The organism is Pseudoalteromonas sp. MMG022 (genome assembly GCF_021654245.1).
GTDB classification, from domain to species: domain Bacteria; phylum Pseudomonadota; class Gammaproteobacteria; order Enterobacterales; family Alteromonadaceae; genus Pseudoalteromonas; species Pseudoalteromonas amylolytica.
This window is the reverse complement of sequence record NZ_JAKFZQ010000022.1, coordinates 1-57,671: the sequence shown is the minus strand read 5'-3', so window position 1 is coordinate 57,671 and position 57,671 is coordinate 1. Positions and strand designations below refer to the sequence as shown.

Annotated in this window: 40 protein-coding genes and 1 pseudogene (1 of these 41 running past the window's edge); 26 read left to right on the top strand and 15 right to left on the bottom strand. The window is 42.0% G+C overall.

Going from position 1 to position 57,671, the window contains the following annotated elements:
• From L1070_RS16995 to L1070_RS16970, 6 genes and pseudogenes are all read left to right on the top strand, one after another.
• Positions 1-293 carry the 3' portion of an efflux RND transporter periplasmic adaptor subunit gene (locus tag L1070_RS16995; protein ID WP_237126456.1) on the top strand. Its footprint begins 1,450 nt before the window's first position, so 293 of the gene's 1,743 nt are visible here — the last part of the coding sequence; the start codon falls outside the window, past its left edge; the stop codon is at positions 291-293.
• An 11-nt stretch (positions 294-304) separates the two neighbouring features.
• The gene (locus L1070_RS16990; protein ID WP_237126455.1) at positions 305-3,463 is read left to right on the top strand and encodes an efflux RND transporter permease subunit; all 3,159 of its coding nucleotides are present in this window, start codon (positions 305-307) and stop codon (positions 3,461-3,463) included.
• On the top strand, positions 3,444-4,151 hold the full coding sequence (locus L1070_RS16985) for a PepSY domain-containing protein (RefSeq protein ID WP_237126454.1): 708 nt from the start codon (positions 3,444-3,446) through the stop codon (positions 4,149-4,151). Before L1070_RS16990 ends, L1070_RS16985 begins: the two co-directional genes overlap by 20 nt.
• Positions 4,151-5,182, top strand: coding sequence for a 2Fe-2S iron-sulfur cluster-binding protein (locus L1070_RS16980; RefSeq protein ID WP_237126453.1), 1,032 nt, complete (start codon positions 4,151-4,153; stop codon positions 5,180-5,182). The genes L1070_RS16985 and L1070_RS16980 overlap by 1 nt, the downstream gene beginning before the upstream one ends.
• Positions 5,172-5,374, top strand: a pseudogene (locus tag L1070_RS16975) (DUF6500 family protein). The gene L1070_RS16980 and the pseudogene L1070_RS16975 overlap by 11 nt, the downstream one beginning before the upstream one ends.
• Positions 5,375-5,808: 434 nt before the next feature.
• Positions 5,809-6,075, top strand: coding sequence for a hypothetical protein (locus L1070_RS16970; RefSeq protein WP_237126452.1), 267 nt, complete (start codon positions 5,809-5,811; stop codon positions 6,073-6,075).
• Between the two features lie 81 nt (positions 6,076-6,156).
• On the opposite strand, the gene L1070_RS16965 is transcribed toward L1070_RS16970, so the two are convergent.
• Positions 6,157-7,689 carry an MBL fold metallo-hydrolase gene (locus L1070_RS16965; protein WP_237126451.1) on the bottom strand — a complete coding sequence of 511 codons (1,533 nt, stop codon included), beginning with the start codon at positions 7,687-7,689 and terminating at the stop codon, positions 6,157-6,159.
• Positions 7,690-7,910: 221 nt separating this feature from the next.
• On the opposite strand from L1070_RS16965, the gene L1070_RS16960 reads away from it, so the two are divergent.
• The gene (locus L1070_RS16960; RefSeq protein WP_237126466.1) at positions 7,911-9,995 is read left to right on the top strand and encodes a winged helix-turn-helix domain-containing protein; all 2,085 of its coding nucleotides are present in this window, start codon (positions 7,911-7,913) and stop codon (positions 9,993-9,995) included.
• Positions 9,996-10,111: 116 nt separating this feature from the next.
• Here the strand turns inward: L1070_RS16960 and L1070_RS16955 are convergent, their stop codons facing one another.
• Together L1070_RS16955 and L1070_RS16950 are read right to left on the bottom strand one after the other, a co-directional pair.
• Positions 10,112-11,890, bottom strand: coding sequence for a S41 family peptidase (locus L1070_RS16955; protein WP_237126450.1), 1,779 nt, complete (start codon positions 11,888-11,890; stop codon positions 10,112-10,114).
• Positions 11,891-11,969: 79 nt separating this feature from the next.
• On the bottom strand, positions 11,970-13,040 hold the full coding sequence (locus L1070_RS16950; protein ID WP_237126449.1) for a helix-turn-helix domain-containing protein: 1,071 nt from the start codon (positions 13,038-13,040) through the stop codon (positions 11,970-11,972).
• Positions 13,041-13,275: 235 nt separating this feature from the next.
• Here L1070_RS16950 and L1070_RS16945 point away from each other — a divergent pair, with 235 nt between their 5' ends.
• The 5 genes from L1070_RS16945 to L1070_RS16925 all read left to right on the top strand — a co-directional run bounded on the left by L1070_RS16945 (position 13,276) and on the right by L1070_RS16925 (position 21,491).
• A complete protein-coding gene (locus L1070_RS16945) occupies positions 13,276-14,208 on the top strand; it encodes a restriction endonuclease (RefSeq protein ID WP_237126448.1) in 933 nt (310 codons plus the stop codon).
• A gap of 23 nt (positions 14,209-14,231) precedes the next feature.
• Positions 14,232-15,821: a class I SAM-dependent DNA methyltransferase gene (locus L1070_RS16940; RefSeq protein WP_237126447.1), complete on the top strand. Its 1,590-nt coding sequence runs from the start codon at positions 14,232-14,234 to the stop codon at positions 15,819-15,821.
• Positions 15,805-17,097, top strand: a complete 1,293-nt coding sequence (locus L1070_RS16935) for a restriction endonuclease subunit S (protein ID WP_237126446.1) — start codon at positions 15,805-15,807, stop codon at positions 17,095-17,097. The genes L1070_RS16940 and L1070_RS16935 overlap by 17 nt, the downstream gene beginning before the upstream one ends.
• A 2-nt stretch (positions 17,098-17,099) precedes the next feature.
• Entirely contained in the window at positions 17,100-20,882 is a 3,783-nt protein-coding gene (locus L1070_RS16930) for a type I restriction endonuclease subunit R (RefSeq protein ID WP_237126445.1), read from the top strand.
• 312 nt (positions 20,883-21,194) lie between these two features.
• Positions 21,195-21,491, top strand: coding sequence for a Fic family protein (locus L1070_RS16925; protein ID WP_343221770.1), 297 nt, complete (start codon positions 21,195-21,197; stop codon positions 21,489-21,491).
• Between the two features lie 197 nt (positions 21,492-21,688).
• On the opposite strand, the gene L1070_RS16920 is transcribed toward L1070_RS16925, so the two are convergent.
• The gene (locus L1070_RS16920; protein WP_237126443.1) at positions 21,689-22,774 is read right to left on the bottom strand and encodes a hypothetical protein; all 1,086 of its coding nucleotides are present in this window, start codon (positions 22,772-22,774) and stop codon (positions 21,689-21,691) included.
• A gap of 313 nt (positions 22,775-23,087) precedes the next feature.
• Between L1070_RS16920 and L1070_RS16915 the strand changes: the two genes are divergently transcribed.
• The 11 genes from L1070_RS16915 to L1070_RS16865 all read left to right on the top strand — a co-directional run bounded on the left by L1070_RS16915 (position 23,088) and on the right by L1070_RS16865 (position 36,316).
• Positions 23,088-23,708, top strand: a complete 621-nt coding sequence (locus L1070_RS16915) for a restriction endonuclease subunit S (protein ID WP_237126442.1) — start codon at positions 23,088-23,090, stop codon at positions 23,706-23,708.
• Positions 23,708-24,982 carry an N-6 DNA methylase gene (locus tag L1070_RS16910; protein WP_237126441.1) on the top strand — a complete coding sequence of 425 codons (1,275 nt, stop codon included), beginning with the start codon at positions 23,708-23,710 and terminating at the stop codon, positions 24,980-24,982. Before L1070_RS16915 ends, L1070_RS16910 begins: the two co-directional genes overlap by 1 nt.
• Before the next feature lie 56 nt (positions 24,983-25,038).
• The gene (locus L1070_RS16905; RefSeq protein ID WP_237126440.1) at positions 25,039-25,497 is read left to right on the top strand and encodes a hypothetical protein; all 459 of its coding nucleotides are present in this window, start codon (positions 25,039-25,041) and stop codon (positions 25,495-25,497) included.
• Between the two features lie 72 nt (positions 25,498-25,569).
• Positions 25,570-27,222, top strand: a complete 1,653-nt coding sequence (locus L1070_RS16900) for a class I SAM-dependent DNA methyltransferase (RefSeq protein ID WP_237126439.1) — start codon at positions 25,570-25,572, stop codon at positions 27,220-27,222.
• Position 27,223: 1 nt separating this feature from the next.
• Entirely contained in the window at positions 27,224-28,561 is a 1,338-nt protein-coding gene (locus L1070_RS16895; RefSeq protein ID WP_237126438.1) for a restriction endonuclease subunit S, read from the top strand.
• Positions 28,562-28,585: 24 nt separating this feature from the next.
• Positions 28,586-31,972, top strand: coding sequence for a type I restriction endonuclease (locus L1070_RS16890; RefSeq protein ID WP_237126437.1), 3,387 nt, complete (start codon positions 28,586-28,588; stop codon positions 31,970-31,972).
• Between the two features lie 8 nt (positions 31,973-31,980).
• A complete protein-coding gene (locus tag L1070_RS16885; protein ID WP_237126436.1) occupies positions 31,981-32,649 on the top strand; it encodes a hypothetical protein in 669 nt (222 codons plus the stop codon).
• Positions 32,636-33,340 (top strand): SprT family zinc-dependent metalloprotease, encoded by a 705-nt coding sequence (locus tag L1070_RS16880; protein ID WP_237126435.1) that lies wholly within the window; start codon positions 32,636-32,638, stop codon positions 33,338-33,340. The genes L1070_RS16885 and L1070_RS16880 overlap by 14 nt, the downstream gene beginning before the upstream one ends.
• Positions 33,341-33,353: 13 nt before the next feature.
• On the top strand, positions 33,354-34,505 hold the full coding sequence (locus tag L1070_RS16875; protein WP_237126434.1) for a DUF3800 domain-containing protein: 1,152 nt from the start codon (positions 33,354-33,356) through the stop codon (positions 34,503-34,505).
• Between the two features lie 54 nt (positions 34,506-34,559).
• Positions 34,560-35,693, top strand: coding sequence for a Rho termination factor N-terminal domain-containing protein (locus L1070_RS16870; protein WP_237126433.1), 1,134 nt, complete (start codon positions 34,560-34,562; stop codon positions 35,691-35,693).
• A 182-nt stretch (positions 35,694-35,875) separates the two neighbouring features.
• On the top strand, positions 35,876-36,316 hold the full coding sequence (locus tag L1070_RS16865; RefSeq protein ID WP_237126432.1) for a hypothetical protein: 441 nt from the start codon (positions 35,876-35,878) through the stop codon (positions 36,314-36,316).
• 19 nt (positions 36,317-36,335) lie between these two features.
• Here the strand turns inward: L1070_RS16865 and L1070_RS16860 are convergent, their stop codons facing one another.
• The 5 genes from L1070_RS16860 to L1070_RS16840 form a co-directional block, all read right to left on the bottom strand.
• Positions 36,336-37,904, bottom strand: a complete 1,569-nt coding sequence (locus tag L1070_RS16860) for a TnsD family transposase (RefSeq protein ID WP_237126431.1) — start codon at positions 37,902-37,904, stop codon at positions 36,336-36,338.
• A gap of 44 nt (positions 37,905-37,948) precedes the next feature.
• Positions 37,949-39,376, bottom strand: a complete 1,428-nt coding sequence (locus L1070_RS16855; RefSeq protein WP_237126430.1) for an ATP-binding protein — start codon at positions 39,374-39,376, stop codon at positions 37,949-37,951.
• Between the two features lie 13 nt (positions 39,377-39,389).
• Positions 39,390-41,504, bottom strand: a complete 2,115-nt coding sequence (locus L1070_RS16850; protein WP_237126429.1) for a transposase — start codon at positions 41,502-41,504, stop codon at positions 39,390-39,392.
• Positions 41,491-42,315 (bottom strand): TnsA endonuclease N-terminal domain-containing protein, encoded by an 825-nt coding sequence (locus L1070_RS16845; RefSeq protein WP_237126428.1) that lies wholly within the window; start codon positions 42,313-42,315, stop codon positions 41,491-41,493. Before L1070_RS16845 ends, L1070_RS16850 begins: the two co-directional genes overlap by 14 nt.
• A 134-nt stretch (positions 42,316-42,449) precedes the next feature.
• Positions 42,450-43,637, bottom strand: a complete 1,188-nt coding sequence (locus L1070_RS16840; protein ID WP_237126427.1) for an NAD(P)/FAD-dependent oxidoreductase — start codon at positions 43,635-43,637, stop codon at positions 42,450-42,452.
• A gap of 423 nt (positions 43,638-44,060) precedes the next feature.
• Between L1070_RS16840 and L1070_RS16835 the strand changes: the two genes are divergently transcribed.
• Both L1070_RS16835 and L1070_RS16830 read left to right on the top strand, forming a co-directional pair.
• Positions 44,061-46,181, top strand: coding sequence for a S8 family peptidase (locus L1070_RS16835; RefSeq protein WP_237126426.1), 2,121 nt, complete (start codon positions 44,061-44,063; stop codon positions 46,179-46,181).
• Positions 46,182-46,411: 230 nt separating this feature from the next.
• Complete coding sequence (locus L1070_RS16830) at positions 46,412-47,158, top strand: hypothetical protein (RefSeq protein ID WP_237126425.1); 747 nt, start codon at positions 46,412-46,414, stop codon at positions 47,156-47,158.
• 123 nt (positions 47,159-47,281) lie between these two features.
• Here L1070_RS16830 and L1070_RS16825 read toward each other — a convergent pair whose 3' ends face one another.
• From L1070_RS16825 to prlC, 6 genes are all read right to left on the bottom strand, one after another.
• The gene (locus L1070_RS16825; RefSeq protein WP_237126424.1) at positions 47,282-48,853 is read right to left on the bottom strand and encodes a DUF4157 domain-containing protein; all 1,572 of its coding nucleotides are present in this window, start codon (positions 48,851-48,853) and stop codon (positions 47,282-47,284) included.
• A 119-nt stretch (positions 48,854-48,972) separates the two neighbouring features.
• A complete protein-coding gene (locus tag L1070_RS16820; protein ID WP_237126423.1) occupies positions 48,973-49,578 on the bottom strand; it encodes an alpha-ketoglutarate-dependent dioxygenase AlkB in 606 nt (201 codons plus the stop codon).
• Positions 49,579-49,689: 111 nt separating this feature from the next.
• The gene (locus L1070_RS16815) at positions 49,690-51,621 is read right to left on the bottom strand and encodes a methyl-accepting chemotaxis protein (RefSeq protein ID WP_237126422.1); all 1,932 of its coding nucleotides are present in this window, start codon (positions 51,619-51,621) and stop codon (positions 49,690-49,692) included.
• Positions 51,622-51,762: 141 nt separating this feature from the next.
• Entirely contained in the window at positions 51,763-52,530 is a 768-nt protein-coding gene (locus L1070_RS16810; protein ID WP_070983358.1) for a class I SAM-dependent methyltransferase, read from the bottom strand.
• Positions 52,531-52,624: 94 nt separating this feature from the next.
• Positions 52,625-53,773: a response regulator gene (locus L1070_RS16805; RefSeq protein ID WP_237126421.1), complete on the bottom strand. Its 1,149-nt coding sequence runs from the start codon at positions 53,771-53,773 to the stop codon at positions 52,625-52,627.
• Between the two features lie 123 nt (positions 53,774-53,896).
• Positions 53,897-55,942: an oligopeptidase A gene (prlC, locus tag L1070_RS16800; RefSeq protein WP_237126420.1), complete on the bottom strand. Its 2,046-nt coding sequence runs from the start codon at positions 55,940-55,942 to the stop codon at positions 53,897-53,899.
• Between the two features lie 146 nt (positions 55,943-56,088).
• Between prlC and gorA the strand changes: the two genes are divergently transcribed.
• Positions 56,089-57,447: a glutathione-disulfide reductase gene (gorA, locus tag L1070_RS16795; RefSeq protein ID WP_237126419.1), complete on the top strand. Its 1,359-nt coding sequence runs from the start codon at positions 56,089-56,091 to the stop codon at positions 57,445-57,447.
• Positions 57,448-57,671: the final 224 nt, after the last annotated feature.

The window sequence follows — 57,671 nt, the reverse complement described above, 5'->3', positions numbered from 1 at the left end:
CGCAAGACACCTTTGAATCTGAAGTGAGTAGCGCAACCGTGAACGGTCTAGTCAACGCCATTGATGTAGATACCCGTATTGTAAATATCAGCCGCGATGCCATTGAAAAATGGAACCGCCCCGCCGCAACCATGGACTTTTTGGTCGCTGAGAATGTGAGTCTTGATGAGGTAAAAGTCGGTGATGAAATCACCTTTACCTTTGAGGTTAGAGATGATTTTGTGGTGATAGAACTCAAGCCAAAAGCCGCTATGAGTGATGATGACCACAGTATGCATATGAATCACAATTAAGGAGCACAAATATGATTGAAGCTATCATTCGATGGTCTGTCGGCAATCGCTTTTTTGTGCTGCTGAGCACGCTAATCATCGCGTTTGCTGGGGTGTTTTCACTAAAAAATACCCCCGTTGATGCCATTCCGGACTTATCCGATGTACAGGTGATCATCAAAACCAGTTACCCAGGTCAAGCTCCGCAAGTTGTGCAAGATCAGGTTACTTTTCCGTTGACCACAGCGATGCTTTCGGTGCCTGGCGCACAAACCGTGCGAGGATATTCATTTTTTGGTGATTCATACGTGTATATCATTTTTGATGATGATACCGACTTATACTGGGCAAGAAGCCGCGTGCTGGAGTATTTGAGTCAGGTTTCAGCCAGCTTGCCAGAAAGCGCCAAGCCACAACTTGGTCCTGATGCCACGGGGGTGGGCTGGGTGTATATCTACGCCTTGGCAGATAAAACCGGTAAACACGACTTAAGCCAGCTCAGAAGTATTCAAGACTGGTTCTTAAAATACGAACTGCAAACCGTGCCGGGTGTGTCAGAAGTAGCGGCCGTTGGTGGGATGGTCAAGCAATACCAAGTGCAGGTCGACCCAGATAAATTGCGTGCTTACAACATTCCGCTCAACCATATTCAAACCGCACTCAAGCGAGGTAATCAGGAAACTGGCGCGTCTGTAGTAGAAATGGCTGAGGCCGAATATATGGTCACTGCTACGGGCTACATTCAGTCGGTTAGCGACATCGAAAAAATCCCCCTTGGGATCAATGAACAAGGCACGCCACTTAGAGTGGGCGATGTGGCCACGGTTAATCTCGGTCCACAAATGCGCCGTGGTATTGCGGAGCTTAATGGCGAGGGAGAAGTAGTCGGTGGCGTTGTGGTGATGCGCTTTGGTGAAAACGCCCAAAAAACCATCAATGGTGTAAAAGAAAAGCTCGCTTCTTTGAAAAACTCGCTGCCTGAAGGGGTTGAAGTCATTACGGTGTACGACCGCTCTAGATTAATTGAAAACGCAGTAGATAACCTATGGAGCAAGCTGCTTGAAGAGCTGGCCGTGGTCGCGCTGGTATGCGTGGTGTTTTTATTCCATTTACGCTCTTCGATTGTTGCGGTGATCACTTTGCCACTGGGCATTTTGGTATCTTTTATCATCATGTACATGCAAGGCATTAACGCCAATATCATGTCGCTTGGTGGGATTGCGATTGCCATCGGAGCCATGACCGATGGTGCCATTGTGATGATTGAAAACATGCATAAGCACATGGAAAAAACGCCACTTACCGATGACAATCGCTGGCAGATTGTTGCCAAGTCGGCCTCAGAGGTAGGCCCTGCACTGTTCTTTAGTTTACTGATCATCACCGTGTCATTCTTGCCGGTGTTTATTTTAGAAGCGCAAGAAGGTCGTATGTTCGCACCGCTGGCTTACACCAAAACTTATGCCATGGCCGCCTCTGCGGGACTTGCTATTACCTTAGTGCCAGTTTTAATGGGTTACTTTATTCGCGGTAAAGTGATCTCTGAGAAAAAGAACCCACTTAATCGTATGCTCATTGCGCTGTACATGCCCGTGCTCACTAAAGTGATGAAATTTCCAAAACTCACCATCGCTTTAGCCTTGGCCATCACCGTGGCTGGCTTTTATCCCATCAACAAGATAGGCAGTGAGTTTATCCCGCCGCTTGATGAGGGAGACCTCATGTATATGCCCACCACGTACCCTGGTATTTCTATTGGTAAAGCACGTGAGCTACTACAGCAAACCGACAAACTCATTCGCACCGTGCCAGAGGTGGAGAATGTATTTGGTAAAGTGGGCCGCGCCGAGACGGCAACCGATCCCGCTCCTTTAACCATGATTGAAACCTTCATTCAGTTAAAACCTAAGTCACAATGGCGTGAAGGCGTAACTACCGATAGTCTCAAGGCCGAGTTTGACAATCTGGTGAAATTTCCGGGGCTAACCAATGCCTGGGTAATGCCGATAAAAACCCGCATAGATATGTTAGCCACAGGCATTAAAACTCCAGTTGGGATCAAAGTTGCAGGCCCCAATTTGGATGAGATCCAAAAAATTGGTCAGCAAATTGAGCGTCTGCTGCCTAAGGTGCAAGGCACAGCGTCGGTCTACTCAGAGCGCGTGGCAGGCGGTCGCTACATCAAAGTGGATATTTCTCGCCAAAAAGCCAGTCGTTTTGGTTTGAATATTGCCGATGTTCAGCAGGTTGTGGCCACCGCAATCGGGGGAATGAACGTCACCCAAACCGTTGAAGGCCAAGAGCGCTACCCTGTTAATTTGCGTTATCCACAAGATTATCGCGACTCACCAGAGCAGCTTGCTCGTTTACCTGTGGTTACCCCGTCGGGAGAACGTATTGCCCTTGGCGACGTGGCGCATGTTTACATCGAAAATGGCCCACCGGGCATTAAAAGTGAGAACGCCCGCATCAATGGCTGGACCTTTATCGACATTGATGGCGTGGATGTTGGCAGCTATGTGACCAACGCCAAACAGTATTTAGCAGACAATCTTGATTTACCCGTAGGCTATTCAATCACATGGGCTGGACAGTATGAGTATATGGAGCGTGCCAAGGCCAAACTCAGTTATGTACTACCACTGACTTTGGCCATCATCGTGATTTTACTTTACCTCAATTTTAGGGCATTCAGCGAAGTGGCGATTATCATCGTCACATTACCAATGGCGATGATTGGTGGTTTATGGCTGATGTATCTTGAAGGGTTTAATTTCTCGGTGGCGGTTGGCGTCGGCTTTATTGCGCTGGCTGGAGTGGCCGTAGAAATTGGCGTGATCATGCTGGTATATTTAAACCAAGCACTTAATGAGCTCAAAGAACGCGCCCAACAAGCAGGCAAGCCAATCAGCGCTGACATGTACCGCGAGGCACTACTTCACGGTGCGGGCTTACGGGTTCGTCCTGTGATGATGACGGTTGCGACCATCATTATCGGTCTGCTCCCTATTTTATATGGCACAGGGACCGGCTCTGAGGTGATGAGCCGTATTGCTGCCCCTATGGTTGGCGGCATGAGCAGCGCCGTATTGTTAACCCTGATAGTACTTCCAGCTATCTATAGTTTGGTTAAAGCCCAAGCGGTGAGCCAATTTAACAAAGGGATTGATCATGATAACAACCAAGCTTAGAAAGGCGCACAAATGGCTGATGGCCTTTATCGGCATACAGTTTTTAGTGTGGTCTATCACTGGGCTGTATATGGTCAGCATGGATATTCATTTTATTCACGGCGAGCCACTTCAAAAGCAGCCCTTAAACACGCTTGAGCTTGATAAGGTCACCTACTCACTGAGCGATTTGCTCCGTGAGTACCCACTGGCGCAAAATATCCAACTTGGCAGATTGTTAGATAAGCAGGTTTATCGCTTTGACGATAACCAATCGGGCAAACTCATATTGGATGCAAGTTCGGGAAGGCCCTTAAGCAACATCGATGAAAATATGGCAAAGCGAATTGCCAAACATCGCTATAGCGGCACGCATACTATTCAATCCATACAATTGTTGAGTAAGCCTGAGCAAGTCCCCAGTGAGCTTTCTGCTCGTCACTTGCCCGTCTGGCAAGTGACCTTTGCAAATTCATTTGCCGATACTTTTTATATCAACCAATACAGTGGGGAGTTGGTGACAACACGCCACCACTTTTGGCGATTATTTGATTGGATGTGGCGCTTTCATATTATGGATTATGACGATGGTGAAAACGTGGCAAATTGGCTACTACTGGTGATTGCATTACTGGGTTCGCTCGCAGCCACCTTGGGGCTGTTTTTAACTTACCAACGCGTGTTTAAAGCAAACCAAGGAGCAAACTAATGCCACAATGGAACAAATCACTACACAAATGGCTATCGCTGCTGGTCGGCATACAGCTCCTTATTTGGCTTGTCACAGGCTTGTACTTTAACTTGATGGACCATAAAAAAGCGTCGGGCAATAGCAACTTACAACGCATCAACCATCAGGGTATTATTGCCCCCGAGCGCCTCATACCAGTCACACAACTGGCGGTCCAAGATGCCAAACATATTGGCTTATTGTGGCTGTTTGGTAAGCCATATTACCAAGTGACGATTGAGCGCGGCGCGCATAACTATCAACCACATAGCATTAAGTTGTTCGATGCCAGCACGGGGGCACCATTTACCCTCAATGAGTCCTTGGCTCGCACCATCGCCTTAAAGTCTTATAACGGGCCAGTTAATATTATTAGCGCTGATTTACTCGCGCCACCCATGGATGAATTACCAAAACAAAAAAATCCACTGTGGCAGGTTAAGCTGCAAGATGAATTGCATACCCATGTATACATAGAGCCTACATCTGGCGCTGTCGTCGCACATATTAATGATGAGCGAAGGCTGCGCGATTTAATGTTTAAACTACATTTTATGGATTATCTTGGCACTGGGGATTTCAATCATTGGTTGATCATCACCTTTGCCCTGCTCACTTTGGCTTTAACTATTACAGGATTAACTTGGCTGATTGAGCGCTACCGAGTGGGTCAATTGAGCTTTGCACAGCAACACAAAACGCAACGCGTGACTGTACATGAAAGTAACACACAACAAACCCATGTACTCACGCTTGATAAACACAGCACACTGTTTGATAGCTTGGCACAACAGGGCATTGCGCTTCCCTCAAACTGTGGCGGCGGTGGCACATGCGGCATGTGTAGAATACAAACAAACCAAACCGTAAAAGTCACACAAGCCGACCAAACTCGGTTATCTCAAAGTAAGCTTGAGCAAGGGTTTCGTCTTGCTTGTCAACACAATGCCTGCGATATACAGCACATCACAGTACGTACACTCAAAGGGACAAACAAGAATGCGAGCTAGCTTGCGCACCAAAATAATTGAAGTATGCGATAAAAAATGGCCGTCAAAGGAGACAATGTCGGCCTATCGTTTTATGCGTTTTTTGCTAATAAAAACGATAATCCTGAACTGCTGATGGAAGCCGCCACTTGGTGGATCCAAACCCACCAGCTGGATCATTTTGAAAAGGCCATTAAAATTAAAAAATGGTGAATGAGGGTCAATAAAACCAGCTTTTTACTGCCTTATTAGCGCCAATACTTCCAGCTATCTAGGTAATAATACAAAACGTGCGGCTTATCTAAGCTGCTCGCTTTGCTGTTGGTATTGTTAATATCCTCAGGCTCTACTTCTGGGTCTAGCTCGTACGCGTGGTCGCCACTCGGTGGTCGCCACGCGGTGGTCGTAACTATTATCCTCTACTTTGAATCGCTTAAATTCAATTTTGCAGTTGTACATAGCTGTCAACGAAGTGCTGAGCATATCTAGCAACTCATCGTCCATAGTGATATTCATCGAGAATATCTAACACCTGAATATCTTTAAAGACTACGGACCTAATTTGTAAACATTTATATTAATTGTTGATTGTAATTTAAACAGCGCGTCCTCATTTCTTTATTTTGGAAACAATCAAGAGAGTACTTATGGACATGCTTTCATCCACCACACTATGGAGCACGCTTGCTCAATGTTTACTGATGCTTATCGCTGCTGGCTTAGTGATAAAGGCGATGTTCGCCATGGTTAAATGGGGCAAAAAAATGCCCAAGGGTGCATTTATTTTGTTAGCTTTTTTACCGTTAATTTCGCTCTTTCCTATTCCTCCCACGGTGTTTAAAAATGTTGAAAAAGCCAAGCAAGAGCAACCTAAGAAAAAAGAAGCTGATGGTGATGGACCAAACAAACAGTAAGCGCTAGTGAGTAGGCTGGATAAGGCGCGCAGCAACGCCATCCAACATTGTTATAATGTTCGCCAAGTGTCGCTCGCTACTTTAAAACACCCGCTCTAGCAGCGTTTGCTTGCTAACTAATGGGACTGACCGTGCATGTTTTATCTCACTTGCAAAGAGCACTCTGGCATGATGCGAAGACACAAACTGCTCAACCTTAATACCAAGCGCATCGACTTTATTCATCAATATTGCAAGACGGTGGTAGGCATCTATATCGGGCCAGCGACTTGGGGAGTCAAAGCCAACTTGCATGCTACTGCCGAACATATCTTCACTAAACAATATTTTCTGCTCAGGAAGGTAAACCACTAAGTTATGGTTGGCATGACTATTTGGTACATCAAACAGCTGTACTTTGCCACCCGCCAATGTGCCTTGCTTGCTGACTTTAATTAACTGCTCTGCGGTGAGTGGCATTTTTAAATGGCTTTGCAGCGCAACGACATCGTTGGCATGAACAACCAATGCAGCCCCGTGTTCAAGCACGTCTTTTACCCCCATTAAATGATCGGTGTGATGATGTGTGACGATATGCTGCTTGATAGGTTTGTCAATTTTGGTTGTTTCTCTAAGCAGTGCCACATTGTTTTGCCAATCTTGGCTGTGCTCATCCATCTGCCAAGCCCCTGCACTGATAAAGTGGTCGCCAACATCAATAAACAAGGTGTATGACCACTCTTTACCTACATAATACACGCCCGAAGCAAGTGTTTTTATGGTCTGCTTTGATACATCCATGGGCGTGTCACTTGGGCGTCGCGTGTAGTTGACCGGTAAATCAAATTGAGTATTGCGTACAGAGTTAAAGGCCACTCGCCTTGCATTGCTATGAAACAGCGGCCCTTGCTCAGTGCCTGCAAAAACTCGCTGCGCCCAAGTTAACCCATCGCTTTGCTTATGGTGTAAAAAATCCACACTCACACGCTGGCCCCGCAACTCTTTTAGTAGCCGCGTTAAATACCCCGTATTTTGGTTGATATAGAGTGTGTACTCTTGCTGTGTACCAGAGTGAACGCTCAGCACATCGTGCGCCTGTCCCTGAATATATGCGATATCCATCCATTTGCTCGCCGCTTTATGATCAAATAAGCTTTTAACTATCAGCGTATCTAACCACTCACTTTGCCCTATATCGGCATTATCAAAATTGACTCGCTCAGCAGGGTTATATTGCCCTAAAGCGTGATCAATCCCGTAGCCTTTGCCATCAACATAAAGCCTGTGCATTACGGTGGGGCTGTCTGAGCCATGTCCTCCCACCAGCCGCATCGTTGCTCGTTTAAACACTTTGCGCTGGTTGGCAAAATCAATTGCCAGTTCTAGTCGTTGCTCGCTCAGGTAACTGACTCTCTCTCCTTGAAGCGCATGCCCGCTTTGCCACTGTGAAAAGTGCAGCTGCTCATCATGTAATGTCATGCTTTTAAGCTGGATAAGTTTTTCGCCACCGTAAGCATTCACGGCATGCTTAATCACTTGCGCGGCTTTATCATCCGCCAAAAGAGCGCAGCTTATGGGGCATAGCAGCATTGCTATGCCCCAACACCATACTCTGATGTTGCTTTTAGCTTTCATAAAGTTACCTTTGTTTATTGGTCTTAGAGCCAGTGAACAAAAAACTTAACTGCACCACCACAAAGGCATGCTTATAAAAAGCTGATTAATAGCTGATGATAGTTAATCAATTGTTTTATAAACTTATTTAATATTTCCTAGCAATTTTAAAAGGCCATTCGTGCCTAGACAGCAAATTCAATAGCTCATACACTGTGGCCAGAGAGTATTGAGTGACTACCATGACACAGCTGCCCGTTTTTTCTATTCGCGATTATAAAATTGACCTATCACGTTCAGTCATTGAGCAAGGTGAGCGACAAACTAAAATGGAACCTAAGGTACTCAAGGTATTATATGTGCTCGCTCAACATCAAAATGAAGTGGTGACACACCAAACGTTAATGGAGCAAGTTTGGCAAGGTGCTGAGGTGGTGCCCAACGCCTTACAGCGCTGTATTGCAATACTTCGCAAAGAATTGGGCGACGATGCAAAATCTCCCAATATTATCGCCACGCATCCAAAAATCGGCTATCGCCTACTCAGTGAAGTAACTTGGCATCATGCGCCCAAAACGCGCGCTAAAATACATTTAGAATTTGGCGCAATGCCTTGGGCTATAGCGATAACTTGCATCGCTTTGTTATTGGTATTCAGCGTACGGTTTTGGCCCAAAACACCCGCCGTAACATATACGCAGCTTACAGAACTTACTAATACGGATGCCCATGAATCGCACGCCATTTATAGCCCCAATGGACAGTACATTGTATTTAACCGCTACGCAGGTAGTTGTAAAAGTCATATCTGGGCTAAAGCGTTGCATAACGGTAAAGAAACTCAGCTTAGCGCTGAGGCTGGTCAATTTGGTGCACCAAGCTTTACCCCTGACGGCAGAGAGTTAGTATTTGTTACCCATAACACCTGTGATAAAGCGCCAAGCAGTCAATCACTACAAACAAGCTGCTGGACTTTATCCACCTTAGACTTTGCTCAGGCACTGAGCGGACCTCAAGCACCTAACACCCGCTACCAATGCCAAACACATGAGCTAAAAACCCCCAAAGCACTGGCCAATCATCAGTATGCGTTTTTACAGCTCGCCACCGACCACACCACCTTGATGCTCTACAACGATTTAGATAAATCCAGTCATCCACTGTTTAACAGCGACGCTCTGTCTGTTTATCATTTTGACTACCACCCCAAGCGTCAACAGTTTGCTGTATTTGCACACGATCAATACGCCAATACACAACTTATGTTGCTAGACAAACACGGTAAAGTGCAGCAACAGGTCACACTGCAACCACCCGAGAAGGCAACGTTTATATCACCGCTTATTGGCAATTTTTCAGCCTCTGGTGAGTACTTACTTGCTGTGAGTGACAGTAAACTTTACAAAGTTGAGTTGGACGGCCAAATAAGTGAGCTCACAACGCCAAGCAAGCGTTTGCTATCTGTCACCGAACACCCAAACCAAACAGGTTTGCTGGCAGTGCAAGGCAATAAAGACATAGATATTGCACAGATTGATTTGCACCGAGAGGCCATGCCACAACAGGTTCTCGATTTACATACGGTCACAACACCTTACCTAAGTACCGCACGCTCAAGTGCACAAGAGCGCTTGGCACGCTTTGCTCCAAATGCTCAAAACATTGCGTTTATCAGCAATCGTACGGGACAAGACGAGATATGGCTTTGGCATCCAAATAACGACTCAGCGCAATTAACCAATAATGTAAATGGTGAAACCATACATGGCTATGCTTGGTCAGCGGATAGTCGCTATGTCGCTTGGGCAAGCAATGGCAAACTAGCAATCACAGACTTAACAGGCAATAGCAAACTTGTAAGTACCCACCAACCACTTTTTTCGGTGTTACATTGGCTAGATAACAACACCCTACTTGTTGTGATTAAAAACGCGCCTACAAATAGCCTGTATCAATTTGATATAAAAGAAAATAAGCTTATTGCGTATCACCTCAATGACGTGCAAAGCGCTTGGGTCAGTCAAAATCGACTGATTTACACCACCAAAAACAATCAGGTATTTAGTCGTGCCGTTGCGCCCAATGAGCAGCCCGCCACACCGTTGCCCCACCTCAATGGCAAAGCCTTGTTAGTTAAAAATGGCGCCATCTACAGCGTGGATAAAGACACCTTTGCACTCAAACAGTACGACCTAAACGGTGAAGTTGTGCAAACCTTAAAAACACTCAAACCCACCGCTTGGAAAATAACAGACTTAAAGGATACGCAATTATTGCTTGAGCAATTTATTGCCATTGATCAGGAAGTGGTTGTTTTGCATCACTAAGTAAAAAGCGCGTATAGATCACGCGCTTTGAAAAACTAAAAAGATCATCAAGCTAGTTAACCTGAACTCAGGGTAATAGATGTGATAAAGCCAATCGCTTACCCCAAGTTCAGGCGCTATTTACTTAAAGAGAATATGGCACTAAGTGCTGGGTCTTCTCCCGCAAAATAGTCCTGAGCGCTAAGCTCTACAGGTAAATCAGGTGCAACCCAAATGCGGTGATCTTCTGGCACACTGGTTTGATGAAATTGCGACGACAACAAGCCATGCTGGCCGCTATACGGCAGGTTAAACCAACCCGACTCACCGATGGTATTGGGGCGAGTGCCCGATGGCTCACCAACAATGATTGGATGGGTAACCGCTTGCACCTTAACTAAAATATCATGCCCAGCTGAAAAGGTATTACGTCCCACCATCACAAACAACTGACCGTGCGGTTTATACATTTCAAAAAATGCCGTCAACGCAATAAGTGGCGGTGTAATTGAGCCATTACCACCACTATTATGACGCAAATCCAAAACTAAATTATTGATATTTTTGCTTATTAAAACATCTCGCAGTTGTGCGCTAAATTCCGCCAATGACACATCCGAGCGATTTCTCACATCATTCACTTGCACATACAAAAGGTTTTGTTCGATAAAATGTTCAAACCAGTAAGGGGTATGATTGTTTTTTAAATAAGTTGGTGAGTCACCCAACTGTAACGGAGGTAACTTTGGAAAACCGCCAAAACGCATTGCACGTGCTTCTAGGTTTACAGTACTTTGTTTATCATGCGCCGTTAGCGTTAAAGTGACAGGCTGTTGCACTGGCACAATATTTAAACCCTGTAAAACTGGCACTAAACTTAAATAGTAAGGAGCCAGCCAGCGTTGCTGCATTTGGTTATCTCTGGCATTAATGCTGGCGACCTTAGAAATAGCCTTGTTGGCCGAAAGCTTTCCAATTCGCTCAACTTTGCTCCCAATCAAATGTTGATATTCATCGCTTGCGGCCACAATGTATAAGCCATCTTTGAACAAGTAAAACTGCACTGGTAGCTGCGTAAAGTTACCATGCTCGCCCCATGCTGGGATCAAAATGTTGTGGCCATTGTTCAGCAAGCCAATTAACTGCATAAAACCAAACACGATTTGCTGGTCGCTTAGTTGTGGAATACGTTTATCTAGTGCATCAACCTGCGCCTTAAAATCCGCCTGACTAATACTATGAAATGGATTGACGTGTAAGCGCTGAACTTCGTCGTAAAGATAGGCTAAATCACTACGCCAACCTGCATTGCGGTCCATACCTTGCGTATCCAGTATCCCGGCTACATGCTTGAACTCACGGGTGTTTTCAATGGGCTTGAAAGCAGCCATTGGCTCACGACTAAACAAACTTCTACCTGCTAGTTTGGGCTTGTCGTCCCAACGCGCTCTAAGAGCCTTGTTTAACCACTCTATGGCCTTACTTTGCTCGCCCGCAAAACCATACGCCTCGGCTATTTTAACCATTAAATCGTTAGGTGTGCTCGCCCCATCGGGTATACCTGTTAAGCGATAGCCAAGCGCCAAGGCGCGTTCAAACGCACTCACAGCCGCTTGCCATTGCTTGTTATTAAAGTATGCCAAGCCAAGCAAATACCACGTTGCGCCATCGTTTTTATATTGTTTGGTCAACGCCTCTAATAAAGGCTTGGCTTGTTGCCACTGTGCTTGTTTAGCCAGCTCAACAGCTTGTTGTTTATCTAAAAAATACGCAGCTGGTTTTTTAACTTGGCTGGCTTGATAGTTTTTATCTGCCACATTGAGCATGTCGGTGGCTTTATTTTGCGCCGTAGCACCAAAACTGACCACCCCCAACAACACACTACTTAACAACACGCGCACATTTACATACCACATTCAACGTCTCCTTTTGCGATTTTTACCACTATCGCGATTAACTTGCCGCCAGCATAACAAAGCCACTACACAATAAGGTTTAAGATCCTGAAGCTGGACTCATTAACTGCTTTTTAAACTGCATTGGCGTAAGTTCAAACTCTTTTTTAAAACTATTGAAAAATGTAGATTTTGAATTAAACCCATGATCTAAAGCGATATTAATTAGTGGCATGGTTGAATGTGGTGCTTTTTCAATTTCTTCCTTTACACCTCGTACCCGCAAGCTGTTGATATAGTCACTAAAGTTTCGATTGCTGATTTTATTCACCGCCCAAGAAATATCTCTGACCTTCAACCCGGTATGCTCCGACAACTCAGCGATGGTGAGTTTAGGTTGTAGATACAATTGCTCGTGCCAAACCGCCTGCTCTACTTCAGTAAAAATGCTCTGTGCCAACGCATCGTCTTGTCGCTCATCTTGAGGCTCACACAGTAAGCTTTGATAGCGGTTGATATCAGCAAACACTTGCGGGCTGCGTACCACTTTAAAAATCAAATAACATGAGAGACTAAAAAACACGCCTTCGCTGAAAAGGTACAGGCTCTTTTTAAGCATCAACGGGGTGATGGTTTGGGTATTCATTCGCACGAGGTCCAGCACCAACAAACTACAAAACACAGCAAGCGCCGCAGACAACCACTTTAGTGAGTAAGTATCAACTTGCGAGCTCACCGATTTAAGTAAGTTATGGTATTGATTCAATTTGATAAAACACAGCGTAATATAGAGCAGTTGACTGAGTGACCCCAGCAACACCACCGTTTGCACATTGGCGGTAAATGGCAACGCCAGCAAGGCAGGTAAAAAGTGCCCCGCCGTTTTAACATCAACCTTAAGCTCATACCCTGTGACCGAGATAACCAACAAATACAACAAAGGCCCAAACAGCAAGGTAAATACAGGGGTGATCAATACCTCCCCCAACAGCCCATTATTCTCAGCAATATTCAGCACACACAACACACTTTGAAACGCCAAAAACAACGCCAACAGCCGAAACTTCACCACATGAAACACCAACAGCGCACCAAAAGCGGCCATAAACGCAAACACCACTTGCAGCAAATTAACCGCGTCAATCGTGATAGGAGATAAAATAAAATTCATTAACTAATCAAAGCCTTGGGGTAGGATAACTTATTAACTTTAAAAGCTAAGATTAACACATATTGTGAAAGAGACAGTCAACTTTAATGCTGATCACCACAGCGTCATCCTGACGAAGGTCAGGATCTCCTAAACGACCCACACGAGTACCTATAGCAGGTTTTATGTATCGCAAGATTGAGCTTTATGGCGATTTCTCATATTCTGAGCGTTCACTAGCAGTTAAGGACAAACCGTGATCCCCAATTACCAGCAATTTATGCGACCGTTATTAGAGGTGGCGTATAAAGCCAACGGGCAAGAAGTAAAACTACGCGACGCCATAGCACAACTTGCCGAGCAGTTTCAGTTAACCGAGCAAGAACGCAGCGAACCTCTACCCAGCGGCAAGCAAAGCATTTTAGACAACCGTATTGGCTGGGCACGAACCTACTTAACTAAAGCTGGCTTGCTAGATGTTACCCGCCGCGCCCATTTTGCCATTACGCCACGCGGTATTGAGGCACTAAAAGAAAACACCGAAATCAATAACGACTACCTTAACCGCTTTGATGAATTTATTGAGTTTAAACAAAAAAGTAATAACAACGCTGATAGCAACAACACAGCCAACAACCTAAATCAAACACCAAATAGCGACAACGACGTTACCCCCGACGAAGCCCTGCGCGCCGCCTATCGTAAAATAAACGACGCATTAGCCACCGAGTTGCTAGAACGCACCCGCAAAGTCACCCCCGCTTTTTTTGAAGACACACTTATAGAGCTACTGGTTGCCATGGGCTACGGCGGCACGGGCGAAGGGGCCGCTCATGCACTGGGCAAAACCGGCGACAACGGGGTAGATGGCGTCATCGACCAAGACCCACTGGGCGTTGACCAAATTTATATTCAAGCCAAACGTTACGGCGAAGGCAACAACATAGGCGCAGGCGATATTCGCGACTTTTTTGGCGCTCTGAATCTTAAAAAAGCCCACAAAGGCATTTTCATCACCACCTCAGATTTTACCCCCGCCGCCATCGACACAGCACAAAACTTAGGCACTCGCATTGTTTTAATCAACGGAAAAGAGCTTGCACGGCTTATGTTGCGTTACAATATCGGCAGCCGAGATGAACAGGTACTACACCTGAAGAAAATAGATGAAGAATTTTTTGACGTTTAAGTCAAAAAGGCAATTGAAAAGATATGAGTGATAATAAAGTGACCAAAAAGGTAAGTGCAAAGAAAGAAAAATCATTTGAAGAAACACTCTGGGATGCAGCAAACAAGCTGCGTGGTAGTGTTGAATCTTCAGAGTACAAACACATCGTATTGAGTCTGATCTTCCTAAAGTTCATCAGTGATACTTTTGAACAACACAAACAAAAGCTAATAGACAAAGGTCAAGAAAAGTATGTTGATTTAGTTCAGGCATACACTAAAGAAAATGTCTTTTACCTCCCTGAAGAGAGCCGTTGGAGCTTCATTCAGAAGAACGCTAAACAAGGAGATATTGCCCTAAAGATCGATACTGCGCTGAGCACCATCGAGAAAACCAACAGGGCACTACAAGGCGCATTGCCTGATAACTACTTCTCTCGTCTTGGTTTGGATGTCAGCAAGCTATCTGCTCTGATCGATGTGATTAACAACATCGACACCCTAGCGAATCCGCACGAAGATGTGGTAGGTCGAGTCTATGAATATTTCTTGTCTAAATTTGCGATTGCAGAGGGTAAGGGGAAAGGTGAGTTCTACACACCAAAGAGCATCGTTAACCTAATTGCAGAACTAATTGAGCCATACAAAGGTAAAATCTATGACCCTTGTTGTGGTTCGGGCGGTATGTTTGTTCAATCAATGAAGTTCATTGAGAACCATAAAGGCAACAAGAAAGACGTAGCTGTGTATGGTCAAGAATACACAGGCGCAACCTACAAACTAGCGAAAATGAACCTTGCTATTCGTGGTATATCTGCCAACCTTGGCGCAGCCGCAAAAGATACCTTTGCCAATGATCAGCACGAAACCCTAAAAGCTGATTTTATTATGGCAAACCCACCATTTAACCAAAAAGATTGGCGAGCTTCCGATGAGCTTGTTGATGATCCTCGCTGGGATGGCTACGAAACACCACAAACAGGCAATGCTAACTATGGCTGGATTCTACATATGGTTTCCAAGCTGTCTGAAAGCGGTGTTGCAGGTTTTATTCTGTCAAATGGTGCGCTATCTGGTGATGGAACAGAAAAGGCCATTCGTAAAAAGCTGATTGAAAATAATTTGGTTGAAGCGGTAATTATTCTGCCTCGCAGTATGTTCTACACCACCGATATCAGTGTCACCTTGTGGATACTTAACAAAAACAAAAAAGCGCATACAGTTCCGCACGAAGATGTCACTCGGAATTATCGTGATCGTGAAGAAGAGATTTTGTTTATGGATCTTCGTCAACGTGGTGAACCGTTTGAGAAAAAGTTTGTTCAGTTCTCTGAGCAAGACATTCAAGACTTTGCAAATACGCTTCACACTTGGCAGCAAGTGGGGGCGGAAGACAATTACAAGGACATTGCTGAATATTGTTACTCTGCAAAGAAAACGGAAGTTTCAGCGAAAGATTACTCGCTTGTTCCTAGTAAATACATTGAGTTCATTAACAGAGATGAGAATGTCAATTTTGATGACAAGATGAACAGCCTAAGAGGTGATTTTGGTTCTCTACTTGTAGAAGAAGAACAATCGAAGAATGACTTGCTAAATGTTTTTAAAGAGCTGGGCTATGAGATCAAACTATAAAAAACTAGGTCAGTTTATTCAGGTCGTTGACACTAGAAATAAAGAAAACCGTAAGGATAACCTACTTGGTGTATCAACCCAGAAGGTGTTTATAGATTCTGTTGCTAACACTGTAGGAACTGACTTTAAAAAGTACAAAATCGTAAGAAAACATCAATTCACCTACGTACCTGATACATCTCGTAGGGGAGATAAAATGGGTATCGCAATGCTTGAGTCGTTAGATCAGGCGTTGGTATCCCAAGCTTACACCGTATTTGAGGTTAAAGATTCAAATCAGATAGACCCAGAGTATTTGATGATGTGGTTTAGGCGACCTGAATTTGATCGCTATGCTCGATTTAAGTCTCACGGTTCAGTTCGTGAAATTTTCGATTGGCAAGAAATGTGTGATGTTGAGCTACCAGTCCCACCTATTGAAAAACAGCGTGAAATCGTGCGTGAATACAATGTGGTGAATAACCGAATTGCACTCAATGAACAACTTACTCAAAAGCTAGAAGATACCGCTCAAGCTCTTTACAAACAGTGGTTTGTTGATTTTGAGTTTCCCATCTCAAAAGAATACGCACAATCCATCGGCAAGCCTGAATTAGAAGGGATGCCTTACAAGTCTTCGGGTGGTGAGATGGAACTCTGTGCTGAACTGGAGAAAGATATTCCTTTATCTTGGCGGTATGTATCGATCCAGACCTTAATTGATAGTGACGTACTGGAAAAAAACCAAGACGGTAATCACGGAGAAATACACCCTAAAAGTAGTGAGTTTGTTGAGTCAGGAATACCATTCGTAATGGCGAATGATGTAAATAATGGGGTAATTGATCTCGATAGTTGCAAATTTATTACAAAGGAGCGAGCTGAAAAGCTACGTATTGGCTTTGCTAAAGCTGGTGATGTGCTAATCACGCACAAAGCGACAATGGGTAGAGTTGGTATTGTTCCTGAAGTCGATGATTACATTATGTTAACCCCACAAGTTACTTATTATAGGATAAAAGATTCAAAACAGCTAACTAAAGAGTTTCTGTATTGCTTGTTTAGTGAGCAGGGCTTTCAACACCGTTTTTGTTCAGACGGTGAACAGTCTACACGTAGCTATTTGGGCATCACAAATCAAAGGAAACTTCAGGTAATTCTACCATCATCAGATGCTGTTTCTAGGTTCTCTTCGACCGTGCAACAACTACTAAATTATAAGATTTGCATTGTTCAGGAAAGCTGCATTTTAAGAAAGATGCTAATGCTATTGAATTCAAGAATGTCTAAGGCTTAATAATGAAATTCACAGAAGAAAGGCTTGAACAAGCCATTATTGAACTGCTAGGGAAAGAAGGCTATCCACATACTTGTGGTGAGGCGATTGAGCGAGCACCTGAAGATGTGCTGATCAAGTCCGATCTTCGTGAATTTCTAGCTAAACGTTACCAAACGGAAGGTATTACAGCCTATGAGATAGAGCAAATTATCCATAAGCTTGAGTATCTTCCAGCTTCAGATCTCTACGATACCAACAAAGCCATAATGAAGTTTGTCGCTGATGGTTTTTTGTTAAAGCGTGAAGATGCAAGTCAGAAAGATTTATACATTCAGCTTCTAGACTACGTTGGCATAGAGAACAACCGCTATCGCATCGTTAACCAAATGGAGATACAAGGTTATGAGCTGCGTATCCCTGACGGGATTCTTTACATCAATGGCTTACCTCTTGTGGTGTTTGAATTTAAGAGTGCCATTCGTGAAGATGCGACCATCTATGATGCGTACAAGCAGCTAACCATTCGTTATGATCGAGATATCCCTGAACTATTTAAATACAACGCTCTATGTGTGATTAGTGATGGTGTGAACAGCAAAATGGGGTCGTATTTTGCCCCATACGAGTTCTTTTACTCTTGGCGTAAAATTACGGGTGAAGAAAAGCTAGACAAAGACGGTATTGATTCACTGTTTACGATGATCAGTGGCTTGTTCAATAAGAAACGACTTACTGATGTGATTCGCCACTTTATTTACCTACCTGATACTTCGAGCAAACAAGAGAAGATTGTTTGTCGTTATCCTCAGTATTACGCAGCAACAAAGCTTTTTGCCAATATCAAACAGCATATGAAGTGCTTTGATGAGCACGGAAAGTTGGTGAGCGGTGATGGTAAAGGTGGTACGTATTTCGGTGCGACTGGTTGTGGTAAAAGCTACACAATGTTGTTCTTATCTCGTCTACTGATGAAAGATGTCGAATTGGGCAGCCCAACTATTATTCTCATCACTGATCGTACCGATCTGGATGATCAGCTTTCAGGTCAATTCACTAATGCAAAAGGTTACGTGGGCGATCAAAACATCATTAGCGTTGAGAGCCGAAGCGAGCTTCGTGAACACCTGAAAGGGCGTAAAAGTGGTGGTGTATTCCTGACTACCATCCATAAATTTACTGAAGATTTGGAGCTGTTGACGGAGCGAACCAACGTCATTTGTATCTCGGATGAAGCGCACCGCAGCCAAACCAATTTAGAACAGAAAATTACCGTTACAGAAGACGGAGTGAAAAAGACTTATGGCTTTGCTAAGTATCTTCACGACTCATTACCAAACGCCACCTATGTCGGTTTTACGGGCACCCCCATTGACTCAACATTAGATGTGTTTGGTGAGATTGTAGATAGCTACACAATGACAGAATCGGTTTATGATGACATTACTGTTCGTATTGTGTATGAAGGCCGAGCAGCAAAAGTGCTACTTGATGGGCGTCAGCTTGATGAAGTCGAAAAATACTATAAAGCGTGTGAAGAAGCAGGCACAAACGAATATCAAATAGATAAAAGCAAAACGGCTATGGCGAGTATGTCTACCATACTAGGCGACCCAGATCGCATCAAAGCCATAGCGAAAGACTTTGTTGAGCATTATGAGAATCGTGTTGAAGAAGGCACGACTCAAAAAGGCAAAGCAATGTTTGTTTGTAGCAGCCGTGAAATCGCCTATCAGTTCTACAAAGAATTACTTGAGCTTCGCCCTGAGTGGGATGAAGTAAAAGTCTGTGAAGACGGTGCAACCTTATCAGAAAGTGATAAGAAGAAAGTTAAGCCGATGGAACGAGTCAAGATGATTATGACTCGTAACAAAGACGATGATAAAGCTCTGTGGAACAAACTCGGTAACAAAGAGTACCGTAAAGAGCTGGATCGTCAGTTTAAAAATGGTAAATCGAACTTCAAAATAGCTATTGTTGTAGATATGTGGTTAACGGGCTTTGATGTACCGTTCCTCGATACCATCTACATTGATAAGCCTTTGCAAAAGCATAATCTGATCCAAACTATTTCGAGAGTAAACCGTAAATTTGAAGGTAAAGAGAATGGTCTCGTAGTCGATTACATCGGCATAAAAAAACAGATGAACCTTGCACTTTCCCAATACACAGCAGGACAAGATCAGAACTTAGAAGACATTAAACAGTCGGTCATTATCGTTAAGGATCACTTGAGCCTGTTGGATGGGCTATTCCATAAGTTCGACTCTAAGCCCTACTTCAATGGTACGCCACTAGAGCAGTTACATTGCATAAATGCTTCGGCTGATTTTGCACTCAGAACCAAGAAGTTTGAAAAGACATTTATGGATCTGACCAAACGTCTCAAATCAGCTTATGACATTTGTGTGGGTAGTAGTGAGCTGACCAAAGAACATAAGGATAAGATTCACTATTATCTAGCGGTTCGAACCATTGTGTTTAAGATCACTACGGGTGGTGCGCCAGATGTTGACCAGATGAACCGTAAGGTGCGTGATTTGGTCAAAGACGCACTAATAAGTGATGGTGTTGAAGAGATCTTTAAACTGGGTGAAAAAGACGGTGGCGAGATTGATATTTTTGATGATGATTATCTTGCTAAGTTGGAGATGGTGAAACAGCCAAACACCAAACTTCAACTGCTTCAGCAAATGCTTGCAAAAGCGATTGGCGAGTTTAAAAAAACCAATAAAGTGAAAGGTGTCGATTTCACTAAGAAAATGAATATGTTGGTTGAAAAGTACAATGAGCGTGATGAAAAGGATGTACTTCGCTCGGAAGTCATTAATGATTTTTCTGATGAAATTATCAACCTTTACAATGAACTACGTGCTGAGATGGCCTCGTTTGGTGAAATGGGGATAGATTTTGAAGAAAAGGCTTTTTACGACATCCTCATTTCACTGGCTCATAAGTATGACTTTACCTATCCAGAAGACAAACTACTTGATCTTTCTAAAGAGGTGAAGAAGGTCATTGATGATAAAGCTAAATACACTGATTGGAACAAGCGAGACGATATCAAAGCTGAACTGCATTTCGACTTGATTATCTTGCTTGATGAATGGGGCTACCCACCGATTGATCGTGATGAAGTGTATAAAGAGATTTTTGAACAGGCAGAGAACTTTAAGCGCAATAAGGTTGAAGTGAGCGCTGAATCAATCCCGCCTCTTTATCCTGTTCCAATGCTATTTGGAGAGCAACAACTTTACTCCGCACCACAAGTTTCAAAAGTCAAAGGGGCAACGGAAGTTGCATCTATAACACTTAAAGCATCTATAAATTACGAAAGAGAACTCGAAAGTTTATTTCGCACGGGCTATTACTCCGAATTGAAATCACTTGGCATTTTATCCACTGCGGTTCTAGATGCGACACTAACTATCTTAAGCGAGTTAGAAGCCACAACTAAAGACTTAGATCTGCCGCTGTATGATAGCAAGAATAGTGGAATTGTGTGGACTATAAAAGAAGCAAAAGATGGTAGCCTCATTGAAGAGTTCAGCGCCTTTGCAATCCAAGTTATGGGAGATGAAACCTTCAAACCTTATATCGAGAATGCTATCTATGATCTAGGTAAATTAGCATTTGGCGCTGCAGTTGTTACATTTCCAAAAAAGGTTGCCGAGAAAATAAAAACCAAACGAGAGCAAGCCAAAAAAGAAAAAGATATACAAAATAACATTATTAATTCCCTTAATGTCGTTGACTTCAAAACTAACCCAAAACTGAGAGAAAAGTGGAAACACAATCAGCACTAGTAGTGCTTCTCAAATCCTCTTAGCCGAGAGCTTTATTTGGCTTAACTTTTACTAGCTAAGCCGAATAAAGCAAATTTATACAAATGTTGTCTTCACTTTAGTTTCAACAAATCAGTCCTAAGAAACCTACCCTGCCGCAAATCCGCAGGTCCATGCGTACTGGAAATTGTAGTCGCCTAACCAAGCGGTTACATCAATCAACCTCGTCAATTAAGTACAAGCTTTATTGTTTTTTGCTTCGACGGCTTTTGAGCTGAGTTCAATATCGGCGGTGCGGCGCTATTCTGCACCGCTAGGTTTAATTTGCCTGCTGTGCAGGTGATTTTAGAGACCTTACAAAATCATGAGAGCCAGAATACCCCTCAAGTCACCCCCCAAGTCACCCCCCAAGTCGAAAAGCTATTGCGTGTATTGGAGCGGCAATCTGCTCCAATTGATAGAACCTCTTTACAACAGGCGCTTGAGTTAAAAGATAGAAAGTCGTTTCAAGCGCGTTATTTAAAGCCTGCGCTGGAGCTGATAGTAATGACGCAGCCAGATAAACCCACCAGCCGTTTACAGCGGTATGTGTTGAGTAAAGCGGGCAAAGAGTTAGCTAAAAGGCTCTAGTTTTCTACACTATGTTGTTACCCTAGCCACCACGCTGTCATCCTGATAAAGGTCAGGATCTTAATCCCAAGTTTTACTTACACACCTGTGTAGTGACAATATAGTTTGCACATTTAGCCTTATATTTCCTCTAAAGTTTGCACACTTTAGTTAGCTGGGTATATGCTCGCTTTTCGTCAATGTGAAGATTGCTTATACTATGACTTAATTGCAGGCCACCTCAGATAAGGTTCAGCTATTCCATACTTGGCGTTGTCTAAAGCGCTCTTATAACGCTTCAAGAATTCATGCTCGATTGGAGCATCTATTATTTTCTTCTTTTCTTTTAGAGATGTTTGCCCCACACTTTTGCCTGATACAAATTCATTATTTTTCAAAAAATCATTTATAATCCAATAATTTAATTCACACCTTTCTATTAAGCGAGTGTCTTGTCTAGGCCGGATTATTGCTAGATTTGCTATACATTTTGAATAAGAACAATACATGCAGTTTGAACCTCTATTCTTGTATAAGTTTTCTTTCATCCCCTTTTTATCTATAACACCAGTAAATACCATCTTTGACTCGAAAGTTGATTTCATGAAACATTGAAAAGCGGGATCATTTTCAGCTTGGAGTGCTTTAAAGATTTTTCTTTTTCCATTAGCCTGCGTCAGGTAACTTTCAGAGATAAGCGGTTGGCTTATCGAATGACCTAAACGTTTTAAAACTCCAATTGAAAACGTTAAACGCTGAACTTTAATAAAGTTTTCAAACTCGCCTGCTAGACAAGGAGCAATCAGGTCAGAATTTGATTCGTATTCAACTTCTTTGGGCTTGTATTGATGAAGACTTAGATGAATTGGTGCTGTCGCAATATCAGGGTTTTCTCCTCTATATACACACCTTAAGGCTGCTAAGGCTTTATTTCTCGTCGAAACTGGAATCATTTTTAAAGGCTTGTTATGCACAAAACACATACTATCAAACAGCCAGTTGAGTTTTAAAAAACCAAACCCAGCTTCTCGGATACTTTGATGGATGCAGTATTTGCAATACCTGATAGCTTCTGCTTTTCGTCGAATCGTTTTGTTGCCGTTATGACATCCGAAGAATATTTCCAGCTCATCCCTATATTCCATTAGATTTTCAAATATTCTATTCGAAGGAAGAGCAACACCTAACTCCCTTAATTTATTAAGAAAAAGTCGTTCATCTACTGGTTCATATAAGTTTATAGTTCCTTTTAAAATACTTGGATAAGACCGCCACTTACCGTCATTGGAGATGATATTAGACATGTTTGAAATAGCATTTACCGTATGAACTCTGTAGATAAAGCTATATAGAGACTCGTCTCTCTGAATATTTAGCAATTTACTTCCAATTAAATTATGCCCGAAAAATTCCAAATACGATGCAATTTAAAAAATTAGCTTGTTCCAAAGTAATGGAAGCCTAAAGGCTATCAAAGATATTTTTTATCAACAACTTATAGCCCCCTTTTCTACACTTGCAAAAATCGTTTATGAAAAACGAATTGGTTATTTTAAAAAAACAACTTGCCCTTTCTTATAACTTACCCTAATATCTGCCTCATCAAAATGATCGTTAATGAAAAACGAATTAGGAGGCAGTGTGGAAACTATTGAGTCTATATGTACGGAATTTTCAACAGGAGCTACAAATGCGCTTTTTGAAAAAAGTGAGCATCAAAGTCGAGAAAAATCTTTTCTTCTGACTGGTAGCTCAGTCGTTCTTAATGGAGAGATCCGTGTTAAGGAGCTTAATAAAATAGCCATTAAAGAAGGCAAAGATGCGACCCGCTTCCTCCTAAAAGAGGGTGATATTGTTTTACTAGCAAAGGGTAATTCAATTAGGGCTGCCTATGTAAATTCATATATTGCCGATTTAAAAGTAATAGCTTCGGCAAATTTTATTATTTTGCGCCCAAACCCAAAGATTTTAATTGGTGAGGTACTTGTTGCTTATTTTAATTCACTTGAAGGCCAAAGTTGCTTAGCTTCAATTAGTACAGGTGCAACCATTAAAAATATCAGTCTTACAAGTTTAAAAAAGCTCGAAATAGAGCTGCCTTTAACTGAAAAGCAACAGCAAATTGCAGCTCTGTTTCACGCAAGAAATGATGCTTATCATGCTGCGATTGAATTTGCAGAACAGCAAAAGGAAGTCGCTACCGCTTGTATAAGCGAACTAATGAAAGGAGCTGCATAATGGAAAACTTGCGAAAAGAGTTATGGAATACGATGGAGCAATGTAGAGGATTAATGGAAGTTCGACATTTAATCGAATTATTTACTTATATTGCCTTTATTGCAAAAGAGTCACCTGAAGCATTTAAAGTGATTGTAAATAGCGGTCAGGCTAAGCAATTAGAGATCTTGAGCAACACAGGGGCTGATCTTAAAGAGAAATATCCTCTAGCTGTTTGCAGTGTACCGGATTATTACCGAATAGATTCAAGAGTGATCAGTATTGCGGTTAACTTCATGGATAAAGCGCCAGACTTCAAGTCATTAGCAAAGTCGCTAAGAGAGTTTGTGAAAGAAACTGGTAAATACACTTTAGAGCTTTCATCTAATCTCAATATGGAGCGAATCTTTTTGTCACTTATTGGAGATTGTAGTGGCAAGAGTGTATATGACGGTGCCTGTGGATTAGCCAGAGTTGCATCAAACTTGAACCCTGAAAAACTCTATTTGGAAGAGAAATATCAATCAACTTGGGTGAGTGCTTATCGACTATTAACACTTGAAGAAAAGAACTTTGAATTGAAAAACTGTGATTCTCTTCTTGCCTCAGAGTTTGGCTATCAAGAACAGTTTGACATTGTTCTAATGGAGCCACCATTTGCACAGAGGTTTGGCACTGATGAGCGCCATAGACTTGCAGAATCAAGAATGATTAAAGTCGCTGCGGGTAAGGCTGTATCAGCATCAGCTGGCGATAGCTTATGGATTCAGCAAGTTTTGAGCAACTTAAACACCAATGGCAAAGGGTTTGTTCTACTACCTCAGGGGGTGTTATTTCGAGGTGGTTATGATGCAAAAGTAAGGGAGTATCTATTAGCCCATGAATTACTTGAAGCAGTCATTGGCTTACCAGAAAACATTCTGGATGGAACAAGTATTTCACCCGCTATTTTAGTGCTTAATAAGAATAAAGCTGCGGGTGCTCCTATTATTTTTGTCGATGCCAGTAATGTCGGTACTTCGTCAAGAAAAGGAGTAGAAATAACAGAATCTGATGCACAATTAATTAGTAACTTAGCATCGGGAAAGTTACAAGATGACAGTCGTTTCAGGGCTGTGCTTAACCCTGAAATTAGCAGTAATAATAATGAACTAACAATCGCAAGGTATATAAAGAAAAACATAAATATTAAAGAAGTAGTGTTAAACGATGAGCTTAAAAAACTAGCCGAATGTAAAGCTAAGTTTGAGAGTTCTCAAGAAAATCTAATGAGGCTAATAAGCCAATTTAGTTAATCAATAAAAAGAGGTTCAACATAAACATCAAAACTAGCAAAGAAGGAGAGAAAACTATGGTTAAACTATCAATCTCAATTGAGCAACCGTTACAACTTGAAACCAAGCAAGTGTTACCTGAAACTAATGCGAGTTATCGCATTTACGATTCAAGTAATGCGATGCATGATATTGTTATACCTGACAATTTACTTCAAGATTACAAAGTTCAGTTTGAACAAACAGGTTGCCAGCATAAAAGGCATGGCAGAAAGAAAGCCTTGAGGAAAATTGTAAATGCAGCTTATAAAGCTTCTTTAGGATTATATTCAAAAGCTGCAAATAAAGAGTTTTTTATCTTCTTCAATAACGAAAAAGTGATGTTTAAGGTTGAGTCCGACATTAAGGATATGTTTTTTAGGTATTTCAAGGATGTAAAACAAGACAAATACGCAAAAAAGCGTATGTATGTTTTAAACGCCCTTGTCTATTACGCTTGTCAATTTGCTAAACAGCAAAACCCTATTCAAGCCTAAATAAGCATTTAAGTTACAAACAGAATTCAAAATTTTATATAGGGGCTGCGCCCCTATAGCTTGGAGACAAACATGTCAGCAGAAAAACTAACCTTAGAAAAATTAGAAACGTGGTTATGGGACAGCGCAGATATTATGCGCGGTAGTATCGATAGCTCAGATTTTAAAAACTATATTTTTGGACTGATATTTTTAAAACGCTTAAACGACGTATTCCTTGAGCGGATCGATCAAGAAATGGAAAAAGAAGGCTGTAGTAAAGAAGAAGCTATTGCCATTATCGAAGAAGACTATACAAATGAATTTGTACCAGTAGATGCTCGCTGGGACAACATCATCAAAAAAACTGAAAACATTGGCGAAAGTATTGATGAAGCGTTCGCGGAAATAGAAGCACAAAATACCGATTTAGAGCGTGTATTAACAGCCATTAAGTTTGGTGATAAAGAACGTTTAAGTAATGATTTATTGCAACGTTTATTGCGACATTTCAATAAGCACAAGTTAGGTAATAACAACCTATATAAAGCTGATATGTTAGGGGATGCCTACGAATACCTAATTGCTCAATTTGCCGATGATGCAGGTAAAAAAGGTGGTGAGTTCTACACACCACACGGCGTAGTTGAGCTAATCGTTAAGCTAATTGATCCGCAGCCTGGTCATGAAATTTACGACCCAACATTTGGTTGTGGCGGCATGTTAGTAGAAAGTGCACGCCATATTGCAGAAAAACCAAATGGAATGAGATTTGGCAAGCCAAACTGTGTTTTATATGGTCAGGAACGTAATCTTGGTACTTGGGCGATTGGTAAGCTGAATTTATTCCTTCACAACATGACTGCGAAATTGGAGCGCGGTGATACCTTAGTTGACCCTAAACATAAAGACGGCAATAACATTTTGTCTTTTGACCGTGTAATCGCTAACCCACCGTTTTCTGCGCTTGACTGGTGGACGCCATTAGAAGCTAATAAGCAAACTAAAACCGATAAAAACGGTAACGTCAAAGAAGTCGCTCCAAAATACAGTAAAGAACTGAAAGACCCTTATGGACGTTTTAATTACGGCATCGCACCACGTAAAAAAGCCGATTTAGCATTTGTTCAACACATGGTTGCAAGCCTTAAAGAAGATGGACGTATGGGTGTTGTAGTGCCGCATGGCGTATTATTTCGTGATGGTGAAGAAGGCAAAATTCGTAAAGCTATGCTTAAAGGTGTCAATGATTTTAAAGGTGACTTGATTGAAGGCATTATCGGTTTACCAACAGGTTTGTTCTATAACACAGGTATCGCTGCCGCCATTATCTTAATCAACAAAAATAAACCTGCTGCACTTAAAGACAAAGTTATATTTATCGACGCTAGTGAAGGTTTTGAAGAAGGTAAAAACCAAAATAAGCTACGCGATATCGATATACAAACGATTACTTCTAGATTCAACAAGGCCGTTGAGCAAGTAACTGAAGCAGGTGAACAAACGCAAGAACAAACTAAAACATTATTAGAGCAGGTTGAAGTTGAAAAGTATCTACGTGTAGTTGAGATGGATGAAATTGAGCAAAATGGCTTTAATCTAAACATCAACCTTTATATTGATACAAGCGAAGAAGAAGAAATTATAAGTATCACTGACGTATTAGAATCTATTCAAAAGATTGATGATGAGTTGAATGTAATTGATGCTGAGTTAAGTAAGTATTTACCTGTGGTAGGTGTTTAATATGAAGTCACTGATTTTTAAAGAGTCAAAATATCAGAAAACAAAAATAGGTTTGTTACCTCATGACTGGAAACTTAAAAAATTAAGAGACGTTGCATATTTTTGGAATGGAAAAGCTCATGAGCAATCGATTGATGCTAGTGGTGATTATATTGTAATTAATTCAAAATTTGTCTCTAGTGATGGTCAAGTTGCTAAATATTGTAATGAATTAATTTCGCCATTGAAGAGCAAAGATATTGCTATTGTGATGAGCGACATTCCTAATGGTAAAGCAATTGCAAAATGTTTTATTGTTGAAGTTGATGAAAGATATTCTCTTAATCAAAGAATTGGTGGAGTTCGAAGTACAAAAGTCACTTCTGAATTTCTTTACTATGTTTTAAATAGAAACACTTACTTTTTAAAGTTCGATGATGGTGTTAAACAAACTAATTTAAGAAAAGACGATATTTTGAATTGCCCTGTTCAGCTTCCACCTGAAGACGAACAAAAATATATAGCTAACCTATTGATAAACATTGATAGAAAAATAGAACTTACCCATAAAAAAATTGACAATATACAAAAGCTGAAAAAAGGATTAATGCAGAAATTATTTTCAGAAGGCATTGGTATACAGGATAGTAAAGGGCAATGGCATCCTCACACTGAATATAGGGAGTCGCCTATTGGGAAAATCCCTGTTAAGTGGTCGAATGGAAAAATTAGCAATTATGTAGCTGAATTGGTATCAGGTGTAAGTGTTAACTCTGACGCTCGAACAAAAAAAACTAATGAGGTGGGGATACTTAAAACCAGTGCAGTGTTTGGAGGTAAGTTTAATTCATGTGAACACAAAACTATTAAACAAGAAGAGCAAAGCCGAGCTACGGTGTCAGTTTTAAAAGATACCTTGATAGTCAGTAGGATGAATACCCCTCAGTTAGTTGGTGAGTTCGGCTATGTTGAGGATGACTATGAGGATTTATTTTTACCTGACCGACTATGGATGACAAGACCAACAAAAGAAGAGCATTGTGTCAAAGCTTTATCATATTTATTGCAAATGGAACCAATTAAAAAATCTATAAAAAAGCTTGCTACTGGTACTAGTAACAGTATGAAAAACATCTCAAAACCTAAATTTATGTCAGTTTTTATACCTTTAATCCCTCTGGAGGAGCAAGAGATGATTTCTGATATTCTTTCTACTGTTGATAGAAAAATAATATTACTAGAACAGTTAAAAGCAGAAACTCAACAGCTCAAAAAAGGATTAATGCAGAAACTTTTAACAGGTGAGTGGCGCGTTAATATTGATAAAATAACTAAAGAGCAGTTAGCTGTTGAAGCATAGCGTATAAGGAATAAGGTCACAAAAATGGAACGAAATGAATCGCAAACCAATAACAGCCAGCCTGAGCTAATCGGTGTTGAAAAGCCAGCTATCGCTTGGTTAGTCAAATTGGGCTACACCCATTTGCCAGGTAAAAGCATCAAGCAAGAGCATAGAACGGATGCTCCAATATTAGAAGAGGTGCTGTCTGATCGTTTGCTTAAGCTTAACCCTTGGTTGAAAGATGTTGCCAATGGCGCAAAGCGAGCCATAAAGTTACTACGAGACATTTGGTTTGATGAAAATTCAGACCTTATGTTGGCTAACCAAGCTTTTTGGCTGAAAGTCTTGTTCCATAGTGATCTCCAGCTTAAAGATAAAGATGGTAATCCGAAGAGTATTCGCTTTATTGACCAAACTTCTGCATCAGCAAACGACTTTCATGCTGTCGATCAGTATGTCGGTAAAAATGCCAATGATGACCCTTTTAAACCTGATCTTCTGTTATTCATAAATGGCATTCCGCTCGGCATTATTGAATGCAAAAAAAGCAGCGTTAAGTTAGAAAAAGGTATTGCTCAAATTGACGGTTATATTAATACCTTTAAGCCTCATTTTGCTTTTAACATGGTGTGTGCGGCAATTAACCGTACCGCAGCTAAATATGGTGCGATCTACTCTCCAGAGCAGTTTTATTTAACTTACAAATTTGATCCGAACCGCCCAGAAGAAAAACAGATTCTTGATGAGATAGAAGCGAAGCTTGGTAAAACGCCAACAGAGCAAGACAAGTTAATTTGGGCTTTGTTTGAGCCATCTCGTTTCTTACGTTTGGTATGCTTTTATCCTATTTATGAATTAGAAGATGGCACGGTCATTAAGAAGCTACCTCGCTATCAGCAATGGCGTGCAGTAGAAAAAACACTAACTAGGCTGCACGGTAAAGATCCTAAGCACCCTGGCGAACAGTTAGGCGGCACTATATGGCATACGCAAGGCAGCGGTAAGTCTCTCACTATGGTAATGCTAGCCAGATTACTAAGAGCTGAAGCGTCTGGATTTGATAATCCAAGCATTTTAATTCTGACCGATAGAACAGATTTAGATAATCAAATTTTCAATACCATCGATCACGTAGCAGGAATAACTGCAAGTAAGGCCAGCTCAGTATCAGGACTTGAAGCCTTATTGGGCAACGACTATGGCATGGTATTTACGTCAACAGTGCAAAAATTTCAAGAGCGTGATGGCAAACCTATTAAAGCAGCGCAAGAAACTGAAGACGCTGACAGTGTTGAGCGCCTAAAGTCGCGAGTACGCCGTGTTTCAAGAAAAGATGACAAAGGCAAAGAGAACTACTGGATAATTAAAGAGGTTAATGAAAACCTTGGTAAGTTTGACGACGATGGTAAACCGTTAAAGGCAAAGTGGACAGCAGTAAGCGAAGAACAAGTAGATTTTAAGGTACTTTCCACTAAGCATAATTTCTTCGTAATGATCGATGAAGCACACCGTTCTCAATATGGTTTTTTAGCCGCATTTATGCGAGCAAGCCTACCAAATGCTAAGTTCCTAGCTTTTACAGGTACACCACTTGGAAAAGACGATAAGAACACTCTCAAGGAGTTTGGTGGTGCTGATTACATTGATACTTACCGACTTGATGAAGCGGTAGCTGATGGTGCGACTTTACCTATTAAGTATTTAGAAGGTATGAGTGACTGGTTCAGTGATGGCAATTTACAAAAAGAGTTTAATGACAAATTCGGGCAAGAGCCGCCTGAACGTAAGAAAGCTCTGAAGCAACAGTTATTAAAAAAACGTCGAGGGGCAAAGGAGCGCATCACCGAAAATGCAAAGCACTTAATTGAGCACTTCTTAACATCTGTAAAAGCTCGCGGTTTTAAAGGAATGCTAGTGTGCGATGGCCGTGAGCAAGCGATTAAATATAAAGATACGCTTGATGCACTGATGGAAGAGAGAAAGAAAGAAGGTTTACCTACCTTTGAAAGTCGGGTTGTTATTTCCCTCAACAGTATGACAGAAAAGCGCACTGGTGCGAGTGAACAAAAGAAAGCTGAAGAAAAAGGACTCAAGAAAAAACTAGAGACCATAGAAGAGCGTGTTAAGCGTGAAGTAAAAGAAGGAAAAACACCTGTTTGCGTGCCAACTGATGAAATTCCTGCTCTTGCCAATGAACTCTTTAAGTTGCCATATGGTGATGAAAAAGAAAATCTGAAAGACGAGAAAGCGAAAGTTAATAATATCGGCTTAATTATCGTATCAGACATGTTATTAACGGGCTGGGATGCTCCAATAGTTAATACTTTATTTTTAGACAAGTCGCTTAAGGAACATACTTTACTGCAAGCCATTGCGCGGGTTAATCGAACGCGTAAAGGAAAGAAAGCAGGCTACATCATGGATTACTACGGCATAGTTGAAGCTCTTGATGAGGCTTTAAAGATATTTGCAGGTGATGTTAAGCAAGAGCAAGTTTGGACTGATGTTGAAGCAGAGCTTCCAAAGCTGAAGGCTGCAATGCAGAAGGTATTAGATATTTTGCCTAAGAAGCATAACTTGGTTAAGCAAGCAGAAGCTTACAAAGAAGATGCTGACTTGTATTTAGATCCTGATACACGATTAGATATTGTTGAGGACTTCTTAGCCGCACTTGCTGAGTTTAATAGCAAACTAGACATTGTACTGCCTGATCAAAGAGGGGCACCGTTTAAGCCTTATTTTACTGTATTCAATGAAATTAAACTGGCGCTTCGTCAAAAACTACCAGAGTTTGCAGACAAAGCGCGGGTAACAGAAGCTGAAACCGCGATTTTAAAAGAGTTGCTAGACGAGCATATTGAAGCCAGTCCTGTTAAGAGTTTGTTGGATAGAGAAATTTCAATTCTTGACGCTGCCGACATGGACTTATTGAAAAAACAAAAAGGCGTTGGAAGTGCTGCATTGGTTATGAAAAATCAACTCAAGCACACTATCAAAACAGGCAAGAATAAAGACCCAGGCTTCTTTGGTGATTTAGAGCAGGAACTAGAAAAGCTGCTTAAAGATGAGAAAGAAGGAAGAATCGAACAAGCACAGTTTTTAGAGCAATTAGAGCTTTTCTCCCAGCGAATTAAGGGTAAGGATGCTCAAGCTGGAGATATGGGCTTTAAAACGGCTAGCGAAATCGCTGTATTTAACTACTTAAAAACTCAAGTGGAAGATGCTGAAGCTGAAGCATGGACGAAAGGTATCTTCAAAGATAATGATTTCTCAGAAGTGCTAATTTCGAATATTTGGAAGAAGCAGGACGATATTCACCCTGCAATGAAGAAGTCAATTCGAACGGTACTACGAGGACTCGCAGGCTGGGATATGACGGTAGCTAGGCAGCATACCAATGAGATATTTAAGATAATGCTGAATAACTAGGTTTGTATATGGATATTCATGAAGCATTGCTGAAAATTGAGAGCTTTAAAAGCGACTCGTTAAAAAACAAATTATCTAGTCTTGAAGGGCTTAGCGTTGGAATGAGTGATTATAAGGCCACTCATTTTTGTGAAGAACAAGGTCTCGATTTAGAGCTAATGTTATCGGCTCGTCGAATAAAAGCTGCCGCAGCGCAAATTGATGAAGTAATACATTCTGTTGGCATTCTGCAATCGCTCCCACATATTTTAGAGCACGATGAACTTGTAGAGTATGTTTCTCTTGGCGCAGGTAATACGGGGAAAAAATTTGACCTCGAAACCAATAAACGCGTTGCTGAATTTAAGTTTATAGATTGGCAGCCCAAATCAAATACCATCCGAGAAAACGGCATTTTTAAAGATTTTTATGGTCTAGCGGAACATCAAACTCATAAGAAAAAAGAGCTTTATGTTATTGGAACACTCCATGTTCAAAAGTTCCTAAATGGTGGACGAGCTTTGAGTAGTATTTTGAGCAAGCAACCCAAGATATTGTCAGAAATCGATAATAAATATGGTGATGATGTTCAGGTTGCGCGTGATTACTTCGAACTTCACAGTAATAACGTTACCATTTGTGATGTATCAAGCATCATCGCATTAATAGATTCAGGGGATGCTAATGCCTGTATTTAATTACGGCACAACCCAAATAGAGTGGTGGTTTAAGAAAGACAATAAGCTGAAAAATCACTACATAACAGTGGAGCGCAATAAAGCTGTTTTACTGAGAGGCCCTGATGTTGATGAGCAGCAACAACATGAACTCATAAAGCAAAGAGCGAGATGGATTAAGCAAAAACTCGCTGAAGTTAATCAGCCTATAAAGGATGAAATTGTTACAGGAAGCAGAGCTGTCTATCGAGGACGTTCATATTACTGTGAGGTTATTTACGACGATTCTGTTAAGCGCTTAGAAATTACCTTTAACCATAGTAAGTTTTCTATTCGTACACCTAAAAAAGGTGCGATTCCGCTTTCAGAATTTAAGCCTGAACTTGAACGTTTTTACGCGCAAAAAGCTACTCAAAAACTGGCTGCTAGAATCAACTATTGGCAGAAAGAAACTGGCCTGGAAGCCCTTACCTTTAATATTAAAAAGCTTAAGAGCAGATGGGGTAACTGTACAGAAAACAATGTAATCGAACTGAACCCTAAAATAATGGAATTTTCGGGAAAAGTGATTGATTACATTATTGTCCATGAGCTTTGCCACACAGTTGAGAAAAAACATAATAAAGAGTTTTGGAACCTAGTTTCAAGCCACTTACCTGATTGGAAAAAATACCATGAGGAAGTCGAGCAAGCAGGGAAAATGGAATTGTAAATAAGGAGATTCAGTGTCTACTACAAAGACTAACGCCACCCTTCATTTTGATGAGTCTGGCTTTACAGGAAATAACTTACTTCACCCGCAACAAAAAACGTTCTGCTATGCGTCTGTTGAATGCGCTCATGAGGAGGCCAAAGACCTTGTTGAGCATATTATTGCCAAATATAAAATTCAGAACGGCGAAATTAAAGGTGGAAAATTAGTTAAGGGCTTAAAAGGTAGAAGAGCGATTGACGAAATACTAACGCATATGAAAGGGCGTTATAAAGTTTCTGTTTCAGACAAGAAATATGCTTTGGCTGGCAAATTTTTTGAATACATATTTGAGCCTGCCTTATCTGAAGTTAACTCTATTTTTTATAACATAAACTTTCATCGGTTTATCGCCAATATGCTGCACGTTGAGTTTTCCGTTAGAGGTGCAATGGCGGAAGAATTATTTGAAGATTTTGAAAGCTTGATGAGAACTGGCAACTTTGATGGCCTGAAGAAGCTATTCTCATCAACGAAAGAAGAAGGTATATCACCAGTATTGGAATCGATTTGTGACTTTGCGATTTACAATAAGGAATCGGTCATAGAAGAGCTAGATGGATATGCTGGTGAAGGTGCTGGTAAATGGGTTCTAGATTTAACAAATACAGCTTTGTTTAGCCTCCTTGCTCAATGGGGACAAGAGTATGATTCTTTAACTGCATTTTGTGATAAATCAAAGCCGCTAAGCGAAGATCAAACAATCTTTGATGTAATGATTAATAGAGAAGACAAGAAGTTTTCCATGTTAGGTGGTGAACGTTCTCCTATTACGTTTAACCTAAGCGAACCGATTAACTTGGTTGATTCTAAAGATGTACACGGAGTCCAACTAGCGGATGCCGTAGCAGCAGCATTTGTATATGCCTGTGATCCCGAAAATCAAGATGAGTATGCAATTAAATGGCGTGGGTTGATCGAAGAGTCTGTCATTTTTGGGAGTGTATTCCATGACTACGATTATCTTGATTTGAAGAAGCTGGAGGTTCAACGAAATGCGGTTTTACTTCAGGAGCTAGTTGATAGAAGTAAAAAAGGAGTTAGTTTGACTCGCAATATAAGAGAATTCTTGCAGGTAACAGATATAAATTTGATAGCGAATCCCATTGGGGCCACTGTCAATTAAACAATATTAAATTCAACGAAGTTCAATACATAATAAATGACCCCCAATAACAGTATGAATAAAACAAAATTAGAAAAAAGTTTAAAACTAAAAAGTCGAGAAGAACTAGTAATACTAGCCAGAGAGTTCAATATCAAAGGTGGCGGCAACGCCCGAAAAGGCGAATTAATTAGCCTGATATTAAAAGAAGATGAAAAGGTTCTCACCGAAAAACTCCAATTATCGTGGTGGAAGGTTCATCGGGAGCAGGTGTTTGGTTGGGCTTCGTTAATTGGCTTAATCATTGCGGTAATCACGCTTTTACCATTAAATGATGCAAAAACAACGAGTAATCTGCAAGTAACTAAAAGTAAGGAGTTATACGAACAAGGAGAAGTCGCATTTTCAGAAATATATGGTGCATATGATTATCTCATCGAAAGAATGAATAATGGCTACCTTCTCTCGGAAGCCGAACTAGTGGAAGCTGCTAAAAAATACCATCAGGCAATAGAGTCGTTTGAGTTCTACTCTAGCAAAATAAAAAGATACGGAAATAGCAAACAAGTCGAGATCGTTAATGGAATTCAGTCATGGCTGTGGGAAGACTATCGTCAACTAGAACTTCAGCAAGCACAAGTTAGAACTCTTCAACAAAACATTTCTACGATTTTGTTTCGAAATACGCAATCGAAAGAAGATATGGAAGAACTGGCCTCAGTAGTCAGTGACGGTATCACTAAGCTTATTTCTTTCGAAAATAACCTTTATTTTTCAGCTAGGGACTACAATTTGAATGTATTAAAGAAACTGGAAAGTTATTTGACACATGAATTTAGAGAAGTATTAGACCTTGGTACTGAAAATTCACTAATTGAAGACATAAACCAGATTCCTGCTTTAGTGAGTGCGAGTAACTCTTACAAATACGATCACGAAGCCATTCCTTTTGTATTGGCTGAAAATAGAAAACTTTTTAGTGCGACAGCAAAAATCGAAGGTGATCTAGGCCCATTAAAACTAAAAGACGATTCTTTACGTTTCCAAGCGGCGCAAGAATTTTTGTTTGAAACTATAGAATCTAATAAAAAGCTTAAAGAGCATATGCTAGCGCTGAAGAAAGCACACGAGTCTAAACCGGAGACGGAGATAATCGAGAAAACTGTGCCAGAATCTAAGGAAACCGCTAAGAAGGGAACAACCAACTAAACAAGTTTTTTGAAAGCTACCTATTGCGCAATTGATTTGATGTTGAGTATTAAAATAAGAACGATTAATTTGTATGAATATGATCCAGCATTGACCTTCGAATGCTAAGCTAAAAACTGACTGGGTATAAATACGAAAAATCGTGTTTGAGTACAAAATACTAACGTTTATGAAGAAAATAAATGATTGTCTATGTAGATATGGATGACGTTATCTGTGATTACAGAAAAGCGTACAATAATGCGAAAAGAGAAAATCCCGAAATTGTGTATCCACAATCAGTTTTTGGTTTTTTCACTGATTTAGAGCCTGTAGAAGGAGCTTTAGAGGCAATGACGGCTCTTCAACACTCTGGCAAATATGATGCATACATATTGACAGCGCCGTCACCTAAAAATCCATTATGTTATACAGAAAAAAGGGTCTGGGTGGAAAAATGGCTAGGCTATTACTTTGTTGAGCGATTAATTATTAGTCCTCATAAAGGACTCCTTAAAGGTGACTATCTCATTGATGATCATATCGATGGTAACGGTCAAGATTCATTTGAAGGACGGTTACTTCAGTTTGGGAGTCGAGCTTACCCTAATTGGGACAGCGTAAGAAAAGAGCTATCAATATAGGAGGCACTTGATTCGTAGGTTAACAATATCTTTTCTTAACAAGACTCATCGTGATGGGGAGCTTGGTTCTCATTCGAGTCAGCCAGCCATGACCACCTAGCAGACGATCTAGTTTTGTCAGGCTTATAGATTCATTCGGAGCCATTTCGGAGAAAATACTTTGCACCTGAACCGCAAGCTTTTTGTCTCTTTCCCCCCAATTTACTTTCTTCGGTGGAATTGTTTTAGAAGCGGCAGGTAAAGTTGAGTTAAGCCAAGCTCTGTCATGCCTGTATAACCAATGGAAGGCAGCATAACAAGACTGTTTTACTTCCTGCTTGCTTGCAAAGGGAGATAGCCTAATAGTTCTTAGGATTTGTACCTTGTATTTTCTCTTTTTTGATTCGAATTTAAATTGTTTCCGCTTTTCAACTAACCCTTCTTCACTCGATATGATTTGCTCAACGCTACCAGTCGATATTTGGAACTCTTTAGCTATGGCTTTCCGGTGAAACCCTTTGTATGCCATTGAGATAACGGAAGTAATGACTTCTTCGGTGATAACCTTTGGTTTGAGTTCTATAGGTATATTATTTTTCATTGCCAAAGATTTTATATAGCACCTACTTTTTCCTGTAATGCGGCTTACCTCTTCCATAGAGTTACCTTGTTTAAGCAAGTATTGGCAAAACTCTGATTTGTCTTCATTACCGTACTTTTTTTCAGAATTTTTGAGTGATAATTTATCGTCGCCTTTTAGCAAGTTATTTAGCCAAAATAGTACCAGTAAATATTTAAAAGGGTGCTGACAAACAGTACCTGTGAGCATATAGGACAAATATCGATAGTCTTTATCCGAGCTTGGTAATAAACTTTTAGCAGTGTGCTCTAAATCTTGTACAAACTTAAACAAATCGGATGTTAGTTTTTGCCTGTTAAATCGCTTGTTACCATGAGCATATCCATGTTCACTCAAATCTGTTAGTAACTCTGCCTGACAAAAGCTGCTATTTGTTTCTGTAATATCACGCAGAAACTGTTTTGTAAATTTAGCAAATTCAAAGCTAAGGTCAGTGCATTGTTTAACAGTTGATGAATGTGCAGGCAATAAGAGCTTTTTTATATGAGGTCTTTCAGGGAGCTTTTCATGAATCAGCCAAACTCTATGAACAGAACATGCTTCGACACCAGGAATTTGATGATTTCGATGCCAATATGTCACCCCGAAACGTCTGATATCTTCCTTTGCACAAACAGGACAATATTTTAATGACAATGTTTCAGACTCTTTAAACGTGACAAGCTGGCACGCTCTGATTGCATTATTGCCATTACATTGACGTAGAGCTTGTGAAATAGAGCTGGCATATTGAGGCAAAAAGTAGGAAAACAACCTCCCTAAGGTTTGTTCACGATAAATTTTAGTTTCTGAATCTCCGCATATTTTTGCTGCTCTGCGGATGCCAATTGTGAGGTATGGATGAACACTAGCACGAGGTTTAGCTAACAGCATTGACAAGTAATCATGCTCGCTCAAACCTAAAATAGTCATATGTCGAATATAACGACTAAATAAAGTCTCATCAGGTAATGATGTTGGGAGTTGCATAGCTTGCCCAAATGCTTGTTATCCTGGCTACATTTTAGACTACATTAATTAAATTCCTCTAGAGGTGAATCGCAGAGTATTTTGTTACTACGAAGATATTCAAGAGGATCTTCTTCATCTGCTGCTCTCCTTAATAAATCAGGATCTGGAATTCTATCAAGTAAGTTGATTTCACTTTGTAGCTCTCTAAGTTTAGCTTCAAACTCAGGGTGTTGAGGTCGGGTGATATCAGCAATGACTTTATTGTCTTTAGCAACTTCTTCTTTTGTTGACTTGTCAGTTTTAGCTACTGATTTTTGTCTTCTGGGCAAAGAGTTTTGCTCACGTAAGTTCTTAACCTCTTCTGTTTTTGATGAAAGTGCACAGGCTGAAATGTATGCCTGTTGTAATACTGCCGTGGTTATTCTTTCGTCGCCGGAACCAATCACCAGCTTTTGTGCGTCACGGTAAATCCTGTGCGCCATATCTAAGTTACCAACAGATAGTTCGTGTAATTTTTCGTTTAATTCTTCACTAAGCTCAGTAGTAACATTAGTCCAATGTAAATCCCATAGTTCGTGAACAAAGCAGTCCCATGCGTCACTAGTTCGATCTAAAGCTTCCATTTCGAAATAACCTCCACTTTCAGCTCGTCTCGCAGCCTTTAGCGTTTTAGCCAGCGTCTCATCGAAGGGGGGATTAGCGCAGAAGAAAAGTGGAACACCTAGTTTATTTACTAAGCTATGTAAGAAATTCAGTAAATTGTTTTCGCCACCAGTTCTCTTAAATTCAAGACGCTGCATCTCATCTATAACTAATATACCGAGGAAGTTTGCCTTTATTTTTTGTTCAATCTGACGAGTAAGCTTACCGATTGTAAGTTCTGGCTTTGTTCGCTTATTACCTATAGCTTGATCTAACGTAGTTAGGATTTCTTCACATAAATCTCTTACGCTTGAGTTATTAGGACAATCAACTTTTAACCAAACGATTTGATTTTTATGTTCCATGACTTGGCCGTTGTAGTTGTCATGTACAATAACATTTGGGAAATAATTAAGCACTTGCTCAAGCATACTAGACTTACCAACACCGCTTTCGCCAATAAGTGTAATACCGTCACCTTTTGGCTCAAAGTAACCCGAATACGGCTCTATTTCCGGCTTTTCATCAATAGGGTAATGTAAATATTGTGCAGTTGTAGGGCTGAGTGGATTTTTTGCTGAGTAACCTGCCTTAATTGCATCTTCAATTGCTCTAAAGCATTTATAGTAAAGAGGTAACGGCTGGCGTAAATTTTTCAACCGCACAGTGTATTCTTCTCTCACTAGAGGATCTGGATGCTGTCTTATGTGTTCATCCAACTCAGGGTAGTTGCTAAAGGCTTCCATGACGGTTTCTTGACTAGCCTTCGGCTTTAAAGCTTCTATTAGCGGATTACCCTGGTGCTCAGGCAGTATAGCTTTATTATATCTGGCCTTTTCTTTACGCATAAATTAATGGCCTTTATCGTCTTCTACGTGGTAGATAAACAACACTGGAAGGTTTTGACTCAGTGTTACTGTGCGACTTTTCTTGAGGAGAAGATACTGAATTATCTTCAACTTTATTTGCTGTTTGTTCGATTTCAATTTTGCGGCGCTCCCTAGTATTTTTAATTTTCTCAGTGGGAGTGAGCTTGTCATTTCTTGCTCTCGCTTTTGCATTTTTCTCAATGTTAGTTCGTTTGACTTTGCTATCAATCGATTCAACACTAATCGGATTTTCCTCATGATTTTTGTCCAACCAATCCATAACAAACTCAGATTCAAGCATTGGTTGATCTTTCATCATGTTACTTTTACCAAGCAAATTACATTTCGTGAACACATCATTTTTTTCAAACCTGACGTAGATGTAATTTGTGGTATTTTCGTTAATTCTGACGTCTAGCTGCCATTGGCCCTTTGTTCTAGCGATTGAAGCGAGTTTATCTTTAATCACACGATCGCATGAATAATACATATCATTATATTTAATACCATCACGAGTCATACTTGCCTTAGTTGGAGGGTATAGTCTACTTATAACCTCACTACTATCGGCTAGTTTTAGCGCATGTTTGTGTTCTGCTATGTGCGATTTCCAGAAATTCAGTGGAGTAGGTGAAATGTCTTTCTCAATTAATAATGAGCTAGAAGTTGCTAAACTATTATAAATTGAGCGGTTTAGTTCTAGCACCGCGTCAATCAATAACGCTGTAAACTCTTTTAACGTGTAAATTGCATCTTTTCTAGGATCTTTATCACCACGAACAACTTTTCCTCCTCTCGTAGTACCAAGAAGTTTATGGATCATCTCATCATTAAGTAACCCAAATCGACTTTCAACCATCGCTTTAAAGTCAGGTCGATATGGAGGCGACAGTTGAAGTTCTGTAAACGGAACTACTAGTTTTTGAGGCGCTAAACCTATCATTTCACCGTTGTCACACATTAATCGCAAAGGGATATGCGCAGCAGGCCAATCAGAATCTTGGATAGTGATACCAAACTCTTTGCAATAAGAAGCCTTGGGTAAAAAAGCGTTTGCTAGTGCTTGTCTAGCCGCACGCCATGATGCAAAGTACAATGAAACATTTAATCCTACAATTAAGCCACTTGCTCTATCAACTATTGAATATATAGTAGGTCTTCCAAGTACATACTGTTTCCCGAAGCTCGAAACTATATGAACATCAGCGACTGTAGCATCTATTTCAAAGCAACTTCCCGGAACAGGCCATTTTTTCTTTGTGTCACCTAGTAACTCCCTTTTGTTTAATAGGAGATCTTTTTCAGTTGATGACTTTTCCGATATTTCATTGTCAGTAAATAACTTATATTTCCATTCTCTAACCTGCTTGTAGCTGGGAACATAAGGCGCTTCTCCTAGAGCTTCAGCTCTTTTGACCTCATTGGCATAGTATTCTCTCAATAATTCTTTTCTTGTTTCGACTAAGCTTTTACCTCCTGGCTTTAAATGATGCTTTTTCAAAGCTTTACGAATATTGTCTTTATCCGTAGCTGTCATGATAAAAGTTTTTGGCCTCTTTACTGCTAGCGTTCGGGAGGTTTTTGGTGCTCCAATAGGTTTTTCAGATACTTTACGCTGCTTACCAGCCCCACCGCTATACTGATATGCTGGCAATAAGGCGTTTTTGTCCTGACCATACCGCCAATAACTATTTAACAACCTAGAAATAGTTGTACGAGCCTTACCTTTATCATTTGCGTGTTTGGCTAATCGGGGTATCTTCTTTTTAGTTGCATAGTCAAAAATAAATTCAAGATCACTGACAAGAACTTCGATTAGCGAGAAATTTTCATCCCTTATCGTTTTATAACTCTCGTCAATTTCTTCTTCACTCAGAAGTAAATGGGGTGGTAATGAAAAGCTTCCTTCCAATATCTTTTTTTGCTTTATAGACCTTGAAAACTTGTCTAACTCAATTGCTATAGGTCTGGTAATGCCTTTAGGGTTCTCTAGATAAAATAAGATTAAACAAGGGATGTCATCAAAGACTTGCAGTACACGGTATAACCCCGAAGATAGCCCATCTACTGTTCTGACATTCCATACACTATTTTTAACAAGCTCCATTAACCAAGTCCTTTTCAATATTGCATATATTAAAAATATTTATAAAATCAGCGTTCTCTAGAGATGAAGAAAAATCAACAACGACCCTTTTACTTCCAATAAGACTCCTTAACATTGTAAGAGCCATTTCATGCTGCATACCCATCTCATTGACGAATTGGTCACATATATCTCTAATAAAGTATTTACCTGATGTTAGGAAAGATGCGGCGACATCCATCTCATGTTCAGTAAATACTTCCGTTTGAGATCTTAGAGGATGAGTCGCCCAGTTAATATTTCGACTTTGTGTTTGTGTAAGCTCATTACCGACATAATAAGAGAATTTTACCCCAACCAGCTCCCACCAAACCCTCTCTATTTCTAACTTTTCAAGAACTCTTTGGTCGTCCGACTCACCTTCAGGTTTTACAGAAATAGCTTCGTATATGACTTGTTCTCCAATTAATCTTGTGAGGAGAAAGTCTGTTGTGATAATTATTGGTTCTTTTGTTCTCGGATGAGCCGGATGCTCAACACCCAACGCTTCGGCAATTTTGATAGATAAGTTGATTGGAAGAAGGGGAAATTGTTCCCTTATATCAGTAACGGAGTCAGAAAACTCTGCTAGATAGAAGAAATCAGTCTCTATTGCTGAAAGTGTATGGTGAACTCTATCTGTTTTTAGTCCCAGTATTTGTGACCGAACACCTTTCGATTTTACATCCTGTACTCGCAGCCAAGGTTTGTAAGAACCTCCTTCCCCAATGCCATATTTGTTTTTTAATGCCCGATTAAAATCGTCAAATGTTTCAAGCTTTCTCCGAGCCATAAAACTTCCAGTAAACCATTGCCCAAGAAAATTCTAGTAGCAAATCACTTACCGTGCAAACTTTAAGGGAAATATCTCTTGTTTTGTGCAAACTTTATGGGAAGTGTGCAATCTAAATTGTCACTACACAACACCTAAACCACCTGCCCTGCCGCAAAGCCGCAGCTCCAGGCGTATTGGAAGTTGTAGCCGCCTAGCCAGCCGGTAACGTCGGTGACTTCACCAATAAAGTACAATCCCTTTTGTTTTTTGGCTTCGAAGGTTTTTGAGCTGAGTTCATCTGTGTCTACGCCGCCTAGGGTTACTTCGGCGGTGCGGTAGCCTTCTGTGCCGTTGGGTTTTATTTGCCAGTTGTGGAGGTAGTTGGCTATGGCGTCTATTTCGCCGTGGGTAAGCTGGTTTAGAGCTTTGTCGGGAATGGCTTGCTCTGCGATTAAAATTTCTACAAAACGTTTAGGTAAGATTGTGCTGAGGGCGTTTTTCAATGATTTGCTGCCACTTTCACTACGCCATTGATGAATGGTGTCGTTTAAGTTTAACTCTGGTAATAAGTTGATGGTGACTGCCTGCCCTGCTCGCCAAAATGACGATATTTGTAAGATGGCGGGGCCAGAGAGCCCACGGTGTGTAAACAGGATGTTTTCTTTAAACTGTGTACCGCACTCGCTACGCACTTCACAAGGAATGCTTACGCCTGATAAACCATCAAATCGTACTTTATCATGCTCATGTAATGTAAACGGCACCAATGCAGCCATGGTTGGTAGTACTTTTAGGCCAAATTGTTCGGCGATTTTATAACCGATGGGTGTAGCACCGAGTTTAGGCATGGTGAGTCCGCCTGCGGCAACCACTAAAGACTCACACTCAAAAGTCTGTTCATTGGTAGTGACGATGTAACCGCCCTGTTCTTTACTTTGTACACCAAGCACTTCATTGCGTAAAAATAGCTGTACACCAGCCCAGTCGCACTCTGTTGTTAGGATATCAACAATATCTTGGGCGCTGTTGTCGCAAAATAGCTGTCCTAAGGTTTTGTGGTGATAGGCCAAACCATGGCGGTCAACCAGCTCAATAAAATCATGCTGGGTGTAACGGCTCAAACAGGATTTTACAAAGTGTGGGTTGCCACATAAGTAATTACTGGGTGAGGCACCTTCGTTGGTAAAATTGCAGCGGCCACCGCCACTTATCAGGATTTTTCGGCCTGGCTTTTTGCCCATATCAAGCACTGCGACTGAGCGCCCACGGTAGCCAGCCTGCGCCGCACACATTAACCCTGCGGCACCCGCACCAATAATTACTACATCAAACTGTGACATGCTTCTCTCAACTTACCAACATCTAAGCCCATTATACCTGCATTATCAGTCAGATCAGAATAAGTACTTAAAAACCAAATAATACGCCACTCACCTGAACAAAAAACAAACACATAAAATAGTTAAAAACTTATGAATGATTGAACATTTTTTTACCAACTGAGTAAAATCATAGCTACATTTACATTCATTTACATAACAAACATGTATTTCACACCCTTGTAAAAAAGTAGAGCAAAAGCTTTTAAAACAATCAGTTAATGTAACTTAAATGTCATATAGCCATCCGCTTATAACAATTTTATCAATGTAAATAACAAAACAGTTCTTTTAAAAAGTTAACCATAACTTTACGTTCTGTAACGTCTAGATTGCACTTGTGTGCACTAGTTAAAACAAAAATACAACATGTCAGGGGATCTTATGACAACAACTCAGTTCAAATTAGGTGCATTGTCACTTGCAATGACCACACTGTTCACAGCAAATACCGCTTTTGCTAATCCAGAATTCACAGTTCAGAACGTTAACTTTGCGCAAACATCAGCAAAGTTGCAGCATCAAGGTAACTTCGGCACTCAATTCATCATCAAGTACAAGAATAACGACCAAATGTTGATGACTTCAGGTGCGGAAATGTCACCTGCAGCATTGAGAGCGCAAGCTGAAAACTTCGTGCAAGGTTTTCAGAGCAAAAAATCAAATGTAAAAACACAATATGTTCGCCCTATGGCGCTTAGCAACCACCACGTAATGCGTGTTGATAAGAAGCTATCAGCTGCAGAAGCGAACTCATTCATGCAAGAAATTGCAGCGTCTGGTAACGTTGAATACATTGAAATCGACCAAATGCTACAACCATTCGCAACGCCTAATGACCCGCGTTACAGCGATCAGTGGCACTACTTTGAAGCAAACGGTGGTCTAAACCTACCAACAGCTTGGGACAGTGCAACAGGTGCTGGTGTAACAGTTGCAGTTCTTGATACTGGTTACCGTCCACACGCAGATCTAAACGCTAACATCCTCCCTGGTTACGACATGATCTCTAACTTAGACGTAGCAAACGACGGCGGCCTTCGTGATAGCGATGCGCGTGACCCAGGTGATGCTGTGTCTGCAAACGAATGTGGTTACACACACGGTGCTCGTAGCTCTAGCTGGCACGGTACTCACGTAGCAGGTACTGTTGCAGCGGTAACTAACAACGGTGAAGGTGTTGCCGGTGTTGCTTACGACGCAAAAGTAGTGCCAGTACGTGTACTTGGTAAATGTGGTGGTTTAACGTCTGATATCGCTGATGGCATCATCTGGGCATCTGGTGGTTCTGTATCAGGTGTACCTGCAAACGCAAACCCTGCTGATGTTATCAACATGAGTTTAGGTGGCAGCGGTGCTTGTAGCTCTACAACACAAAACGCTATTAACCAAGCGCGTGCTAACGGTTCTGTTATTGTTATCGCAGCGGGTAACGACAACGACAATGCAAACAACTACAACCCAGGTAACTGTGCTGGTATCGTTAACGTAGCTTCTGTTGGTCGTAACGGTGGTCGTGCTTACTACTCAAACTACGGTACATCTATCGATGTAGCGGCTCCAGGTGGCGCACAAAGCTTTGCTAATGACTCTGAAGGTGTACTGTCTACACACAACTCTGGCAGCGATGCGCCTCAGTCAGACAGCTACCACTACTCACAAGGTACGTCAATGGCGGCACCACACGTAGCGGGTGTAGCTGCACTAATCAAGCAAGCTAAACCAACTGCAACGCCTGATGAAGTTGAAGACATCCTTAAAACCACGACACGTAGCTTCCCTGCAACATGTACAAGCTGTGGTACAGGTATTGTTGACGCAGCAGCAGCTGTGGCAAAAGCGAAAGGTGACATCATTGACCCACCTACAGGCGACGATCAACTAGAAGATGGCGTAGCGAAAACAGGTCTTAGCGGTGCAAAAGACAGTCAAGCATTCTACTACGTTGACGTACCAGCGGGCGCAAGCAAGCTAACTGTTGCGATGAGCGGTGGTTCAGGTGATGCAGACCTTTATGTTAAAGCAGGTTCTAAACCAACACTAAGCAGCTGGGAATGTCGTCCGTACAAAGGCGGTAACTCTGAAACGTGTACGATTGATAACCCAACTCAAGGTCAGTACTGGGTAATGCTTAATGGCTACTCTTCGTACTCACAAGTGAGCCTACAAGCTGATATTACAGGTGGCACGACTTCTCCTGTAGGCGGCGGCGCAACTGAAACTAACCTATCAGGTACTCGTGGTCAGTGGAAACACTACACAATCGACGTACCAGCAGGTATGAACAGCTTCACAATTACAACAAGCGGCGGTTCTGGCGATGCAGACCTATACGTTAAACAAGGTGGTCAGCCTAGCGCATCAAGCTATGACTGTCGTTCTTGGAACAACGGTAACTCTGAGACTTGTACTTTCTCAAGCCCAGCAGCAGGCACATGGAACATCAGCCTGTACGCTTACAGCACATTCTCTGGCTTAACACTGGACGCACAGTACAAGCCATAAGCTGAGAGTTCCCCCAGCAAGTCATAACTACAGTATTTAATACTGTTGTAAACACCCAATCGGCCACGATGAAAATTGTGGCCGATTTTTTATTACCTTCCCATGTGCTGATTTGTTATTCCCCCACCAAGCGACCCTAAAACAGAAAAATTCACTTTTAAAAGCCATAGTAAAACCCTAATGTAGCTGTTGAGCACTTGGCTCAACTATTCTTTAACAAGGAAAAGATAATGAATAAAACAGCTCTATTACTCATCACGGGATTGGTCAGTGTCGGTGCACATGCAAACCAGCTTGTTTACGATACCGATGGCAATGCTGGGCGCGTAACCTACTATCAAAATGCACCAATTGATGCCATGGTGACGCAATCTAGTTCGGCCTATGATTTAAGCATCTACACACCACACTTTACTAACCCCACACCCTGTCAGTTTGCGGCGGTGTACGATCAAAACAATGATTCACTCATCACCACACTCACAGTAAACAACAAAACCTTATGGGGAACACTGCCTCAAGGTTATGAAACAACCGCCAAGTATGTACAGGCGCAATGCACTGATGAGCAAGGACAACGACAAACATTACGGCATAAATTAGCCCCCGCACCTCAGGTTAATTTAAACAGCCAATTGTCTGTAGCAAACTGGCGCGACTCAAATGGTTTTGGACCGGGTTATTTTCAGGACGTGAGCTATCAAGCACTATTGAATATCGATAATGGCGAACCTGATGGGTTCTGCCACGCTGCAACGCCTGTGGGGCAAACACCTAAGCTATTAAGTCAACGCCATAATTCCGGCTTTTATAGTGATGTATTAAGCATTCAAGGTGAAGCTAAGTACGATGCTCGAAGCAGCGTGTTGGTCAATGAAGTCATTTGTAAAAGCACTGGGGGCACTACCCGTGTCGTAGAAGTTTGGCACATCAACGAGCTGCAACAACGTAAAGAGTTAAGCGTGAGTTACTTCTAAGGCTCCATTATATCAGCAGGGTGGCGCGCACTTATTGTGGCGCTCCCCTCGTATTTGACCTAATTACCTAACGCGCTAAAAACGATAGGCGCACTTTTGCTTTGTTGTAGGTAGGCTTTGGGGTTACACCTGTGCCCAGCCATCTTTTACAGGACCTAACTTAATTGCAGGATGCGCTTTTCGCCAATCGGCTAATTTTTTCCCATATAATGGATTAACATCGGTATCTGGTGGCACGTAAGCTGCCTCTTTGCCAACTTTAAGCTCAGCTACCGCTTGCTGCTTTAACTGCGTTTTTATGGCTTCGCTCGGCTGTGGTGCAGCTAACTTCTTGCATAAAAGGTTAGTCAGATCTTGTTTTCCCTTTGCAAATACCCCGGAATAACTCACCAGCGCATTCCATACTTTCTGGTTGTCATTGACTAGGCCAAAGTCATCAATTCCTAAAGTATTATCTACTTTTTTATTGATGTCCTTACGTGCAGAACCGGGGTTAACACCGGCAGTTGTGATGGTGTAGGAAATATTCATATCTTTGATGATAAGATCGGCAGCGGCGTCAATATTGATCTTATCGAGCAAGCGCTTAATGGCATTATTAATGTTACCAAGCGCCCAAGTCCTTGCGTTCTCAGCTGCATCTCGTTGAGCGTCATCAGCCAATGTTAGTAGCAATGCTTGAAAGGGCCCTCGCGTTTTATCTAACCCCCATTTGCAAGCATTCACTAAACTCAGCTCGAACTTGCCTCTAATGGCCTGCGTTGCCAGTAAGTTACGGGTAACTTCATAGTCCCCTTTCTCTCCCTCTCCTGGTCGCCAATTCGCTGCATGACCGGCGTTGTTGTCGCCTCGAATTCGGTCTTCTTCTGGGGTCCACTCATCTTCGCTAATACCTGACCACCAAGCAACGTTTCCAGGACCACCTGCTCCACCAAACTGTTTGCCATAAGCATGGGCGCGATGGAACGTAGCGCTAGTCAATTCAGCACCACCCCAGCCAGAGAATAAATTGGTCGGCCCGATTAAATCAGAAGGTTCTTCACCCGCGCGCTGAGTTGGATTCCACATGTATAAGTCAGGTCCATTATGTTTTTCAGCTTGCAGTTTCGCGGGGCCCGTTTGCGGGTTTACAGTCAATAATGCCAACTGTGCAACGTCACCCATACTGCCTGTTTTAGGGGCTGTTACCATCATGGGCATATGTTGCGCCACCGAACGACCAATAGACGCAGCCTTCGCCCCCATGACATCGGCTTCTCGTTCTAACCCAATATCATCGTTAATATTCACTTTAGCTTGTATTGTTGGTGTAACACGTCCCTGCTTTTGCTGTACAACATGCCACGCCTCATGGGGTAAATGTTTTTCTTGTCCTGATGCAACATGAATGTCACTCCCCTGCGCATATGCATGAGCGTTTAATTGAGCAGGTTTAGATGAGTTATAATGCACCTTAACATCATCCATCGCATAACCAGATAGCTGTTCAATCCCTGATTTAAGCTGCTGAGGTAAACCTGAGCTATGGTTGACTTGTTTCGAGCCACTACGTGGTACAGGCTCAGAGCGCGCTTTTAGTTGTGTTATTGAACTGGCGTGTGCACGATTATCTTCAAGCACGGCTTTGCCTGATTTTTCGCGTTTTTGAGCAGTGTGAATCTGTTGGTTCTTAGGTTTTTGCTGATGTGAGTACATGCCAATTCCTTTCGCTATTCTGCGCTCTTAACTATATATTGCACAGCTTCATCTGTGCAATCGTTTAAAAAGCCATCCGCACCTTTATCACATTACACACGCTTACAATGCTCACTCAGTTAAGAGCTGGCAGGTGTGTTAGGCCACCTAAATTGGCGAAATGAAATGTTAAACCTAGGGCCCGTTTGTTTATCGCCTTTGGCTACAGCGTGTTCATATTCATCCTGAAACCCTTTGCCCATAACCAGTAGCGAGCCATCTTCGAGTGTAAGACTGTGTTGTTCATCTGGGTTTTGTTGTTCACGAATTAAAAACTCTCGCTCGGCCCCCAAACTGATAGACGCTATCACATCCGTCGGACCAAAGGCGGGCAAGTCGCAATGAAACCCCAGCGCTTCTTCACCATCAGGGTAATACAAACACACCCCCACACTGAACTCTACCCCAGTGCGCTTTGCAATTTGTTGCTGTAGTTCAGCCAGAATTGGCGGCCAAGGAACTCGCCTGCCATGGTGCTTTGGAAATACCGCGGGGTCCACCAGTGTCGGCTCAACAAATATCATTTTCCACGGCCAGATACTGACTTCATGGCCGTCAGGCATAGTCACTTTCTCAGGCTCACTCAGGTCGAAGTTAGACGTGATCCAATCAAAGATGGCTTGAGATTGCTGACGAGACATAAATTGTGAGTAGTAGTGGGCGTCACGGCTAAGCGCTAGTTTCACGATGTATTCCTTATGATGATCCATTCATCGTTAATCTAGCGCTTAGTGTTATACAAAGCAAAGTACATCCTTATTTTGCCCTGTATTTATTAGATATCAGGCGCTTTGCAGCTAATGTGTGGCTAGCCCCAGACTGTGCTTGATCTGTTGCATTTGTTCTTGCAGGCGCGCTTGAATATCACACACCTGTTGACTTGAGCTGTTCACTTGCGCCTTCATTTGGTCCATTTCATCACTGAAGTTATCGAGTAGACCGCTTTGTTGCTGCGCAATTTCCATGGCATGCGTGGCCACTTGGTTAGCGTTTTGTGCGCTCTGGGCCACACCTTCTGAGTTCTTTTTCAGCTCTTGTGCGTGATGGGTTTGCAGCTCAGCATCTTCAGCCAAGGCTGAGATCTGAGTAGACACGCGACTAGAGTTATCTCCAAGAATATTCAACTGTGAATTAATGTCGGTCAAGGAGTCCTGGGTTTGCTGCGCCAGTTTGCGCACCTCATCGGCCACCACAGCAAAACCTCTGCCGTGCTCACCCGCTCGCGCTGATTCAATTGCAGCGTTCAGTGCCAACAGGTTCGTTTGCTCTGCAATATTACGGATAATTTCAATCACTTTACCCACATCCGCCACGCCGTTTAGTAGCTCATTCAGGCTGGCTAACCCCTCTTCCACCCGTTGTTGGTTTTTAGAGCTGGCGTTAAGCATCGCATCGGCAAAGCTCACACTTTGCGTCATCGCATTAAACGTTTGGTTCGCGTTATCAGATACCTGTGAGTTGATATCACTGGCTTCATTTCCTAATGTTTTAACCTGCTCTAACATGCTTTGTGTTTGCTCAACTCGCGTGTAAGTGGTATCAGATTGCGTGCTGATCTTGGCTAAATGATCGCTCATTTGCTGCATAAACTCGTTGATCACATTGAGCATTTGTTCACGCTCTTGCGCCTCTGCGCGTTGTCGTTCTATCAACTGATTAAAGTAGGTGGCAATTTCGCCCAACTCAGTATTAGTGCTCTTACTTTTAATGGTTTTAAGCTCGTTACTTTCGATTAAATCGGCAAAACCATCGCGCAGATAACGCAGCGGTTGAAGCACCTGATTACGCTGCACCAAATACACACCTAGCGCCAGTAATGCCAGCAATCCAATGGCAACCCCAAAGATGATCAACACGCGTTCTGACAACACATCTTGTTGTTGTTTAAGTTGTTGCTCTGCACCGAGCATCACATTAGAAACTTGTTTCATATCATCTCGCAAACCACGAATGCCCGATTGGCGCTTTTTCGCTTGCGTTAGGGTTGAGCGCAGGTCTCTTTCAAAGCGATTTGGCCAACTGTTCAGTTCAGCTTTAATCTCTTCCGCTAAATCTTCGGCCTCTGCCCCTAAAAACAACTCGTCTTCATCCACCTCAGACATCACGCCCAAGTTGTCTAATTGGCTGATCTCATCGGATAATTGCTGCAACCGATAAACGGTTTGCTGTAAGTTCTTTTCAGTCGCCAAATCAAAGCTCATCACCAACTGGTACGTATAAATACTCAAGTTGCTGACCTGCGAATAATAATCTGATGCTAGAGCATGGTATTGCGATGCCAGCGGGTGCTGCGGTGCCTTTAGCGTATAATTGATAAGCGATGAAGCGGACCCAGCCATTTGTCGTAAGGCATTATCCAGTAACGCCATTTCATTGCCCGACAGTTTGCCCAAAGCACGATACTTACCATTGATATCTTTATCGAGCTGGCCGAGTTGATTTTGCATTCGCTCATTAAGCGCATCGGGTAGTGCGTCGAGTTGCTGCTGTTTGATTCTGTCTATCAGTTCAGAGGCATGATTTAGATATTGGCCATCTCCTGAGCCTAGGTAATCTTCTATATTGCCTTCTAAATCTATCAAAATGGTATTTTTAAGCTGGGTATATGCCATGTTTTGGCTATCGAGCGAGCTGAGCACCTGAGAGGCCCACACCAATACGGCAGCTAAAAACACACTGGCGGAAGCCAACAAAATTGCCAATAACCGAGTAAACGACGAAACACGCATAACCACAACCCTTCTATATTTAAGCGCGTGTACAGTATTACTCTTTTATGACAATTTGATGTAAATTACCCAAAAATTAAACAAGCGATATAAAAACCATACTTTTAGCGTATATTTTATCAACAGCAAACATCTATACGGCTATTTCATTGCTGCTTTTACATAAACATCAAATCTGTTTTTCTTAGTTTTTATTTGCATACTAGGGGTTTTATCGTTCAAAAAAGGTGCATAATCAGGACGCTTAACAACTACTCTTTTGGTCGCTAATTGGTAAGCAAATTCCAATAAATTATCGGCATCTTCATCGGCACCGACGAGATCTTGAAAAACCCTCATCTCCTTTTTAACCAATGCCGACTTTTCACGATGAGGAAACATTGGGTCGAGATAAACAACATCGGGTTGTAACTCAGTGCTGGTAAGCAAAGCGTGGCTAGAACCAAACTCCATTTGCATGTTTTGCTGCATCCAATCGCCAATCTCTGCGTCTTGATAGGCGCGTTGCAAACCATCATACAACAGCGCAGCAACCACTGGGTGGCGTTCATGCAGGGTTACTTTACAACCCAGCGCTGCTAACACAAACGCGTCCCGACCCAAACCTGCGGTTGCATCCAACACATGTGGGGTAGCGCCTTTATTTAAACCCACCGCTTTGGCAATTGCCTGCCCTTTGCCACCGCCAAACTTACGACGGTGTGCCGCCGCCCCTGTCACAAAGTCAACAAGCACTGCACCCAGTTTAGGTTCATCCGCCTTCAGCAGTTGTAAACCTTGCTCGTCATACAGGAGTTTAAAGGTTTGACCTAAGCTGTTAGAGCGCTCTGCCCATTGCGGTAACGCAAAGCGCTGCTCAAGGTCAGTGAGATAAGGACGGTTTTCAACAAATGGGGTATGAATAAGCACTGCAAACTCCTGTGTTCAGAAGTGCTAAGTATACCTAAAGCATAATTGCCACGACACCGCTAAATGACGTTGTTAAGGATAAAAGCAGATTCACCTAGAACAGTTCAATGTCAGCCTGAGAGGCCACGTCTTCTTCACCCCAAGGTTTAGAAATTTTATTGAGGCTTTCAATCAACTGATAACGCACTTGAGCCACTTCGTTGAGCTTAGCTTTGATCACCGTTAGTTCATCATCTAAAAACGTAAAGTGCTCATGCATCTTATCCAAGGTGTTCGCCTGTTCGCTTGGGAGCTGCTCTTTAATTTGCTTTGCAAGTTCAGAAAATTCAGCAACTTTTAGCGTATGATGTTCATCCATACCATACAGTTGCTCACTCAGCTCCTCAAACATTAACCCAATTCTCTCGACCTTGTTCAACGCATCTTCGCTTACCTCCATATCTTTTATTTTGGCATTCGTTGCTTCAAGAATATGTGGCAGTAAGTCTTTATAACGGCCATATAAAGCCGAATCTTCAACAGGCATGTTTTTTACTAACAACGACACTTTTGGGTAATTGATGATGGTTCTACAACCAAAATCAACAAACCGATTGCTGTGCCGATGCTTTTCTAACAGCTCTTGTTCTATGGGTTGAATAGCACCATTGTGTGCGAAGAACACTTCACTACCGTGATACCAAAACACCACTGCCACATCGAGCTTAAGTGGTACGAAAAACTCAAAAAAGTAATCACTGAGTGATGTCAGGTCATGCGCATGATATGACTGCCCAACATAACGCATGATCCGCCCCATATCACCTGAGTCCGTCATCGCAATTTCAGCGGTAACTTGAGCACGTTGCATGTCTTGTTGGAGTTGTAAAGATTGCTGACGGTAGGTATCGAGCACTTGAATTCTTGCCAACAACTCAGGTGATGCAAAGGGTTTGACAATATAGTCCGATGCACCCGAGTTATAACCGCGCATACGCTCCGAAATATCTCCCTTGTTTGATAAAAACATCACTGGGGTGTCAGCTATTTGCTCACATTGCTTTAGCTTTTCGCAGGTTTCAAAGCCGTTCATTCCCGGCATTTCAACGTCTAATAGGATGATATCCGGTTGGTATTTTTGCGCTAGGCGAAGTCCTTCTTCACCGCTTTTAGCATGTAGTAACTGACAAGATGAAGCAAGTGCGTCTTCTATGATGCAATGCGCTAACTTATCATCGTCAATCGCTAATACTAGTTTGCTCATTTTGCTGCCCTAATTAGCTCTATTCTTTAAAAAGCATAGACCTAGATAGCAATTTTGCGAACGACAAAAAACAAAGGCACCCTATGGTGCCTTATTTTTGTCACTTACTGTTCAGTAGTGAGCTTAAGCTGCGCTGTTGATACCACTGTGTCTTAACAAAGCATCCACCTGCGGCTCACGCCCTCTGAAGCGGGTAAATAGTACCATTGGCGCTTCAGAACCGCCTTTCTCCAAGATGTTTTCCAAGAACGACTGACCAGTCTGCGCATTGAAAATTCCCTCTTCTTCAAATTTTGAGAATGCGTCTGCCGAGAGAACTTCCGCCCATTTATACGAGTAGTAACCCGCGCTATAGCCCCCTGCAAAAATATGGCTAAAGCTGTGTTGGAAGCGATTAAATTCAGGCGCTTTGATCACCGCAGTCTTTTCTCTCACTGCATTCAAGATGTTTTGAATCTGACACGCTTGGCCTGCTTTGTAATCGGCGTGAATATGAAAGTCAAACAAACTAAATTCAATTTGACGTAGCATTTGCATGGCCGATTGATAATTTTTAGCCGCCAACAGTTTGTCTAATAACTCTTTAGGTAACGGCTCGCCCGTCTCATAGTGACCAGAAATAAAGTTAAGCGCCTCTTCTTCAAAGCACCAGTTCTCTAAGAATTGGCTCGGTAATTCAACCGCATCCCACGCAACCCCATTGATACCCGACACGGCCGTTGCATCAACTTGCGTCAACATATGGTGAATACCATGACCAAACTCATGGAATAATGTGGTCACTTCATTGTGTGTAAACAGCGCAGGCTTATCACCAACAGCTTTATTAAAGTTACAGACTAAAAATGCGACGGGTGTTTGCAAGGTGCCATCATCATGGCGCATACGACAAATACAATCTCCCATCCACGCACCACCGCGTTTATGCTCTCGGGCATATAGGTCTAAATAGAAATGGCCTCTAAGCTCACCCTTTTTGTCATGAATAGCAAAAAATCGTACATCAGGGTGATAAGTATCAAACTCTTTCACCTCAGTAACCGTTATGCCAAACAAACGGTTTACGGTGGTAAACAAGCCGCTCAATACCTTGTTTGCAGGGAAATACGGACGTAGTAGCTCATCAGAAATCGCGTACTTAGCCTGTTTTAGCTTTTCACCATAATAGCCGTAATCCCAAGCTTGCAACTGCTCAATTCCGTGCTGCTGTTTGGCAAATTCAACTAGCTCAGCCAGCTCTGCCTGTGCTTGAGGTTTTGATTTGTCGGCCAAGTCATTTAAAAATGCAAACACTTGCTCTGGTGATTCAGCCATTTTGGTCGCCAGCGACTCATGCGCATAACTGTCAAAGCCTAACAATTGAGCCAGTTCGTGACGTAATGCCAATTCTTCAGTCATAATCTCTGAGTTATCAAACTCGTTAGCATTGGGGCCTTGATCTGATGCGCGAGTCGCAAACGCGCGGTACGCTTCTTCACGTAGTTCACGGTTATCTGCGTGAGTCATAACTGGTAAGTATGAAGGAATATCCAGTGTAAATACCCAGCCTTCAAGGCCTTTTGCCTCAGCGGTGTGCTTTGCTAATGCCAATGCCGATTCAGGTAAGCCACTTAATTGCGTCTTGTCAGTGATATGTTTATGCCAAGCTTGTGTCGCATCCATCACATTGTTACCAAACTTAGCTGACAACTCAGACAATCTAGCGCTAATTTCGCCAAAGCGTTTTTGCTTGTCTTTGCTTAAACCAATGCCCGATAACTCAAAGTCGCGCAATTGATTGTCTATCGTGGTTTGCTGTGCCAAAGTTAATTGTGCAAACTCGGCCGATTCTTTAAGTGATTTATACGCTTGGTATAAACCCTGATGTTGACCGACATAGGTCGAATACTCAGACATTAATGGCAAGCATTCATCGTAGGCTTGACGTAATTCTTCGCTGTTTACCACCGAGTGCATATGAGACACAGGAGACCATACACGAGACAGTTTATCATCCGACACTTCCAATGGCTGGACTAAGTTTTGCCAAGTAAACGTCTCGTTCTTTAGAACGTCATCAATCGTTTCACGACAGTGTGCAATGGCTTCTTTTAGAGCAGGAACGATGTGTTCAGGCTTGATCTTTGAAAATGGAGGCAGGCCTTCTAGCCCAATCAATGGGTTGCTCATAATCTTTTCTCTATCGTTATTTAAGCGTTATTGGGTTGAAATTGGGGCAAATGCCGCAATTACAAGTTAGACTGTTATTTTTTCCTACGTTTTGAGGTCTTGATACACTAAGCGTAGAACAATTTTTTAAGAATAAAGGGTAAGCTATGGCTCAACATTTTGATTATATTGCCATTGGTGGCGGTAGTGGTGGTATTGCATCAGCTAACCGTGCTGCAATGCGCGGCGCCAAAGTTGCATTAATTGAAGCAAAACATATGGGTGGCACTTGTGTAAACGTAGGGTGCGTACCTAAAAAGGTTATGTGGCATGGTGCACAAGTCGCCGAAGCCATCAAACTATACGCGCCAGATTATGGTTTTGATGTTGAGCTAAAAAACTTTGATTGGGCGCGCTTGGTCAAAAGCCGAGAAGAATATATTGGCCGCATCCACAAAGGATATGAAGGCTACCTTGCCAAAAATGGCGTTACCGTGATCAATGGCTTTGCCAAGTTTGTTGACAATCACACCGTAGAAGCCAACGGCGAGCACTACAGCGCCGATCACATCAGTATTGCGGTGGGCGGTCGCCCTTCTATTCCAGATATTCCTGGTGCCGAGCATGGTATTGATTCAAACGGTTTCTTTGAGTTAAACGAGCAGCCTCGTCGCGTAGCGGTAATTGGCGCAGGTTACATCGCCGTTGAACTTGCAGGTGTGCTAAACAGCCTAGGCACTGAAACCCATTTATTTGTACGTAAACACGCACCGCTACGCAGCTTTGACCCTATCCTTGTTGAAACCCTCACCGAAGTGATGGAAAAAGAAGGCCCAACGCTACACACCCACGCCACACCCAAAGCCTTGACCAAAGAAGCTGACGGTTCGGTAACATTACACCTTGAAAATGGCCAATCACACACTTTTGATCAAGTGATCTGGGCTATCGGCCGCGAACCTGTCACCGACCTTATCAACCTACAAGCAACCGATGTACAAACCAACGAACGTGGCTTTATTAAAGTTGATGAATATCAAAACACCTCTGTCAAAGGCATTTATGCACTAGGTGATATTATGGAAGGTGGTATTGAACTGACCCCTGTCGCCGTTAAAGCAGGCCGTATGCTGGCGGAGCGTCTATTCAACCCAGAACTGCCCGACGCCAAGATGGACTACAACCTAGTCCCCACCGTGGTATTCAGCCACCCTCCCATTGGCACCATCGGATTAACCGAGCCACAAGCGATTGAAAAGTACGGTAAAGGCAACATAAAGGTGTACACCTCAACTTTTGCCGCCATGTACACCGCTGTCACAGCACACCGTCAACCATGCAAAATGAAACTGGTATGCGCCGGTGAAGAAGAAACCGTCGTCGGCCTACACGGCATTGGTTTTGCGGTCGATGAAATGATCCAAGGCTTCGGCGTTGCCATGAAAATGGGCGCCACCAAAGCCGACTTTGACTCTGTGGTAGCAATACACCCAACAGGCTCGGAAGAGTTTGTTACTATGAGATAAATAACTGATTATTAATTAAATTTAACAATCAATCTAAAACGCGAGTGTATTAATCCCCTCGCGTTTTTTATGCTGATATCATCTTAATTTAAAGCACCTTAACCGTTCAATAAAAAGTGCTTTTAACTTTTCTTTTTATATAGCCCTAAGATTAGAGTTATAAGAAATACAAAATACATGCTGAAGCCTTCATAAATGTTACTGCCAAAAATGCTATAAATAAC

Excerpts from the sequence above, each read along its gene's own strand:
- L1070_RS16990 (WP_237126455.1), top strand. The coding sequence starts at position 305 with ATGATTGAAGCTATCATTCGATGGTCTGTCGGCAATCGCTTTTTTGTG.
- L1070_RS16985 (WP_237126454.1), top strand. The coding sequence starts at position 3,444 with ATGATAACAACCAAGCTTAGAAAGGCGCACAAATGGCTGATGGCCTTT.
- L1070_RS16980 (WP_237126453.1), top strand. The coding sequence starts at position 4,151 with ATGCCACAATGGAACAAATCACTACACAAATGGCTATCGCTGCTGGTC.
- L1070_RS16970 (WP_237126452.1), top strand. The coding sequence starts at position 5,809 with ATGGACATGCTTTCATCCACCACACTATGGAGCACGCTTGCTCAATGT.
- L1070_RS16965 (WP_237126451.1), bottom strand. The coding sequence starts at position 7,689 with ATGAAAGCTAAAAGCAACATCAGAGTATGGTGTTGGGGCATAGCAATG.
- L1070_RS16960 (WP_237126466.1), top strand. The coding sequence starts at position 7,911 with ATGACACAGCTGCCCGTTTTTTCTATTCGCGATTATAAAATTGACCTA.
- L1070_RS16955 (WP_237126450.1), bottom strand. The coding sequence starts at position 11,890 with ATGTGGTATGTAAATGTGCGCGTGTTGTTAAGTAGTGTGTTGTTGGGG.
- L1070_RS16950 (WP_237126449.1), bottom strand. The coding sequence starts at position 13,040 with ATGAATTTTATTTTATCTCCTATCACGATTGACGCGGTTAATTTGCTG.
- L1070_RS16940 (WP_237126447.1), top strand. The coding sequence starts at position 14,232 with ATGAGTGATAATAAAGTGACCAAAAAGGTAAGTGCAAAGAAAGAAAAA.
- L1070_RS16935 (WP_237126446.1), top strand. The coding sequence starts at position 15,805 with ATGAGATCAAACTATAAAAAACTAGGTCAGTTTATTCAGGTCGTTGAC.
- L1070_RS16930 (WP_237126445.1), top strand. The coding sequence starts at position 17,100 with ATGAAATTCACAGAAGAAAGGCTTGAACAAGCCATTATTGAACTGCTA.
- L1070_RS16920 (WP_237126443.1), bottom strand. The coding sequence starts at position 22,774 with ATGTCTAATATCATCTCCAATGACGGTAAGTGGCGGTCTTATCCAAGT.
- L1070_RS16915 (WP_237126442.1), top strand. The coding sequence starts at position 23,088 with ATGAAAAACGAATTAGGAGGCAGTGTGGAAACTATTGAGTCTATATGT.
- L1070_RS16910 (WP_237126441.1), top strand. The coding sequence starts at position 23,708 with ATGGAAAACTTGCGAAAAGAGTTATGGAATACGATGGAGCAATGTAGA.
- L1070_RS16905 (WP_237126440.1), top strand. The coding sequence starts at position 25,039 with ATGGTTAAACTATCAATCTCAATTGAGCAACCGTTACAACTTGAAACC.
- L1070_RS16900 (WP_237126439.1), top strand. The coding sequence starts at position 25,570 with ATGTCAGCAGAAAAACTAACCTTAGAAAAATTAGAAACGTGGTTATGG.
- L1070_RS16895 (WP_237126438.1), top strand. The coding sequence starts at position 27,224 with ATGAAGTCACTGATTTTTAAAGAGTCAAAATATCAGAAAACAAAAATA.
- L1070_RS16890 (WP_237126437.1), top strand. The coding sequence starts at position 28,586 with ATGGAACGAAATGAATCGCAAACCAATAACAGCCAGCCTGAGCTAATC.
- L1070_RS16885 (WP_237126436.1), top strand. The coding sequence starts at position 31,981 with ATGGATATTCATGAAGCATTGCTGAAAATTGAGAGCTTTAAAAGCGAC.
- L1070_RS16880 (WP_237126435.1), top strand. The coding sequence starts at position 32,636 with ATGCCTGTATTTAATTACGGCACAACCCAAATAGAGTGGTGGTTTAAG.
- L1070_RS16870 (WP_237126433.1), top strand. The coding sequence starts at position 34,560 with ATGAATAAAACAAAATTAGAAAAAAGTTTAAAACTAAAAAGTCGAGAA.
- L1070_RS16865 (WP_237126432.1), top strand. The coding sequence starts at position 35,876 with ATGATTGTCTATGTAGATATGGATGACGTTATCTGTGATTACAGAAAA.
- L1070_RS16860 (WP_237126431.1), bottom strand. The coding sequence starts at position 37,904 with ATGCAACTCCCAACATCATTACCTGATGAGACTTTATTTAGTCGTTAT.
- L1070_RS16855 (WP_237126430.1), bottom strand. The coding sequence starts at position 39,376 with ATGCGTAAAGAAAAGGCCAGATATAATAAAGCTATACTGCCTGAGCAC.
- L1070_RS16850 (WP_237126429.1), bottom strand. The coding sequence starts at position 41,504 with ATGGAGCTTGTTAAAAATAGTGTATGGAATGTCAGAACAGTAGATGGG.
- L1070_RS16845 (WP_237126428.1), bottom strand. The coding sequence starts at position 42,315 with ATGGCTCGGAGAAAGCTTGAAACATTTGACGATTTTAATCGGGCATTA.
- L1070_RS16840 (WP_237126427.1), bottom strand. The coding sequence starts at position 43,637 with ATGTCACAGTTTGATGTAGTAATTATTGGTGCGGGTGCCGCAGGGTTA.
- L1070_RS16835 (WP_237126426.1), top strand. The coding sequence starts at position 44,061 with ATGACAACAACTCAGTTCAAATTAGGTGCATTGTCACTTGCAATGACC.
- L1070_RS16830 (WP_237126425.1), top strand. The coding sequence starts at position 46,412 with ATGAATAAAACAGCTCTATTACTCATCACGGGATTGGTCAGTGTCGGT.
- L1070_RS16825 (WP_237126424.1), bottom strand. The coding sequence starts at position 48,853 with ATGTACTCACATCAGCAAAAACCTAAGAACCAACAGATTCACACTGCT.
- L1070_RS16815 (WP_237126422.1), bottom strand. The coding sequence starts at position 51,621 with ATGCGTGTTTCGTCGTTTACTCGGTTATTGGCAATTTTGTTGGCTTCC.
- L1070_RS16805 (WP_237126421.1), bottom strand. The coding sequence starts at position 53,773 with ATGAGCAAACTAGTATTAGCGATTGACGATGATAAGTTAGCGCATTGC.
- prlC (WP_237126420.1), bottom strand. The coding sequence starts at position 55,942 with ATGAGCAACCCATTGATTGGGCTAGAAGGCCTGCCTCCATTTTCAAAG.
- gorA (WP_237126419.1), top strand. The coding sequence starts at position 56,089 with ATGGCTCAACATTTTGATTATATTGCCATTGGTGGCGGTAGTGGTGGT.